The organism is Phytoactinopolyspora alkaliphila (assembly GCF_010550695.1).
GTDB lineage: Bacteria > Actinomycetota > Actinomycetes > Jiangellales > Jiangellaceae > Phytoactinopolyspora > Phytoactinopolyspora alkaliphila.
Window position 1 is genome coordinate 96,789 of record NZ_JAAGOB010000010.1, and the last position, 57,671, is coordinate 154,459.

The following is a 57,671-nucleotide window of genomic DNA, read 5'->3' on the forward strand; positions in this document are numbered from 1 at the left end:
GGCCCGGTTCCACGCCGCGCGGGGCGGGCCCCCGGCCCCGACCAGTTTTTGCTCGGGGGGGGGGGGGGGGGGGGGCCCCCCCCCCCCGCCACAGGTGCAAGGAACGCGCGGCAACTCTTCCGCCGGGCGACCCTACTGGCTAACCTTCTTCTCACCAGGGGAGAAGTGTCATGGGCATGGGGGCCACACAGAGCGCGGGCGCACCGAAGCTGGCCGACAAGTTGCGCCGGAGGAGACAACGCCGGTTCGTCGGCCGCACCGGTGAGATCGAGTTGTTCCGGTCCGTACTCGAGGCCGAGGACCCGGCCTTCGCCGTGCTGTTCGTCCACGGCCCTGGCGGCGTGGGCAAATCAGCTTTGCTCGAGGCCTTCGCGGAGATCTCGACGGCTGCCGGTGCCACGACGATTCGAATCGATGCGCGCACGGTGGGTCCGTCACCAGCGGCGTTCAACGCAGCCCTGGCTGCGTCTCTCGGCGCACCGATCGGCTCGTCGCCGGTGGATGCCCTAGCAGTAGTGGACCGTCCGGTACTGCTGCTCGACACGTACGAGTTGCTCGCCCCGCTGGACGGCTGGCTTCATGACGAACTTCTGCCGGACTTCCCGGCTGCCGCGCGAGTCGTCGTCGCCGGGCGGAACGCTCCATCGGCAGGCTGGACGAGCGGGGCAGGCTGGAGTGACATCGTGCGGTCCATTGCGTTGCGCAATCTGCCGCCCGACGACGCTCGGACGTTCTTGACGCTCAACTCCGTACCCGCGCGTCTGCACGACCGGGCACTAGGCATGACACACGCCCATCCACTGGCGTTGTCGCTGTTGGTGGACGTTCTCAAACAACACGACGCCTTGGTGCCCCTGACACTCAAGGACATGCCTGACGTGGTGCGGGTCCTGCTCGAGTCCTTCGTCGATGGCGTGCCCGGCCCGCAGCACCGCATCGCGCTGGAGGTGTGCGCGCACGCCAGGTTCACCACCGAAGAGCTGCTGCGGGCTGCGCTCGGCAGTGACGGTGCACACGACTTGTTCACCTGGCTGCGGGGTCTGTCGTTCATCGACGAAGCCCCGGAAGGGCTCTATCCGCACGACGTGGCGCGCGACGCGCTCGACGCGGACCTGCGCTGGCGCGATCCGGCGTCCTACGCGGACCTGCACCGCAGGATCCGGCGGCATGTGGTGGACGGCACTCGTTCATCCGTTGGTGATCAGCGGCAGCGCAAGGTCAACGATCTGGTCTTCCTGCACCGAAACAACCCGTCGGTAAGCAGTTTCTGGGAATGGTCGACGCTGGGGCATGCGTACTCCGACGAATACCGGGCCGAGGACCGTGAGCCGATCCTGGCGATGACGCGACGACATCAAGGCGCGGCGCAGGCCGAGCTCGTGGCCAGATGGATGGGCCGCCCTGCCGCTCGTTTCTTTCCCATCCGCATCGGAGGAGGTGCACCGGTCGGCTACGGCGGGATTCTGGCACTGCACGAGGCGACCGAGGCCGACATCGCTGCGGATCCCGGGGCGCGCGCCGTCTGGAGTTACGTGGCGCGGCATGGGCCGCCGCGTCGCGGAGACGAGGTGTACGTGGCGCGGTTCTTCATGGACAGCGTCGCCTACCAGCGGCCGTCGCCCTCTCAGAACGTCATCTCGGCGCTTCATGTGACGCATCTGCTCGCGGCGCAACACCTGGCCTGGGACTTCATCGCGGCATACGAAGACGCTGAGTACTGGGAGCCTCTCTTCGCCTATATCGACTATCACCGCGCACCCGCGGCCGAGTACGAGGTCGGCGGACACAGGTACGGCGTGTTCGCGCATGATTTCCGGCGCCTCGGCGTGGAGAGGTGGCTGGAGATGATGGGTGAACGAGAGATCGGCGCTCCTGTCACGGAGCCCACCGGCACGGCGGAACTCGTCCTCTCTCATCCCGAGTTCGCCGACGCCGTGCGCGCCGCCCTGCGCGACCTGCACCGTCCTGACCGATTGGCGGAGAACCCGCTGCTACGGTCTCGCGTGGTGTGTGATCACAGCGAGGGCGGCGGTATCGCCGTCTTGCGCGAGTTGCTGCACGAAGCCGCTGACACGCTCAGGGCCGATGCCCGCGACGACCGGGCCTACCGCACGGTCGATCGCACATTCCTGCGGCCGGCTGCCACCCAGGAGCGCGCCGCCGAGGTGCTCGGACTGCCCTTCAGCACATATCGCCGCCACCTCGCCCGCGGGGTCGAGGGGATTGCCGCGTGGTTGTGGGAGCGCGAGCTGCACGGCTGGAAGTGAGCAGTGATTGAACATCATCTGACCTGGTAGGTGAGCAGAGCGCCGGCGCAATGTGGCACTGAAACCCAAGCGGTGGAGGTGCTAGAGATGTGGAAGACCGGGACCGGTGGTGGGAGCAGCGGCGTGGGGTTGGTCCTCTGCGCGTGCCCTAACTGTGGCGCGATCGCCGAGGTGACAGCTTCGTGTCTCTTAGGCTCCACACACGGCGGAGTTCAGCACGGTCGAATCCAGTGTGTCAATCGGCACCACTTCGTGACGCCGCTTGAGCGGCTCGTCCGGCTGGAGGGATTCGATGAGACAGATCGGTGATCACGCGGTGGTGCTCGGTGCCGGCGTGGGCGGCTTGCTCGCCGCCAGGGTGTTGGCCGACGCCTACGAGCGCGTAACTCTCGTCGAGCGGGACACGCTCCCGGGGGGAGCCGAGCATCGGCGTGGTGTTCCACAGGCGCGGCACGTGCATGCGCTCCTTCCCAGGGGATCACAGATCCTCGAAGAACTCTTTCCCGGAATCCTTCAGGAGCTGGTGGCAGGTGGCGTGCCGCTGCTCGACAACTTCACTTCGCTGCACTTCTCTGTCGCCGGACACGTCCTTTGTCCCAAACCCGTCGCCGATGAGCCGGTGTATCAACCGAGCCGCCCCTATCTGGAGGCGGCGCTGCGTGCACGGGTGCGCGCCATGCCTGGGTTGGTGTTCGCTGACGGGTGTGACGTGGTGGGCCTGGCCGCCCCAGACGCGCGCGACCGGGTGACCGGCGCACGCGTGATGCGCAGGGCAGACAGCAGTGCTGAGGAGATTCTGCACGCCGACCTGGTGGTCGATGCCATGGGGAGGGGCGCCAGGACACCGGCATGGCTGGAGCGCCTTGGCTATGACCGGGTGCTTGAGGAGCGATTGCCCGTCGGCGTGAAGTACTCCAGCCGGCCGGTCCGGCTTCAGCCTGGTGCGATACCTGAGAAGCAGGTCATCATCGGAGCTCGACCCGGGCGGCCGAGCGGCATGGCCTTGATCGCCAACGAGAACGACTCCTGGATCTTCACCGTGTCAGGCTATGGCGAGCGGTTACCGTCTGACGCCGCCGGGATGGTGGAACACATCGCTGGCTTTGCTCCCCACCACGTCGTCGAAGCGCTGCGGGATGCCGAACCGCTCGGCGAGGTAGTCACGCACCGGTTTCCGGCCGCCCTACGACGGCGCTACGAGAAGATCCGCCGATTCCCAGCTGGGCTCTTGGTCTTCGGTGATGCCATCTGCAGTTTCAATCCCATCTACGGCCAGGGCATGTCCGTAGCCGCCTTGCAGGCATTGGCGCTGCGCGACTGCCTGCGCCGGGGGGAGCGGGACCTGGCGCGCCGTTTCTTCCGCGCCGCCGCCTCGTCTATTGCGGTCGCGTGGCGGCTGGCGACCAGTGCCGATGTCGCCGTGGTGGATGTGAAGAAGGCGCAACCGGTCTCGACCCGCCTGGTGAATGCCTATGTGGGCCGCTTCCAGGCGGCGGCCGAACGTGACACGGACCTGGCTGTGCGGTTCATGCGTGTGAGTGCCTTGCTGGAGCCGCCGTCGCTGCTCTTCCGCCCCACCGCTGTGGCGCGTGTTCTGACCGGCAACTTGCATGGGCGACGACGTGCTCTGGTGGCACGCGGCACTGGCGCTCACGAGGCCGTGGAGGTGACACGATGACCAGCACGACTGTCCGTGAACGGGAACTGAACGTCGAAGGCATTCGTACGGTGTTGCGCGAAGCCGGACCCGTCCAGGATGACGAAGCCGTTGTCTTCATCCACGGCAACCCAGGCTCCGGCGCCGACTGGATCGGCCTGATGGATCGCGTCAGCGGATTCCGACGGGTCGTGGCATGGGATGCGCCTGGATTCGGCAGGTCCGGCAAGCCGGCTGATTTCCCGTACACGGTGGACGGATATGCGTCGTTCATCGCCAAGGCACTGGACAGTCTCGGCGTTGGGCGGGCTCACCTGGTCCTTCATGACTTCGGTGGGCCCTGGGGCCTGCAGTGGGCGGTAGATCACGCCGACAGGTTCGCCAGCGCCGTACTCATCAACACAGGTGTGCTCCTCGGCTACCGGTGGCACCGGCTGGCGAGAGTGTGGCGCACCGCCGTGGCCGGTGAGGCGTTCATGGTCACCGCTACGCGCACAGGCTTTCGGATGCTCATGGGCGTGGGGAATCCCCGGGGCCTTCCCCGCGAGTTCGTCGACCGGATGTACGACGACTTCGACCACGGCACCCGGCGCGCCGTGCTCCGGCTGTATCGCGCTACCGACCTGGCTCGCTGGGCGGATCGTGCCTCGCCTGAGCTAGCGCGGCTGAACCGGCCCGCGCTGGTGGTGTGGGGCACCGCTGATCCGTACATCCCGGCGGCCCAGGCCGGCGCTCAACTGCGCAGCTTCCCGCGGGCGGAGACCCTGCTTATCGACGGCAGCGGGCACTGGCCGTTCATCGACGCTCCCGAACGCGTCGAGCCGGCCGTCGCCGAGTTTCTACAGCGAGTAGCCGCAACCTGAGGTATGCCGGGCACACACGGCACGGTGGTCGGCGTCCATCACGCGCCGTGGTGTGCCCACTGTCCCCGGTGCAGTGGGCACACCACGACGCGCGTGGCCGGACCGTCCTTGTACGAGCGGTCTACGTACTTCGCCGGCTCAGCGGCGAGACCAGCCTCGCTCGCCTTCGGTGAGCCCGCCCCAGATACCGAAGCGTTCCGGCGTCTGCAGTGCGGCGTCACGGCATTGCGGCGCGACCGGGCAGGACTCACAGACGGTCTTCGCGATGGCTTCGCGCTTGCGCAACGTGCCCCCGCGTCCTTCGGGATAGAACAAGTCGGTGTCCATGCCCCGACAAGCCGCGAAGGCTCGCCAGCTGTCCTGCTGGCCGAACCAGTCCATGGCATGCAGCTCGTCCATGGCGATCAATGCGGTCATGTGGCCGTGTCCTCCTTACCGAGACGATCAACACCCCTATGCCCCACTTGACGAGGCCCGGTGTCAGTCATGACGCGGGTTGGCCAAGATTTTCTGAGGTTTTTCTTGCTGACGCGCTGACCAGCGGAAACGCGTTCACGTAACCGTCACGCTAGATGCTGGGTGAGACTGATACCGCTACCGGTCGCGGTGCGCTGCGGCTCCTTTGTCGGCTGGGTTCGGGAGCGCGCCTCGGCGGGCCCGGATCCCGGCGCTGGCGAGGTGCGGATGTGTGTGGGTCGGGCCGTGACTTCTCTGCTGAGGGTTGACTTCTATGCCCAGGATCGCGTGTGCGACCTGGATTCGAAGCTGAAACGCGATTCACGGCAGAGAAGTCAATGCTGGGCATAGAAGTCAACGCTGGGTGCAGCGGTCAGGTCCTATGTCGGTGCGTATTTGGAAGCAGTGCAAGTGTTGACTGGCGTGAGAAAGGTCGCCAGCGTGCAGGCGCGGGGGAACACCACGGTGCAGCCCGGAGGGATCGTCGCGGTGCGGGCGCGGAGGTGGCTCTACGGCGCCTGAAGCCCCAAGATGCTGGCCTCGATCCAGGCGCGACAAAGCCGCCCGACCAGATCTGGCCGCGCGGCAGGTGGTGATGGAACGCCTGGGAACTAAGAGATTTGGAAGAGTTGGTTCCTGTTGTCCGTGGAACGACAATTCCACACGATTACTTCAGTTCCCGCCCTAATTTGTGTGCTGCCACCCTTGACGTCGAGACAACGGCCCACATCCTGGTCTTCATTTGCTTCCGACTTAATTTGCCTACCATGAAGACCTCTCGGTCCGAAATGCCATCGCTGGGAGACATCAGTGCTACAGGGTTTTAGTGCAAGACTCTCTCGACCTTCTTGTTGTCTAGTCAAACAACCAGAACGAGCCCAACGGATAACATATCCGTTGGGCCTTGTGGTATCGGCAAGGTCATGTACGCTGTATATCGACCAGTACGGTGGCGGATCTGCGCAGCTAGCGGGCTTGCTTAGCTCCACTCCGCGAGCGAATTCACCATCATTTTCGTCAGTCTTTCGCACAACGCAATACTTCTCGTTGGTATCGCCCTTTATGGTGATCGCAGAACCTTCAGGTTGGTGGACTCGAAGCTCAGCGGTACTCGTGGTGATACGTCCGGCGGGTGTCTCGAAAATTACCTGGTATTGGGTCTTGTCTTGCTCAAGTTTTGTGACCGGTACTTCAAGGGTCACGCGTGGCTTTCCTTCAGTGCTCTTGACCTCTTGCCACCGGCCATCAGCCTCCCGTTTCTGCCATCTCGCCGTGACCGAGTTGGACGATATCTGAGCTTCGAACTCCGCGGTTGATCCGAGCGAGGCCTCAATCGTCTGGACGTCTTGCGCGAGGTAGTAGACGGTGAGGGAGGCGGCGTTACTGTTGCCTTCACCCACCGAGTTCTTGAACACGGCGCGGTATTCGTAGTCGTGGAGAGACTTGTCGACGCCGGACAGCTCGAGGGTCGCCGTGGTGCCCTGGCTCATGCTTCCCGCTCCGGCGCTCTGCCAGGAGCCGCCGCCCTTACGGCGTTGCCAGGTGACACTGCTGGGAGCGGGATTCGCGCTGGCCGCGGCAGTGAAGGTAACCGACCCGCCCTCGTTGACGGTGGCCGGTTTCGGGCTCGTGATGCGCTCCGGCGCGAACTGAACATTCAGCATGGTCGGATCAGTGGTCTTCGATCCGAACTCGTTGGTCGCGACCGCGCGGTACTGGCGCCCGTTGTCGGTCGATCTCGGCGTGATGGTCAGTGACGACGACGTGGCGCCGGGAACGTCGCTCCACCCCTGTCCGCTGGCGGCGGAGAATGCCCCGCCGGCCCTGGCCGATGTCGACGCCGAGGAAGCCTGGCGGGTCTGCCAAATCACCGACGGAGTGGGGCTGCCAGACACGTTGACCTGGAGGGTCAGGGGCTTGCCGGCCTCGACCGTGCTCGTCTGCGGCGGATTGGTCACCGTCGGCGGGCTTTCGTCGTCGCTGTCGGTCGGAGGTGGGCTGGTCTCCGGGTCCGGTGTGGGATCGTCGGGCTCGTCGGTCTCGTCGTCCGGCGTCTCCCGGGTGTCAGGGGTCTGCGGGTTCTCCGGTGCCCTCGGCTCGGGGTTGCTGACCGGCAAGCGCTGGTCGTCGGGGGGAGCCTGCCCAGGAGCGTAAGGTCCCGGTGCCTGGAGCTCATCAGTGACGGGCTCGCTCGGGTCTGTGGTCGGCTCGTCGGAGGAGTCAGGAGAGCTCGGAGAGCTTGGAGCGTCCGGCGTGCTTTCGGACGACGTCGGATTACCCCCGCTCGGTTCGCTCGTAGCCGCCGGAGGGGCTGCACGGTCCACCGGATCGTCGGACGAGCCGTCGTTCATCATCATGTACGCGCCCGCGACGATCACGCCGGCGGCCACGACGCCTGCCGCCCCGGCAAGCGTCTTGCCGCCCATCCTGGCCAGCCGTCCCGGCGAGAGGACCGACAGCACGCCGCCGGACCCGGACGAGGACGCCGCGGCGGCCCCGCTGGCCGCCGTGGCACCCGTCCCGCCGGTCGACGCGCCGGCGCCTGCCATGGCGCCACCACCTGCCGACGCACCCGCGCCTGCCCCGGCGAACACCGTGGTAGCAGCGACCGATCCGCCGCCCGCGCCTGCCGCCGCTGCGGCTCCGCCTCCGGCCACAGCGGCTCCGGACGCCGCCGCTGCTCCGGCGAATACCGCGCTTCCGGCCACGGCAGGCAGAAGCAGCGCCGGCCACAAGGTGCCACGAAGGTCGGAGACGAGGAGCAGGAGTTCGTCGCGTCGCTCCCGGCAATGCGCACATTCGCTGAGGTGCGTGGTGACCGCGCGCGTGTGTTGTGCCGACAAGGTGCCGCGGACATAGGCGGCGACCTTCGGGGCGTAGGGGCGGCACTCGGCGCGCACATCGGACGAGAGGTTGACGGCAAGATAGGCCTGCCGCAGGCCCTCCCGAGCGCGGTATGCCAGCGCGGCGACGGCGTTCGGGGTGCTGCCCAGGCTCGATGCGAGGGACGCGGGCGAGCGCCCCTCGATCTCGGTGTGCCACAGCACCTGCTGCCAGCGGTCAGGAAGGGTCTCGAACGCTTGCCGGACGAGCTCGCGGTCGGTGGCGCGAGCCATCGGGTCGTCAGTCCGCGGCAGAATCTCGAGGATGGCCTGATCGGTCGGCTGGCCGTCGCGCTGAGAGCTGCGGTGCCGGTCGATGGCGAGCCGCCTGACGACCGTCCGCAGGTAGGGAGTCAGCTCAGTGTCAGGCCCGCCGCCCTCGCGCAGCCGGGTCAGTACCCGGGTGAACGCCTCGGAGACGACGTCCTGGGCCTCGTCACTGTTGTTGGTGACGATCCGTGCCACTCGGGAGGCGTCGTCGTAATGACGGCGGTACAGCTCGTCATATGCGCCCATGTCGCCCTCGCGCGTCTGCGCGATGAGCTGGGCGTCGCTCGGTGCTTCAGCTGGAGTCGTCAACGGTGTAGTCCCTACCTCTTTCGGTCAACCGTCAGTCTAGGGACTCGTGACCGGGATGGTACCGGCCGATCGGCCCAGATTTGTCGCCGACCGTTGATCCGTCCTGAAGTCGTACGATTAGTTCAGTTACACGGGACCGATCTTCTGGTAAAGGGAACAGATTCACGGCTATACCGGATGTCCTGAGTTCTTCCGTTTGGAGTCTTTTATTCAACAGTACTCGCTCAAGCCGGGAGCGAGTATCGTCCGGTACCAGAGCTAAAGAGCAATGTGTGCCGAATTGGCCGAGTGTGGCCTCCGGGCGGACGGCGTCTCGCAGTGCCGAGGCCACCTGGAGGATGTGGGAGATGCGTGTCCACGGGCTGTCCGGCTGTTTCCAGGTAACGGCCAGGAGTATCAGGGCTGCGGTGGCTCCGTCGGTCAACCGGTCCAGTTCGTGTATGCGGCCAATCAGGTATCCGGTGGTGTGCAATCCGGACAATGCGTCTATTCCGGGCGAGCCGCGCTCGGCGGCGACGGCATCCACCCAGCCTTCGGTCACGATATGGCGCGCGTCAGCACGGGAAATAACGCTGCCTCCGTCGTTCTCCAGAAGGTCCCAGAGTGCGTCTATCTCTTCGAGCGTGCACGTCAGATCCGCCGAGTTGGTCACGCTGTCCCATGCGAAGAGGGTCAGGGCTTCAATGACTCTCGTCGGGTCGGTGGACGACTCGGAAAGAGCTTCGAGCACGGCGTCGACTCCTGGTGGTGGTAGTGGGTCGGGCAACGTGGAGTAGTCCCCATGACGATGCGCCAGCCACGACGCGGCAAGCATCGTGGCCGGCGAACCGGTCTGGCGGCACCCCGACACGTGGCGCAAGGTCACCCCCTGTCGTGCCGCTCGCATTCCCCTGTCACCAACCAGAACGGGCTGAAGCCTCGGTTATGACGCGACTGTTCCAAGAAATTGCCGGCGAGCTCGTTTGATCAAGGTCCGAGGTGTCACCCTGCGCCACGAAGGGAGGAAAATCAAGGGCTATGCCCGGATTTCGCCGGTGGCCTGCCTCTGTTGCCCGATCGGTTCCGCGCCGGACTCGTCGTCATGCGCGTTGCCGGATTCGCCGCCAGACTCGATGTCAGGATCAGTGACTGAGGCCACGCCGGCGAGGGCGCGAATGCCCAGGGCTATGTCCTCCCCGGTGGGCGCCTGGTCCGGATCGAGGAGCCACTGGATGATCAATCCGTCGGCCAGCGCCATGGTCACGGCCGCGATCGCGCGTCCGGTCCTGTCGTCGGCAGCGGGGATCATGTCCTTGCTGGCGGCGGTTCCCCGGACGCGCCCATCTTCATAGTGGCGCGCGAGCTCGGAGCGCAGCTCGGGTGAGCGTTCTACCTGGGCCCAGGCCTCGACCTGGGCGATCAGGAGCTGGCGATACCGGGCGAACTCCTTCATGGCGCGGTCCCAGGCTTCGGCTGTGCTGCCCGGTCGGCCTGAAGTCATCTCACGCCCGGTGAGCTGGATGAATTCCTCCGCCATCTCGTCGCTGGCTTCGATGAGCGCGGCGTTGAGCAGCGCTTCTTTCGAGCCGAAGTGGTAGCCGATGGAGGCGAGGTTGGTGTTCGACGCGGCCACGATGTCACGTGCCGTGGTGCGTGCGTACCCCTTCTCGTACAGGCACTTCTTCGCGCCTGCCAGGAGATCTTCACGGTGCCCCATAGCGGCCAACCCTAACTTACACGTGCGTGTTAGACATACGTATAAGACGTTTGTATAGTTCATGTCATGAGTGAAACGACTTCCCCGACCAGAGCGGGCCGGCGCGAATGGCTCGGTCTGGCCGTCCTGACGTTGCCCGCTCTCCTGGCGTCAATGGACCTGTCCGTGCTGTTCATGGCTGCGCCGTGGCTCAGCGCCGATCTCCGCCCCAGCGGCAGCCAGCTGCTGTGGACCATGGACATCTACGGATTCCTCATGGCCGGACTCCTGATCAGCATGGGTACGCTCGGGGACCGGATCGGGCGCCGCAGACTGCTGATCGCCGGTGCGCTCGCCTTCGGTGCGGCCTCGGTGATGGCCGCGTACTCCACCAGTGCGGAGATGCTGATCCTGGCCAGGGCGCTGCTCGGTATCGGTGGCGCGACGCTCGCGCCGTCCACGCTCGCGCTCATCCGGTCGATGTTCCACGACGCGGGCCAGCGCCGGGCGGCGGTGGGTGTGTGGACCGCTTCGTTCAGCGCCGGTTTCCCGCTCGGCGCGATCATCGGCGGCCTGCTGGTAGAGCGGTTCTGGTGGGGTTCGGTCTTTCTGATCAACATTCCTGTCATGGTGCTCCTGCTTGTCCTCGCCCCGGTGGTGGTGCCGGAATCTCGCAATCCCCACGCACGCGGATTCGACCTCCCCGGCGCCGGGCTGTCCATCGCGGCGGTGCTGGCCGTGATCTGGGGCCTGAAGAAGCTGGCGGAGAACGGCTGGCAGGTGACTGCGCTGGCTGCCGTGGTGGCGGGCCTGGTGATCGGCTACGTCTTCGTTCGCCGGCAACGGGTCGGGACGGACCCGCTGATCGACGTCCGGCTGTTCCGCCGCAGCGCCTTCTCCGCATCGATCGGCGCAAATCTGGCCATCGTGCTCGCCTCCGCGGGTCTAGGCATGCTCGTGGTTCAGCACATGCAGCTCGTCCTGGGATACCGGCCGTTCACGGCGGCGCTGTGGATGCTGCCGATGGTGGGGGTCATGATGGCCGGTATCACTCTGAGCACGTTGCTGGTGAGATGGATCCGGCCCGGTGTGATCGTCGGCGCCGGTCTGGCCTTCGGTGCGGTGGGCTTCGGCCTCCTCAGCCGGCTGGCCGCCGACGACTCCATCGCGTTCCTGATGACCGGCTACAGCATCCTTGGCCTCGGCATGGGCCTGGCGATGGCGCTCGCTGTCAACCTGGTGGTCGCCACCGCTCCGCCGGAGAACGCGGGAGCCGCCGCGGCTATCTCGGAGACCGGTTCCGAGTTCGGCGGCGCGCTCGGAATCGCCCTGCTAGGCAGTGTCGCCACCGCCGTGTATCAGAGCGACATGCGTACGGCTCTGCCACCAGGACTGCCGCCGGACACGGCCGACGCCGCCTCCGCGACCCTCGGTGGGGCCGTGGCGGTCGCGGAACGCCTGCCGGATGTCCTGTCGGACGACGTGCTGATCAGCGCCTTCGACGGCTTCACCCGCAGCGTCAACGTCGCGGCGGTGGTCGGCGCGTCACTTCTCGCCGTCGCGGCCGTGGTGGTCACCATCGCGTTGTGGTCGGTGCGGATCGAGGACATGGACCAGCCTCCGCACGCGTGAGGCGTTGTTCGATCAGAAGCCGGTCCGGGAGTCAGCCGGCTGGTTCCAGGGCGGCGAGGACGTCGTCGTGCAGCCGCCCGTTGGTGGCCACGGCGCTGCCGCCGTGAGGGCCGGGTTCGCCGTGGAGTCCGGTGAACCGGCCGCCGGCTTCCTCGACGATGGGCACCAGGGCGGCCATGTCATAGAGGGCCAGCTCCGGCTCCATGGCGATGTCCACCGCGCCGTCAGCCACCAGCATGTAAGACCAGAAGTCGCCGTAGGCGCGGGTACGCCAGCACGCCCGGGTCAGCTCCAGGAACTCCGGCAGCAGACCGTGCTTCTCCCATTCGCTCAGCTCCGAGTAGGACAGCGACGCGTCATCGAGCGTGGCGACGTCGGACACCCGGCATCGAGTCGCCGACGACAGCGAACGCCCGGTCCACGCGCCGGTGCCACGAGCCGCCCACCACCGTCGGTTGAGCGCCGGAGCGGACACGACCCCGGCGACCACCTGGTCCTCGACCATGAGGCCGATCAGGGTGGCCCAGACCGGCACTCCGCGCAGGTAGTTCTTCGTACCGTCGATGGGATCGACGACCCAGCGCCGGGAGCTGTAGCCGTCGGTGCCGAACTCTTCTCCGACGATGCTGTCGCGCGGCCTCGCCCTGGTCAGGGTGCGGCGAATTGCCTCTTCGGTGGCGCGGTCCGCATCCGTGACCGGGGTGAGATCGGCCTTGGTGTCGACCTTGAGGTCGGCGGCCCGGAAGCGGGAGAGTGTCTGGGAGTCGGCATCGTCGGCGAGCACGTGCGCGAAACGGAGGTCGTCGTCATGGGCCACGCCCAGAATGTACAGGCTCGGCGGGGCTCATGGTGATCGCGAGGGGGTTCAGTCGCCGGCTTGTCGTTCGCGGCTGGCCAGCAGCCTGCGGAACGAGTCGATGCGGGCGGGGTCCAGGCGGCCCGCCTCGCGAGCGTCATCGAGCGCGCATTCCGGTTCACCCGCTCCGTGGGTGCAACCCCGCGGGCACTCGTCGGTCTCGGCGGCGAGGTCCGCAAACGCCGTGATGAACGTGCTGGGATCGACGTGCGCCAGTCCGAAGGAGCGGATGCCGGGCGTGTCGATCACCCATCCGCCGTCCGGAAGTCGCAGCGCCACCGCACTCGTGGAGGTGTGCCGGCCGCGGCCGGTGACGACGTTCACCGCGCCGATGGCCCGGTCCGAACCGGGCACGAGAGCGTTCACCAGGGTGGATTTCCCGACGCCGGAATGCCCGACCAGGACGCTGATCTCACCGTTCAGCGCATCGCGCAGCTGAGCGATCCCCTGTTCGTCGTGCGCGCCGGTGACGACGGTGGGCACGTCCAGCGGGGCGTACATGCCGACGAGCTCGGACGGGTCGCCGATGTCGGACTTGGTGACACACAACAGCGGCGTCATCCCCGAATCGAAGGCGGCGACCAGGCACCGGTCGATCAGCCGGGGACGCGGCTCGGGGTCGGCGACCGCGGCGACGATCACCAGATGAGAGGCGTTGGCGACGATCACGCGCTCCACGTCGTCGTCGTCATCGGCCGTCCGGCGCAGCACGGACGTGCGTGGATGCACCCTGACGATGCGGGCCAGTGTGCCGGCGCCTCCGGACACGTCACCCACCAGGCCCACCCGGTCTCCGACGACGACGGCCTTGCGCCCCAGTTCCCTGGCGGTCATGGCGGTGACCACCTGGTCGTCGTCGCCGATGACGCACGTGTACCTGCCGCGGTCGACGGCCACCACCATGCCAGGCACGGCGCCGCTGTGCGCCGGACGGATCTTGCTGCGCGGCCGGGTGCCGCGTCCCGGGCGGACTCGGACGTCACTTTCGTCGTACGACGCGTGAGACCGCCTGGGCCGCGGACTCACGCCACAGGCTCCAACCCGAGCATGCTGGCCCACATGCCGGGGAAGTCGGGCAGCGTCTTCGAGGTGGTGGCGATGTCTTCGACCTGGACGCCGCGGACCGCCAGGCCCAGGACGGCACCCGCCTGGGCCATGCGGTGGTCCGCGTAGCTGTGGAACACGCCGCCCTGCAGCGGCCGGGGGCGGATGACGAGGCCGTCGGCGGTCTCGGTGACGTCGCCGCCCAGGCCGTTGATCTCGGTGGCAAGCGCGGCCAGCCGGTCTGTCTCGTGCCCGCGCAGGTGTGCGATGCCACGCAGGTGGGACGGCGAGTCCGCGAGCGCGGCCAGCGCCGCCAGCACCGGAGTCAGTTCGCCGACGTCATGCAGGTCCGCGTCGATGCCGTGGATGGCCCCGGTCCCGCTCACCGCGAGGACGTCGCCCAGCACGCAGGTGGCGCCCATCTGGGCGAGCAGCTCGCGCAGCGCGTCACCGGGCTGGCTGGTGAACGCCGGCCAGCCGGGTATCCGCACCTCGCCGGCGGTCACGAGCGCCGCGGCCAGGAACGGCGCGGCGTTGGAGAGGTCCGGCTCGATGGTGGTGTCGATCCCCGAGACGGGGCCCGGCTCTACCCGCCACGTGTTGGCCGACGCTGTATCGACCACGACGCCACGTTCCCGCAGCATGTTCACTGTCATCTCGATGTGCGGCATCGACGGGATCGGCTTTCCGACGTGCTGGACGGTGAGGCCGCGGTCATAGCGGGCGCCGGCCAGCATCAAGCCGCTGACGAACTGAGACGACGCCGATGCGTCGATCGTCACCTCGCCCCCGGGAACCCGTCCGTCACCGTGCACGGTGAACGGCAGGCGGCCCGCGTCGCCGGAGGAGTCGTCGATGGAGACGCCGAGATGCCGCAGGGCGTTGATGATGGCGCCCATCGGGCGGACGCGAGCATGCGCGTCGCCGTCGAAGACGACGTCACCCGCGGCCAACGCGGCCACCGGCGGCACGAACCGCATGACGGTGCCGGCAAGGCCGCAATCGACCTTGCCGCCGCCGTCGAACGTGGCCGGTGTGACCCGCCAGCCGTGAGTGTCGTCGTCGATCTCGGCACCGAGCGCTCGCAGAGCGCCGGCCATCAGCCGGGTGTCCCGTGCGATCAGCGGGCGGCCGACCAGGGATGGCGAACTGGCCAGAGCGGCGAGAATCAGCGCTCGGTTGGTCACGGATTTCGAACCGGGCAGCGTGATGGCAGCATCGACCGGTGCAGGTGCGGTCGGCGCAGGCCACAGCGGGGCGGAGGACTCAGTCATCGGTCCTCAGCCTACCGGTGCCGGATCAGTCGGTCTCCTCGTCGACCCAATCGAAGGTCTTGGTGACCGCCTTCTTCCACCTGCGGTACTGCTTGTCCCGCTCGTCCTGGTCCATCTGCGGGTCCCACTGCTTGTCCTGAGCCCAGTTGGTGCGGATGTCCTCCTCGGTCTCCCAGAAGCCGACGGCGAGCCCGGCCGCGTACGCCGCGCCCAAGGCCGTCGTCTCGGCCACCACCGGGCGGATCACCGGGACCCCGAGGATGTCGGCCTGGAACTGCATGAGCAGCTCGTTGCCCACCATCCCGCCGTCGACCTTCAGCGACTTCAGCGGAACCCCGGAGTCAGCGTTCATCGCCTCGATGACCTCGAGTGACTGGAACGCCGTGGCTTGCAAGACCGCATGCGCGAGGTGGCCCTTGTTGACGTATCGGGTGAGCCCGACGATGGCCCCGCGTGCGTCGGAGCGCCAGTAGGGCGCGAAGAGGCCGGAGAACGCCGGGACGAAGTACACGCCGCCGTTGTCGTCGACGCTGTCGGCGAGCTGCTCGATCTCCGGCGCACTGCTGATGATGCCGAGGTTGTCCCGCATCCACTGGACCAGCGAGCCGGTGACCGCGATCGAACCCTCGAGCGCGTAGATGGTCTCGTTGTCGCCGATCTTGTAGCAGACCGTGGTCAGCAGGCCGTTCTCGCTCATCACCTTCTCGGTGCCGGTGTTGAGGAGGACGAAGTTGCCGGTGCCGTAGGTGTTCTTCGCCTCGCCGACCTCCAGGCACGCCTGGCCGAACGTGGCCGCCTGCTGGTCACCCAGGATGCCCGCCAGCGGAAGCCCGGCGAACGCGCCGCGCGCGCGGACGTGGCCGTAGACCTCCGACGACGAGCGGATCTCCGGCAGCATGGACATCGGGATGCCCATGTCGGCGGCGTTCTGCTCGTTCCAGGTCAGCGTGTCGAGGTCCATCAACAGCGTGCGTGATGCGTTGGTGGGGTCGGTGACGTGCACGCCGCCATCGGTCCCGCCGGTGGCGTTCCACAGCACCCACGTGTCCATGTTGCCGAAGACCAGGTCTCCGGCCTCGGCCTTCTCTCTGGCGCCCTCGACGTTGTCGAGGATCCACTTCACCTTCGGACCGGAGAAATAGGTGGCCAGGGGCAGCCCGGTGGTCGCGTGATACCGATTCTGCCCGCCGCCCTGCCGGGCCAGCTCGTCGACGATCTTGTCGGTGCGGGTGTCCTGCCAGACGATGGCGTTGTAGACCGGCTCACCGGTGGTCCGGTCCCACACCACCGCCGTCTCGCGCTGGTTGGTGATGCCGACGGCGATGACGTCATCGGTGACCAGGTCTGCCTTGGCCAGCGCACCGGCGCAGACTTCTCGGGTGTTGCGCCAGATCTCCTGGGGATCGTGCTCCACCCATCCGGCGCGGGGGAAGATCTGCTCGTGTTCGCGTTGGTCCGCCGAGACCACGTTGCCGGAGTGGTCGAAGATCATGCAACGGGTGGATGTGGTGCCCTGATCGATGGCGGCTACGTACTGAGCCATGGGCTCTCCTCGTGTTGCTGGTGGGTAGTGCGTACGTGAAGTTCGAGGGTGCGTGAGGCGTGACAGCGACGGAACTTGACGCGCGCGCCGCCGCTATCACCCATCTCATCAGAACACGGCGCTGCCGAGAAGACCGGCGAGGATACCGCCGACAATCGGCCCGGCAACCGGAACCCAGGAGTAGCCCCAGTCGCTGCTGCCCTTGCCCTTGATGGGCAGGAACGCGTGCGCGATACGAGGGCCGAGGTCACGGGCCGGGTTGATGGCGTACCCGGTGGGGCCACCGAGCGAGGCGCCGATACCCACGACCAGCAGGGCGACCGCGAGCGGGCCGATGTCGATGGGGTGCGGGCCGATGGACATGACCACGAAGACCAGCACGAACGTGCCGACCACCTCGGTGAGGAAGTTCCAGCCGTAGCTGCGGACTTCAGGACCGGTGGAGAACACCCCGAGTTTCAGCGCCGGCTCCTCACCGGCGTCGAACTGCAGCTTGTAGGCGAAGTAGACGATGACGGCGCCGATGATGGCACCGGTCATCTGGCCGAGGATATAGGCCGGTACGTCGCTCCACTCCGTCACGTCGCCCTGGACCGCCAGGCCGATGGTGACGGCCGGGTTGATGTGCGCGCCCGATGCAGCGGCGACGTAGACGCCGGCGAAGACAGCGAGCCCCCATCCGAAGTTGATGAGGAGCCAGCCTCCGCCGAAACCCTTGTTCCTCGGCAATAAAACGTTGGCCACAACGCCGCAGCCGAGCAGGACGAGCATGCCCGTCCCGAGCAGCTCCCAATAGAAGATTTCACCGAAGGCCATCTGGACCCCCTCCAGGACGTGGCAACGTAACGCGGCACGTCCGGTAGCGGAGAGTCCCGGCGCCGTTGCCGTAGGTACTCGTGTGATCCACCGAGCTAGGTCGAAACTACCGCTCTAGATCAGTGACTGTCTACGCTGTTGAGTGAATTTCCGGGTAGCGTTGGACGTCGTGACGGAAGACCCGCGAGGAGGCGAGGTCAAGGTGGCCAAGCGCAGCACAGAGCCGCAGTTCGATGGGCAAGCCGGCAGTCTCGGGCCGGAGGAACGCGCCCGCAGCTGGCGACGCCTGGCCGAGGAGCATTTCGACGTCGTCGTCATCGGCGGAGGCGTGGTGGGAACCGGCGCTGCGCTGGACGCCGCCACGCGGGGCCTGCGGGTCGCGCTGGTAGAAGCGCGCGACCTCGCGGCGGGCACGTCCAGCCGCTCGAGCAAGCTCTTCCACGGCGGGTTGCGGTACCTCGAGCAGTTCGAGTTCGGGCTGGTGAGAGAGGCATTACGGGAGCGTGAGCTGATGCTCACCCGGCTCGCGCCGCACCTGGTGAAACCGGTGAGCTTTCTGTATCCGCTCATGCATCGGCTGTGGGAGCGCCCGTACACGGCCGCCGGCCTGTTCCTCTACGACAGCCTGGGGGGAGCTCGCTCCGTTCCCGGCCAGAAGCACCTGTCCCGCTCGGGAGCCCTGAGGCTTTTCCCTGCGTTGCGCCACGACTCGTTGATCGGCGGGATCAGGTACTACGACGCGCAGGCCGACGACGCCCGGCACACCCTGACCGTCGCGCGGACCGCCGCCCACTACGGTGCGGTCGTTCGTGTGTCCACACAGGTGGTCGGCTTTCTCCGGGAGGCTGACCGGATCAGCGGGGTCCGGATCCGCGACGTCGAGACCGGCGAGGAGCAGGATGTCACCTGCGACGTCGTGGTGAACTGCACCGGCGTGTGGACCGACGAGATGCAGCGGATGGCCGGCGCCCGCGGCCGGTTCCGGGTGCGGGCGAGTAAAGGCGTCCACATCGTCGTCGCCCGTGACCGCATCGCCGCCGATTCCGGACTGATCCTGCGCACCGAGAAGTCGGTCTTGTTTGTCATCCCCTGGCGTAACCACTGGATCATCGGCACCACGGACACCGACTGGACCTATGACCTCGCGCACCCATCGGCGACGCGGGCCGATATCGACTACATCCTCGACCACGTCAATTCGGTGCTGACCACGCCTCTGACCCATGACGACATCGAAGGCGTCTACGCTGGGCTGCGCCCGTTGCTGGCCGGGGAAAGCGACGAGTCGTCCAAGCTGTCCCGCGAACACGCGGTAGCGCGCCCGGCTCCGGGCATGGTGGCGATCGCCGGCGGCAAGTACACGACCTACCGGGTGATGGCCGCGGACGCCATCGACGCGGCCGCCGGAGACCTGCGGGGCCGGATCGCCCCGTCCATCACCGACAAGGTGCCGCTCCTCGGCGCCGACGGTTACCACGCCTTGGTCAACCAGGTCGATCGGCTGGCCTCCCAGCACGGTCTGCACCCGTACCGGGTGCGCCACTTGCTGGACCGCTATGGCTCGCTCGTTCATCAGGTGCTCGCCTTGGCCGCAGACCGGCCGGACCTGCTCGAACCGCTTCCGGGCGCTGCGGACTACCTGAAGGTCGAGGTCGCCTACGGCGCCACTCATGAAGGAGCTTTGCACCTCGACGACGTCATGACGAGGCGCACGCGCATCTCCATCGAATACCCGCACCGCGGTCTGGAGGCCGCGGATGCGGTTGCCCGGCTGATGGCGGATGTTCTCGGCTGGGACGAGAAGCAGGTGGAGCGCGAGGTCGAGATCTACGCCGAACGGGTCGCCGCGGAACGCGATTCGCAGACCAAGCCGGACGATCAGGCCGCCGATGAGGTCCGCTCCGCAGCGACCGAGACGCGTCCGCTGATCGCGGAGCCGGTCAGCTGATCGCCGGGGTTTGCCCGCCGGCTGAGGTGTGACTTGCAGCTGGTTGTTGGGCCCCGGCCCGCCCTGGATTCTGCTGCCGGCCTGGATGCCTGGTTCCTGATGACGCTGGGTATGCGCGTCCATGTTGAAGCGGTCGTGTGAGAAACGGCCGGTAGACGCGAGACCGCGATCCGGTCCCGGGCCACGTCGAAGCGGCCGGCTTCCAGATCGAGTAGCGCCATCGCTGATGGCCGTCGTTGTGGTGATGGGGCATAGCGTGTTCGTGGGACCGAGCGTGGCCGGGGGACCGAGCGTGATCGTGGGACCGAGCGTGCGCGAAATCGCCGGTTGGGGCGGCCGCGGCCCTCACGGCATGTCCCACCTCGATCGTGATGATCACACCGGGGGAGTTTTGGGCCGGTGGGTACGGCACTGTGAAGATCGTACCCACCACCCTCATTACTGTCGTGGTGGTTCCAGCCGGTGTGCGGAATGGGTTCGTGCTAGCCGTGTGAGTTTGGTCAGGTTCACCCGGTCGCGAAGATCATGGTGTCCGAACAGCGGGGTACAAGGCGCGGTTTCGGTGCGCCGTTCCTGACGGGATATGCCTCGCAAGGCTAGCCCCGGATCTACTGAACATGGGAACGGTTGCTGGTTATCGTACTACTCGGTAGCGCAGGTGCGTCCCGTCCGCGTAGGCGGCTGTTTGTATGCGCTCCAGGGTAATGCGTTCATCGAGTCCGCCGAATAATGAAATGCCGTTGCCAAGCAGCAATGGCACTACGTGAAGCTGAATTTCGTCTACTAATCCCAGATTCAAGCACTGCCGGGATATGCTGCCGCCCAGCAAGCTGACGCTTTTGTCGCCGGCATCGGCTTTGGCGGCTTCGACTGCCTGCGCGATGTCGTTGACGACAAACGAGTATGTTATACCATCTCTTTCGATGGGTTCGTGGGCTTCGTGGGTCATGAGATATGTGGGTACTTTCACCATGCCACCATAAGGTATTTCGCCCTCTTCGATGGTCTGCGTTTTGTTGGCACCGCCGACGATCGCCCCGATTTCTTCCATGATTTTGTTGATGATTTCCGCGTCTTCCTCGACGCCCTCGAAATCGAACATCCAGTCGACGCCACCGTCACTATCCGCCATGAATCCGTCCAGTGTGACGGTCGCATGAATGAATACCTTGCCCATCGTCGTTCCTCCTTGATAATCAATGTAAAGGTAGACCGCCGGCACGGCGCGCGGGCGCTGGTCGGCGGGAACGGGTCTCGGCATAGCGGTCCGCACGCCCTGAGCGCGTGACCAACGCACGGCGGCGGATGCAGACGGCCGAGGTCACCATGTCGGGGCCGGATCGACCGGGACACGGCTGTCATGTGCGTCGAGGACGTAGTGGGCGTTTCCCCGGGCCCGGTAAAGACGGAAACTGGCCGGTGCGACGACGTCGGCCAGCTGCCAGGGACGGCCACCGGCGGCCACCGACCGGGCGGAGAATACCGCCACCGCCGCTTCCACCCCGGAGGCCGGGACCTGCCCAGCCACCGCCTCGACGTACACCGCCTGGCCCTGGTCGATCGGCACGGTCGAGTCGAATACCACGATACCGACCTCCGGACGGCGGGCGATGTTGGCCGAGTGCCGCGTCGAGGTCCGCGACAGCCAGATGAAGTCGGTGTACCGCTCGGAGGCGAACCACACGGGCGTGGCCCACGGCCTGCCGTCGGCGTCGGCCGTCGCGAGCGTCAGGTAGCAGTTGGAGTCGATGATCCTTCGCGCGATACCGACGCGGTCTTCGGTCATGTGTCGTTTCTAGGCCCGCGCCGGGGCTACATCCAGAGATTCAGTCTAGGCTGAATCCGTGATCCGGTACCGCTTCGGCCAGGACGACGTGTTGCGGACCCGGTTCGCCATCGCACCGCTCATGGACCTGATCGGCGCCTTCTACGTACTGCGACGGCCCGATCCCTACACGGTGCACCGGCGGTGGACGGCGTGGGCCGTGCCGCGGATACAGGGGCTCGACCTGTCGCTTCTCAACGCCGCCACTCCGTTCGGCGGCCCGTACTGGCCGGTGTTCGTCAGCCCGCCGCCGCGGGAGCCGCACCCGACGATCGAGGCCGAACTGGCCCGGGTCGCCGCGACACCGCCGGAGCGGGTCGCCGCCGAGATCTCGCAGCGCTACGCCGACGACCTGCCGGCCCCTGCGCGGCCGTTCGTGGAAGACCCGGCCGGGGCTCTGGCCGCGTTGGTGGAGCAGATGCGGGCGTTGTGGAGCGCTGTCCTGGCGCCCCGGTGGGCCACGGTATCGGCGCTCCTCGAAGCCGAGCTCACCGCCCGCGCCCGGAGCCTGGTCTCGGTGGGGTCGCGCGCGGCCTTCGTCGACCTGCATCCATCGGTGCACTGGGACGCGGACCGCCTCACCGTCCGGGCGACGGTGAAGACGGCCGACGTGGACCTCGCCGGCCGGGGACTGCTCGTCATCCCGTCGGCGTTCACATGGCCGCGGGTGTGGCCGAGGACCGACCCGCCCTGGGACCCGGCACTGGTCTACCCGCCGAGGGGGATCGGCAACCTCTGGGAGCCGGCGGGGGTGGACGACGAGGCCCTGGAATCGCTGATCGGCCGGCGCCGGGCACGCATCCTGCAGGAGCTGGACCGGCCGGCCGCGACTCTAGATCTTGCCGGCCGGATGAGCGTCAGCGCCGGTGGGATCAGTGACCACCTGTCGGTGCTGCGCCGGGCCGGGCTGGTGACGCGCTGGCGCGAGGGCCGCCGCGTCGTCTACGCGCGCACGCTCGCCGGCGACGCTCTGTGCCGCAGGACCGGTTGACACTCGTGGCCGGCTGGTTCGCCACACGGAACACGGCAGATGTACTGAAGGGCTGAGTGGTCGGTGCCGGTGGTCTACGGCGCGATTGCGAAAACAACGATGCGTATGTGAACATACCGGTCGGTCTCATCCCGTGGGGCCGAACTGCCCCGAGGAGCGTACGATGCCGGACACCTCAGCCGCCCCGCCTGACGGCAGGTTGCCAGCGATCGGACCGTCTCGGTTGCGGGGTCCAGCGGCACGGGCGCGACGGAGCCGGCCACTGCCGGCCGACGGGCGGCTCACCCCAGCGGGTGAACGCCTGCTCGATGCGGCGAGCGAGCTGTTCTATCTCTGGGGGATTCATGCGGTCGGAGTCGATACGATCGCTGAAGCCGCGGGCACCACGAAGAAGACGCTCTATGACCGGTTCGGTTCCAAGGACGCGCTGGTAGCGCTCTATCTGCAGAGGCGGGCCGAGCGGTGGCAGGCATTCGTGGAGGCGCATCTGCGAGATCACGCGTCCGAGCGGGTCGGCGTGAACGCGGGAGTCTCCCGAGTCCTTGCCGTGTTCGACGCCCTGGAGGCTTGGTATGCCGAACTGATCCGCGGCTGCGCGTTCGTCAACGCTTACGCGGAGATCGGCGGAATCGACCACCCGGGCGTGGCCGTCATCCGGGCCGAGAAGGAATGGACACATGCCTTGTACGTGCGCCTGCTCACTGAGGCCGGAGTCGATGATGCCGCGCTGCGAGACGCCGTGGGTGCTCAGCTCATGCTCGTGCACGAGGGAGTGTCGATCATGCTGACAGCCGGCGGACGTGCTGACGCGTTCGACTCCGCCCGAACGGCGGCCCGCCGTCTCCTGGACGGCGTGGCGTAAGCGGTCAGGACGGCTTGGCGCTCTTCGCGGCCTTGCGTGCCTTCTTCTGAGTGGACTTCGACGCCTTCTTGGCCTTGCCCGCGGCCCGGCTGGCGCGCCACCTGAGTCCCGGCTTGCCCTCGGTGTCGACGGAGGCGAGGAGCAGGCCACCTGCCAGACCGGCGTTCTTCAGGGCGTGGATGCGCTGGGCGGCGCGTTCCTCCGGGTCCTGGATCTCCCAGAACGGGTGCGCCGCCATGGTGGTGGGCACAAGTGAGCCGGCGAGGACCAGTGCCGCCAGCCGGGGGAACCGGCCCGTCGCCAGCGCGAGGCCGGCACCGACCTGAGCGGCGGCATTGATCCGCACCAGCTGCTTCGGGTCTGTCGGCGCATTGGGCACATTGCGCTCGATGAAGGGCCCGACCCGGTCCGTGACCGACTTCGCGGTGGGGACCAGCGGCTCAGGATTGCGATAGTTCTTCCATCCCTGCACGACGAAGATGGACGCCAGCATGGGGCGCGCGATCAGACGAACGAGAGTCATGCTTCTTGCCTACCACGAAACGGCCCGGAATTGGTCACGGATCGGCTGTCGGCCCTCATTCTCCCGTGATCATCGACGGTTGACCAAATGATCACATGGTCAACCGTCGATGATCACGGAAAAGTATGGCCACGCACGGTAAGAATGGAGGCATGTGCGGGCGCTACGTGGTGAGCCAGAACGCGGATGATCTCGCGGAGGAGTTCGGCGTGGACCGGATCGATGTCCGGGAACGTCTTGAGCCGGATTGGAACGTCGCTCCCAGCAAACAGGTGTACGCGGTCGTCACCCGCCCGGATCGGGGCGCCGCGGAAGAGGATGAGCCGCGGCGTCGGCTGACCACGGTGCGGTGGGGTTTGGTGCCGTCGTGGGCGAAGGACCCTTCCATCGGCAACCGGCTGATCAACGCCAGGGTCGAGACCGCCGCGGAGAAGCCGGCGTTCCGGCGGGCGTTCGCTGCCAGGCGCTGCCTGGTACCGGCCGAGGGCTTTTACGAGTGGCGTGGTGAGAAGAAGGGCAAGAAGCAGCCGTTCTTCATCCATCCCAGGGACGGCATGCTGGCCATGGCTGGCCTTTACGAGATCTGGCGGGATCCCACGCGCTCGGACGACGATCCGGAGGCGTTTCGCTGGACCATGGTCATCCTCACTACCGACGCCGTGGACGAGCTGGGAGAGATCCACGACCGCATGCCCATGCTCGTGGAGCAGGAAAGGTGGCAGGCATGGCTCGACCCGGACAACAGCGACTCGTCCGAGCTGATGGATCTGCTTGCTCCAGCCGTGCCGGGGGTGCTCGACGTCTACCCGGTGTCCACCGAGGTGAACAAGGCCACTAACAACGGCCCGCATCTCCTCGAGCCGGTCGAGCTCTAAAGATCGCGAGGGCCGGCATGACCGAGAAGAAGGCTGTTGCGACGCCGACCGGGCCGGCGAAGCTGTGGATGGACGAGGCGCCCGAGCCTAGGCTGCGTCTCCTCCTGGGCCACGGCGCGGGAGGTGGCCCGGAAGCTCGCGACCTGGCCGCGCTCGCACGTGAGTTGCCCGAGCACGGAGTCAGCGTGCTCAGATTCGAGCAGCCTTGGCGGATCGCGGGCAAGAAGATCGCTCCTCGTCCGGCTCTCCTCGACGAAGCGTGGCTGGCGATTCCGGTGCCGGCGGACCTCCCGCTCGTCGTGGGTGGACGGAGTTCCGGAGCGCGGGTTGCGTGCCGCACCGCCACGGCGATGGGGGCGAGCGGCGTCGTCGCGTTGGCCTTTCCCCTCCACCCACCCGGCAAACCGGAGAAGTCCCGTCTCGACGAGCTGACTGGCGCCGGCGTGCCCACTCTCGTGGTGCAGGGCGAGCGCGACAGTTTCGGCCGGCCCGCCGAGTTCGGCGCCGGGCCGTTCACACTCGCCTCGATTGCCCATGCCGACCACGGCATGGCCGTCCCGAAAGCGAACAACCAGGCAGACGCGCTGTCCGCGATGGTCGGCGCGGTGCGGGAATTTGTGCTCCGATTCGCTGGTTGACCCCGGTGATCGATGCGACATTTCAAGCCCCGGGAGGGTCGAGTCACGTGAGTGCACCCGGTACGGCATGCCTGGAGAAGGCTCCGTCGCGGAAGGCCGTTTCGACGAGCTGGAAGGACTGGGGCACGGTCACGCCGATGGCATCGGTAGCATCGGATGTGATGGCCACAGGAGAGAGTGCCGAAGAGCGCGGCCAGCGCTTCGAGCGTGACGCGCTGCCTTTTCTTGATCAACTGTACTCGGCGGCATTGCGGATGACCCGCAACGCCAGCGACGCCGAAGACTTGGTGCAGGAGACCTTCACCAAAGCCTATGCGTCATTTCACCAGTTCAAGGAGGGTACCAACCTCAAGGCCTGGCTCTACCGGATCCTGACCAACACGTTCATCAACTCCTACCGCAAGAAGCAGCGGGAGCCGCAGCAGAGCGCTGCGGAGGAGATCGAAGACTGGCAGATGGCCCGGGCCGAGGCGCACACCTCCACCGGCCTGCTGTCGGCGGAGGCCGAGGCGTTGTCTCACCTGCCGGACTCCGATGTGAAGAACGCGTTGCAGGAGATCCCCGAAGAGTTCCGGATCGCCGTTTATCTCGCCGACGTCGAGGGCTTCCCGTACAAGGAAATCGCTGAGATTATGGGTACGCCCATCGGAACGGTGATGTCCCGGCTGCACCGGGGCCGCCGCCAGCTTCGTGAGCTGCTGGAGGATTACGCACGCGAGCGGGGCCTCGTCCCTGCGGGTAATAGCGGACCAGGGGGTGCGCGAGTGCCATGAGTTGTGACGACGACGATGTCGACTGCGCCGAGGTGCTAGATCGCGTCTACGCGTTCCTCGACCACGAGCTAGGGGATGACCGCACGCTGTCCTACGCCGAGATCGAAGCTCATCTTCATGACTGCGGCGGTTGTCTGTCCAAGTACGACCTCGAACGCGCCGTCAAGGCGGTGCTAGCCCGGTCGTGCGCTTGTGAGCATGCTCCCGAAGAGCTCCGGACCAAGGTGCTGGCCCGGATACGAGAGGTGCGCGTCCACGTGACCGAGGCGTAGCCAGTCCCGGCTCGGCCACCTATGATCTGTACCGTGGCTGACCGTGCGATAGCGCCGACCGAGCGGGTTCTCGTTCCCTCCGGGCGGAACTACCGGATGTTCGTCAAGAGCACTCCAGTGCTGGTGGGGGCGCTCGGCTCCATGGTGGTGGTGCGCAACGGCCCAGCCAGTATCATCGCTGCCGCGGTGGTGGCGCTGACGCTCGCTGGAGTGGCGCAGTTCTTGCGCCGCGAACGAGTGGTGGTCACCGGCACGCACGTGCACAGCATCCGCCCTGTCGGGCTGCCGAAGAAGCGCGCACGGGCGGATATCGCCACGGTGCTCAGCGTGCGCTTGGCGGCGTCGTCGGGAGCGACGCCCTATCGGAACCTGTTCGTGCTGGACCGGCGCGGCCGGCTGGTGGTGCGGATGCGCAGCCCGCACTGGACACCTGAGGACATGCGCCGCCTGGTCGCATACCTCGGCCTCCCGGCGCAAGAGCTGGATCGCCCGGTGACGGCGCGCAAGCTCGGCAGCCGGTTTCCCCGGGCCATCTCCTTGTCGGAGCGCTACCCGTTTCCTTCCGGCGTCTTGGTGGTCCTGGCGATGGGTGCCGCGATCCTCGCGGTTTCCGCGCTCGTCGACTGACGCCGACTGTTCCGCCCCGCCCGGTTCCTTTTGCCCTGTCCTAACCCCTGGCATGGATTATGGCTCCACAAAACGGACAAGACGGGCGCAATAGCGACCCTAACCCATGCCAGGGGTTGGGACAGCGGGGCCGGACGGACCCGAGGAGCTTCCCGTCCGGCGCCGGAAACTACGCGTTGGGACGCTTGCCGTGGTTGGCGTTGCTCCTCTTGCGGCCCTTGCGCTTGCGTGCGCGCTTGCCCATGACATACACCTCAGCTCTCATGCGCTGGCTTGTTTGCGGATGGGCGACGTGTCACCGTCCGCTCGATGCTTCATTGTCGCATGTGCGGCCGCGTCTCCGGCATCGCCGGGTGGCCGGCCGGGTTCGCCATCGGTCTCCCGGCCGTGCGGCTCGTCGCCGGCCAGGAGGTCGTCGTCTGTGTAGCGGTAGCGTCGCCTGGATGGTATGGCATTGGTGGCCGGCCGACGCCCGACCATGCCGGTGGCCAGCACCGTTGCCAGGCCGGCTGCGACGGCGATGTCGCCCGCGCTGACCACCTCGGGCCGAGGCGGGAAGGCGACCGGGATGTTCTTCGAAAGCACGGACAACCGGCTGGACTCGGCAGGGACGGTGGCGCCTGCGGTGCCGGCCGACACGGCGCTCGCATCGACGCCGGCGCGTGCCGCGGCATCCGCCGAGACGGGAACGCCCCCGTTGGCAAGGAGCACCGCTGCGTTGGCCGCCAGGCCGACGGCCACGAGCCGCGCTCCCGGCATCCAGCGGTTCACCCACGCGTAGAAGGCGATGACGAACCAGCTGAGCGCCGACAACGTGGCCAGTGCCGATTCCCATGCCGTCCAGCTGGCGAAGACTGCCACGATGTGGAGTCCGAGAGCGGTGAGGACGAGACGGTTGCGCGCCGGAGGCGGGGTGGCGAGGCGGCGCAGGCGCCCGTGCTTGGCATAGCCGACCGCCAGGCCGACCGCCAATGCGAGCACAACGAGCACCACAGTACTCATGGTGGCGCGGTTGGGTGGTGAACACGTGGAAGCCACGCCCGGTAAGTGGACGTGATCGGCGTAGGGTAACGCACAGTGTGCTGGCTCGGGCCGGCGCCCGCGCTGAGAGGAGGGCCCGCGTGGCCGAGCACGTATCCGCCGAGATGGTGGCCAGCGTCCACTCTCTCGAGGTGTCCGAGGGAGATCATGTCGAGCCGGGCGCGACGCTGCTCGTGCTGGAGTCGATGAAGATGGAGATCCCCGTGCTGACCGAGTGCGGTGGCCTCGTGACCGATGTCAAGGTAAGGCCGGGAGACGTCGTCCAGGAGGGCGACGTGCTTGTGATCCTGGGGTAGTGGGCGGAACGTCAGCAGCGGTGAGCCCGGGGGCAGGCAGGCCGTGCGTCACGCTATCGGCCGCTCGCTGTATGGGTGGGTCGGCGGCTCGGTCGACCAGTTGTGGGCGTCGTGCGACGTGGGCGCCGGAGGTCTGCCATGGTCGCCGAGAACGGCACGGAGCAACCATGCGGCGGAACCGGCAAGAGCGATGAGTAGGAGGATCGTTGTCACCATCATGGCAGTATTCTTTCGGACACCATGATCCTGCCGCGAGTGGCAGTTCTGCCGCACTACCTCGACATTCTGCCATTCTTCGTGCACTATGGGTGAATGCTCCGAAACGTTGCTGTCCTGGTCTTCGACGGCGTCGCCCCGTTCGAGCTCGGTGTGCTGTGTGAGAGCTTCGGCGTCGACCGGTCGGCCCAAGGGCTGCCGGTGTTCGACTTCGCGGTGTGCGCCAACCAGCCAGGGCGTGTGCGCACCTCCGTCGGATTCGACATCACGGTCGAGCATGGGTTGGAGGTCCTCGACAACGCGGACTTGATCGGCATCCCCGCCATTCCGCGCCATATGGTGGCCGAACGACCCGACCTGTACACCGAGGGCGTCATGACCGCCCTGCGAGACGCGGTGGCGCGCGGGTCGCGAGTGCTGTCCGTCTGCTCAGGGGCGTTCGTCCTCGGCGCAGCGGGCCTCCTCGACGATCGACGCTGCACCACCCATTGGATGTACACCGACGAACTCGCCCAGCGGTATCCGCGCGCCAAGGTCGACCCGGACGTCCTGTACGTGGACGAAGACCCGGTCATCACCAGCGCGGGTACGGCGGCCGGCCTCGACGCGTGCCTGCACCTGTGGCGCAAGGAGTTCGGTGCCGAGATGGCAGCGATGGTCGCGCGCCGCATGGTGATCCCGCCGCACCGCGACGGTGGGCAGGCACAGTTCGTCCAGGCTCCGGTGCGGCCGACGTCGGCTCCGACACTGGCAGGGATCATCGACTATATGGAGATGCACCTGGACGAGGAGATGACCGTCGAAGGGTTGGCCGGTATGGCCACGATGTCGCCCAGGACGTTCGCCCGCAGGTTCCGGGCGGAAACGGGCACCACCCCGTACGAATGGCTGGTGGCACGGCGGGTAGCAGCTGCCCAGAGAATGCTCGAACGCGGCGACGACACCATTGACGCTGTCGCGTCCGCCACCGGATTCGGCACCGCCGCAGCGCTTCGGCACCACTTCAGCCGCCGTCTCGACACCACGCCGCAGGCGTATCGTGCCACGTTCCGCCACCGCACCACCTGACCGGCGGACCACGGTCCAGGCGCTAGCGGTTGGTATGCGGCGGTGCCGGGCTCGGCGCGGTCTGGCGGTAGAGCCAGGGTGAGCCGGAGCGAAGCGCCTTCTGCAGGGCGATCAGGAGATCGGAGCGGGCATCCGGGGCGGCGGACGGCTCGGGCGACACGTCCTGGGTGGGCGTCCCCCGTACTCCGAGCAACAGCTGCAGGTGCAGCGCCTTGAGATAGCTGACGATGTTGGCGCGGTTCGCTGGGCCGGGCGGACCGGAAACGTCGACGTCCTCGGCTGGCCGGGCGAGGCGGTCCAGCCACGACTCGAGTGCTTCGGTGGGGACCAGGTCGCGGTGCAGCAAGGACATCGTGGCGAACGCCAGGCGCTCGTCCTCCAGCCCTTCGAACTGGTGCTCTGCGGGCTTCAGCAAGCGCTCGGCGATGACATCCAGGAGGACGGTCAGCTCGTCGGTGCCCAGATGACGCGAAGCGCTGAGCACGCCGAGGAGGTCGGCCCCGTGGGTGATGGCGTGCACCCAGCCGAGCTCGGGCACCCAGGCGCGCAGGTCCTCCTCGCCGAGCAGCCAGGCGACGGCGTGGTCGGCCCAGGTCAGGACAGCTGTGGGGGACAGGCTCTGGACGAGGTTGTCCCGAGCGATGACGGCGGCCAATGTCAATGCGGAGTAGGAGCGGCGAAGCGCGACCCGGTCTCCGGTGTCGCCGAGGCCGTCCCGGAGCCCGTATGCGAGTCCGTCCCCGAGGCCGGCGAGCAGATGATCGTAGACGCCTTCGCAGATCCAGGTCTGCAGGACGGAGTAGGCGATGCCGTCTCGGACGTGCGGGTCCGGCTCGCTGAGCATGGCGACAAGTTCAGTGGTGAGCTCGTCCAGCGCCTCGCCCTGAGGTACGCGGTAGCCCTCGGCGACGACGCGTTCCCAGTACGACGACCTTTGCACGAATAGAATCCTCGCAGATCGACCCGACGCTTGACGAGAGCCCCCGGGAATCAGATCTATAACAAGAAGCACATCTGGTGGGTGTAGCTCACTGTCACGTGCATGGTATCGCGGCGGCAATGCCCTGGTGAGGCTCCCTGCCGGGACAGCACCGCACGGGCATCCTCCCAGCAGAGGGGCGGTACTCTGAAGCGGTGCCCTCGCTGAATGACGTCGTCCAACGCCACACCGACCTCACCGAGGGGGAGCTGGAGTGGCTGCACGCGCTGGTCGCGGACTGGCAGATGATGGCCGATCTCTCCTTCGCGGACCTCGTCCTCTGGGTACCCGACCGAGGCGGGGCCGGCTTCTGGGCGGCGGCACAGATGCGTCCTACCACCGGGCCCACGGCGTACGTCGAGGACATGGTCGGCACCTTCCTGGCGAAGGGCCGTCGCCCCCTCGTCGACGCCGCCTACGCCGAAGGCACAATCAAGCGCGAGGGCGACCCGGAGTGGTGGGACGACGTGCCGGTGCGGGTGGAGGAGATCCCGGTGCGCCGCGGCGACCGGATCATCGGGGTGATCGGCCGCCATACCAATCTGGTCTCGGTGCGCACCCCCAGCCGCTTGGAGCTGGCGTATCTGGAATGCGCGGGCGAACTCGCGAAGCTCATCGTGGAAGGCCGCTTCCCGCATGCCCGTCGTACCGACATGGGACGACGGGGAGCACCCAGGGTGGGTGACGGACTGGTGCGCGTGGATGCCGACGGCGTCGTCCGGTATGCCAGCCCGAACGCGATGTCCGCCTACCGTCGGCTCGGTCTCGCGGCTGACCTGGTGGGTCAGCACTTTGGCAAGGCGACGGCCGCCCTGGCGCCACGTGAGGGCGCGATGGACGAGTCTCTCGACGTACTCGTGGCCGGCTACCAGCACGTACGTACCGAGATCGAGGGCAATGGCACGGTCATGACATTGCGTACCATTCCGCTCGACCCAGGAGGCCGGCACGTCGGGGCGCTCGTGCTCTGCCGAGACGTGACCGAGGTCCGGCGGCGGGAACGAGAGTTGCTGACCAAGGACGCCACGATCCGTGAGATCCACCATCGGGTCAAGAACAACCTGCAGACTGTCGCCGCCCTGCTGCGGCTGCAATCACGGCGGATCGAGGCCCCGGAGGGCAAGGCGGCCCTTGATGAGGCGGTCAGGCGGGTGGGCACCATCGCCGTCGTGCACGAGACGCTGTCTCAGACGGTGGACGACACGGTGGACTTCGACGGCGTTGCCGATCGGCTCCTCGGGATGGTGGCGGAGGTGGCGACGGCCGAGCCGAGTGTTCGCGGCGAGCGCCGCGGCAGTTTCGGGATCCTCGGCGCCAATGTGGCGACGCCGCTGGCGATGGCCTTGACGGAGATCCTGCAGAATGCGGTGGAGCACGGTCTAGGCGGTCGGCCCGGAACCGTCACGCTCACCGCCGGCCGGACCGCCGGCCGGCTCACCATCATGATCGTCGACGACGGGGTGGGCCTGCCCGAGGACTTCGACGCCGAAACGTCCGGCAATCTCGGCCTGCAGATTGTCCGGACGCTGGTGATCGGCGAGCTGGGCGGCACCATTGAGGTGACCCGGCGATCCGACGCCGGGACCCGGGTGACGCTGGACCTGCCCGCACCGGGGCAGGTCCCTTCTTAGTTCGTAGGGGCAGGGTTTCAGTAGGCGCGGGCGCGGGCCCGGGCGTTGCGACGCTTCAGTGCGCGGCGCTCGTCCTCGGAAAGACCACCCCAGACTCCGGCGTCCTGGCCGCTTTCCAGCGCCCATCGCAGGCAGTCTTCGCGTACGTCACAGCGTCGGCAGACCGCCTTGGCTTCCTCGATCTGGAGTAGCGCGGGCCCGGTGTTCCCGATGGGGAAGAACAGCTCCGGGTCCTCGTCGCGACAGGCGGCACGGTGGCGCCAGTCCATGGTTCTCACAGCTCCTCGTATGATGGTGTCTGGCAGGGTCACTACCTGACAACGTGTCGTTACGTGAATTGGTTCACGAACTGCCCACAATCTCCCTCAAGCTAGAAAAATGCTCGGGAGAGTCGCCAGTTCGCCGCACTGGTTCCCCGGAGCGCGCACGCGCGCGCCCTGGTAACCATGTGGCAGTACAAGGGTGACAAGTTCGTGACCCGTGTACAAGGGCTTTGTGCGTTCCGTCTCACCAATCTTCGTGTAGCGTCGGTCACAATAAGCGTACGAATAGCTACAAAACGGACAGAACGGCTGTGGTTGCGTGCGGCTGAGTCCTAGTAGGCGACCCGGATCGCGTCCGGCACAGCCGACACCGTGACGAGGTCGCGCTCACCGATGTAGTCACCATCCACTTGTACGGGCACCGGGCGCTCGGCACGGAGGGTGAAGCCACGCTGATTGTGAAGCGACACGACGTGCCGGCCTCGAGGACCGCGGCGGGTCGCCATCTGAGCGACGGACGCAAGGGTAGGCACGAGCGCGAGTGAGTCCAGCCCGAACACGTCGAGGCCCGCGTTGAAGTCCGCGTACGGGGTCGGCCGCAGCGGCCGGCTCCCGAGGTACGTCCACGGTGAACAGTTGCTGATGACCACCACGCCGAGCCCGCTGACGCGGGCTTCCGGGGAGCCGTCCGGTTCCAGCGTGATGGCACCGTGCCGACGGTCCGGCTGGGCGAAGTACCGCCGGAGCGCGGTACGGATGTAGAGCGCCGGCGTAGCTTTCCGGCCGCCGTCCCGGGCGTCTTCGACCGCGTGGATCACGTCCGCGTCCAAACCGGCGCCCGCGGTGAAGGTGAAGTAGCGGTCGTCGAGGCGTCCCAGGCCCAGGGGCTGACGGCGTCCGTCGCGCAATGCGTCGAGCAGCAGGCCGGTGGCCTCGATCGGGTTCTCCGGGATGCCGAGATTGCGGGTGAGCACGTTGGTGCTGCCGCCGGGAACCATGGCGATATCGGGGACGTCGCCGGCGCGCTGTCCGGGTCCGCTTTCCAAGAGCCCGTTGATCAGCTCGTTCACGGTTCCGTCTCCGCCCAGGGCGACGACCAGGTCGAGGCCATCGTTGCGGGCCTGGCGGCCGAGTTCGGTGGCGTGGCCGCGATGTGTGGTCTCAGCGACCTGAAGCTCGAGGTCGTTGCGCAGTGCGGAAAGCAGGACGTCACGCGTGCGTTCGGTTGTGGTGGTCGCGCGGGGATTGACCACGACAAGGGCACGCATATGGGTCACTTTAGTGTCCCCGGGTGAAGGCCTGGCACATCAGGTCAGCGGACTTCCGGTTTCGCTTGTCAGAGCCGTCCGCAGATGGGCGAGCGTACGGGACAGCAGGCGCGATACATGCATCTGCGAGATGCCGACCTCATCGGCGATCTGCGACTGCGTCATGCCGCGGAAGAATCGGAGAACGACGATGCGGCGCTCCCTGTCCGGCAGCGTGGCAAGGATGCGGCCGATCGCCTCGCGGTTCTCCACGCCCTCGAGGGCCTCGTCCTCGTGGCCGATCGACTCGAGCGGAGCGGCACCTTCCTCCGCGCCTGGCTCCGGATAGTCGAGCGAGACGGCGCTGTATGCCGACGCCGACTCCAGCGCTTCCAGAACGGCATCCTCGGTGACCCGCAGGGTCGTCGCCAGCTCGCTCACGGTAGGAGACCTGCCCAGCTGGTGGGTGAGGTCGGTGGTGGCGGAGCTGATCGAGAGCCGCAGCTCTTGAAGCCGGCGTGGTACTCGGACAGCCCAGCCCTTGTCCCGGAACCAGCGCTTGATCTCGCCCAGAATGGTCGGTGTGGCGTAGGTGGAGAACTCCACGCCACGATGCGGGTCGTACCGGTCCAGCGACTTGATCAACCCGATGGTGGCCACCTGGACGAGGTCCTCGTACGGTTCGCCCCGGCCGGCGAAGCGCCTGGCCAGGTGTTCGGCGAGCGGAAGGTGCAGCGTGGCCAGCCGGTTGCGGGTCTGCAGGCGCCGGGGGTCGTTCGGCTCGAGCGCCGCGAGCTGGAGCAACAGCTCGCGGCTCTCGTCTCGGTCGACGGCCGCCTGCTCCACCCGCAGTGTCACCCCCGGTTCTTACGCAGCGTGATGGTCACGCGTCCGTTGTCTATCGACGAGTACACCTCGCCTGCCAACGCCGACAGCACGGTCCAGGCGAAGCTGTCGCGAGCGGGTAATTCCGTACGCGCCGCGGCCACCGAGACAATCACCTCGAGGGCGTCGTCGTGCAGCTGAAACCGGCAATTCAGATGCGCGTTGGCCTGAGCGATCGGCAGCAGCATGGCGCACGCCTCGTCGACCGCGATCCGCAGATCCTCGATGTCGTCGAGGGTCAGGCCGAGGCGTGCCCCCAGCCCGGCTGAGGTGGTACGCAGCACTGCGAGGTATGCGCTGGACGCGGGCACGCTCAGCTCGACGAGATCGCCGTTCGTGGCTTGCGGGTCGCCCACCGGTCCTCCTGACGAAAGGGATGCTCGCCGATAGCCTGTCACATCTACGGCGGCTCGCAACTCGCGGAGGTGGTCAGAGGACCTTGGCAAGGAAGGCCCGGGTGCGATCGTGCCGCGGATTCGCCAGGACGTCACGCGGGTTCCCCTCCTCGACGATCATGCCGTCGTCCATGAAGACCAGCTCGTCGCCGACCTCCCGGGCGAAACCCATCTCGTGCGTGACCACCATCATGGTCATGCCGCTGTCGGCAAGCGCCCGCATGACGTCGAGGACATCGCCGACGAGTTCCGGGTCGAGCGCCGAAGTCGGCTCATCGAACAGCATCATGTCCGGGCTCATCGACAACGACCGGGCGATGGCCGCGCGTTGTTGCTGGCCACCGGAGAGGTGCGCTGGGTAGGCGTCGATCTTGTCGCTCAGCCCAACCCGCTCGAGATTGGCGCGAGCGATCTCCTCGGCCTCGCCCTTGGAGCGGCCGAGGACCCGCCGCTGCGAGATGGTCAGGTTACGTAACACCGTGAGATGAGGAAACAGGTTGAAGGACTGGAACACCATGCCGATCCGGGCCCGAACCTTGTCCAGGTCGATCTCCGGATCGAGAATGTCGATCCCCTCGACCCGGATCTGTCCCGACGTCGGTTCCTCCAGCCGGTTCACGCATCGCAGCAATGTCGACTTGCCGGAGCCGCTCGGGCCGATCACACACACCACCTGACCCGCCTTCACGGTCAGATCGATGCCCTTCAGCACCTCGTTGTCGCCGAACCGCTTGTACAGACCGGCGATCTCGATGGCTGGAACATCGGTGCGAGGCGGGGTCGGCTGCGTCATCGGGTCTTCGCCATTCGTCGTTCGAGTACGGCCACCAGGCGGGTCAACGGGATGGTGATGAGGAGATAGAGCATGCCACCCATCACCAACGGCGTGGCGTTTCCGCTGGTGGAAACGGCGTCACGAGAGAAGGTGGTGATCTCCTTTGTCAGCAGCGTGGAACCCGCGATGAACAGCAGCGAGGTGTCCTTGACCAGAAGGACGAACTCGTTGGTGATCGGCGGGATCACGATGCGAAACGCTTGGGGAAGCACGATGAAGAACATCGTGCGTGCGGGCGACATGCCGAGGGACCTCGCCGCCTCGCTCTGCCCCTTCGGCACGCCCTGGATTCCCGCCCGGACGATCTCGGCGATGTAGGCGCCCGCGACCATGATCAGGGCGACGAGTCCCGCACCGACCGAGCCGCCGGGCGCGCGAACCCCGAACGCGATCGGCAGGACATAGGCGATACCGAAGATCGTCAGCAGGGCGGGAAGCCCTCGGAACACCTCGATGTACACGGTGGCCAGCCACCGATACGGCAGCACCGGCGAGAGCTTCATCAGCGCCAGCGTCACGCCCAGCACGAGGCCACCGCTGAACGAGATGACGGTGAACAGGACAGTGTTCTTGGCGGCGATGGTGACGATTTCCGGGAACTGTTCCCGGGCGACGTCGAGCTGGAAGAAGACCCGGCGAAGTCTCTCCCAGTCCGCCGCCATCGCGATCAACCCGATCGCCGCCACGAACAGTGCGTACATGGCGCCCCGTGTCAGGCGCCTGCGGGTGGTTCTCCGCATGGTGCTCAGGCCTCGGAATCAGTCGACGGAAAAGTACCGATCGTAGATCTCGTCGTAGGTGCCGTCTTCCCGCAGGGCGCTCAACTGTTCGTTGACCGCTTCCAGCAGTTCGGTCTTCTCGTCCTTGGCGAAGGCGAATCCGTACTGCTCGTCGGTCTCGAAGGAGTCGACGATCTCGTACCCCTCATCGGCTTGGGCGTGCTCGTCGTTGACCGGGAAGTCCTGGAGGATGGCGTCGATGTTGCCGGCCTGCAGCGCGGTCCACAGCTCGGCGTCGCCCGGGTAGGCCTCGGGGGACGCCCCTTCGGGCAGATTCTCGTTGGCGAATGCCTCACCGGTGGTGCCCTGCTGGACACCAACCGTGCCGGTGATGTCGTCGATCGAGGTCACCCCGGAATCAACGGGGACGAGCAGCGACTGAAGCGAGTCGTAGTACGGGTCGGAGAAGTCGAGGTTCGCCATCCGTTCCTCCGTGATGGTCATCGCGGAGGCGCCGATGTCGCACTGACCGGAGGCCAGCACGGTGCCGCTCTGCAGTGGGTCGAAGCCCACGACCTCGACCGTCATCTCGAGGTCGAGATTGTCGGCGATCGCCTGCAGCAGGTCCATGTCGAAGCCGCTGTATCCGCTGGGAGCGTCGGCGTCCTCGAACTCGAACGGCGGGTACGGCACGTCCGAGCAGACGGTGAGCGTGCCGTCCTGGACAAGACCGTACTCGCCTCCGCCGTCCCCGTCGTCGCCGCAAGCGGAAAGCACGAGGATCCCGGCCGCGGTGACACCGGCGAGTCGGAGCATGTGTTGTACTCGCATGATTCGTTCTCCTGATGGGCCGATTTGTGGTAGCTACCCGCAGGTAGTGTCTGGTCGCAGTCTGCCACCTTCTCGACGCGATCCGGTCATCATCAGGCCACGATCAGGTAAAGAACACTATCGCCAAACCGGTGTCCCTCCGGGCCGTGACGTGGCAGAATACGACGCCTGCGGGTGACCCCCGTCGCCGGTCCGTCCTGCCGTGGCACCACACGGCGTGGCCCGCCTCGCCGGTTCGTTCATCGTCCACAGCCACTCAACTACTTCAGGGGTCACCCTCAATGGTCGCCGAACTCATCCCACAACACAGTCCTGCCTCGCACTCCCTCGCCGACCGGGCCACCGAGCTGCACCGCGGCGGCAAGCTGGAGGTCCGATCCACGGTGCCGGTCCGTACCGCGGAGGATCTGTCGCTCGCCTACACGCCCGGCGTCGCCACCGTGTGCACCGCCATCGCGGAAACGCCGTCGCTGGTGAACGAGCTGACCTGGAAAGGCAACACCGTGGCGGTCGTGACGGACGGCTCCGCCGTGCTGGGCTTGGGCGACATCGGCCCGGAAGCGGCGCTGCCCGTCATGGAGGGCAAAGCTCTGCTGTTCAAGGAGTTCGCCGGTGTGGACGCCGTGCCGATCTGCCTGGCCTGCAGCGACGTCGACGATCTGGTGGAGACGGTGGCCCGGATGGCGCCGGCGTTCGGTGGCATCAACCTGGAGGACATCTCCGCCCCGCGCTGCTTCGACGTGGAGCGACGCCTGCAGGAGCGGCTCGACATCCCGGTCTTTCACGACGATCAGCACGGTACGGCCGTCGTCGTCGCTGCCGCGTTGGTCAACGCGCTCCGGCTGACCGGCCGGCAGCTGCCCGAAGCCCGGATCGTGGTCTCCGGCGCTGGTGCGGCCGGCGTCGCCGTGACAAAGATCCTCCTCTCGATGGGCGCGCACGACATCGTCGTCCTCGATCGGCACGGAGCGATCCACCCCGGCCGGGAGCACCTGAGCGCGGTGAAGGAATCGCTCGCCGCGCTGACGAACCCGCACGCACGGCGTGGTGGCCCCAGTGACGTGCTGGACGGCGCCGACGTCTTCGTCGGTGTCTCCGGCGGCACCATCGCGGAGGAGGCGGTGGCGCGGATGGCTCCCGACGCTGTCGTCTTCGCCCTGGCCAACCCCGATCCCGAGGTGCACCCGAGTGTCGCCGGCCGGCACGCCGCCGTCGTCGCCACCGGGCGCAGCGACTTCCCGAACCAGATCAACAACGTCCTGGCTTTTCCGGGCATCTTCCGGGGTGCTCTCGACGTGCGGGCCTCACGTGTGTCCGAGGGTATGAAACGGGCGGCCGCGGAGGCGCTGGCCGGGATCGTGGGCGACGATCTCGGCGCGGACTACGTGATTCCGGGGCCCTTCGACGCTCGGGTGGCGCCAGCGGTCGCTGCGGCGGTCGCGGAGATGGCACGCCGGGAAGGGCTCGCTCGCCGCTAGCGCCGGTCGGTCGGGCCGGCTCGTCGCGCGCGGTCGTAGCGTTCGATCGTCTTTCGAACCGGTCGGGCCGACCGGATAGGGTCGGATGCCATGTTCGCTGTCTACGCTGAGCGGCTCGACGACGACGACCCTCTGGGCGGTCTTGCGCTCGGTGAGCGGCCGGATCCCGTTGCTCCGGAGGGGTGGGCCGTCGTCGATGTGCGAGCGTCGTCGTTGAATCACCACGACATCTGGTCTCTGCGCGGTGTGGGACTGGACGCGGAACGGCTGCCGATGATCCTCGGGTGCGATGCCGCGGGTGTCGACGAGGACGGCAACGAGGTGGTGGTGCACGCCGTGATCTCCGATCCGGACTGGACCGGCGACGAGACGCTCGATCCACGCCGGTCCCTGCTCTCCGAGCGCTACCAGGGCACGCTGGCCGAGAAGGTGACGGTGCCGCGCCGGAACCTTCTCCCCAAGCCGGCGAGCCTCACGTTCGAGGAGGCGACCTGCCTGCCCACAGCCTGGCTCACGGCGTACCGGATGCTGTTCGGCCAGGCCTGCGTCACCCCTGGGCAGACGATCTTGGTGCAGGGCGCCGGCGGCGGCGTCGCGACCGCCCTCATTCGGCTGGCTTCGGCCGCCGGTGTGCGCGTGTGGGTCACCTCGCGAGATCCCGGCAAGGCGGCGCGGACACTCGAGCTCGGGGCCGATCAGGTCTTCGAATCCGGGGCTCGGCTGCCGGAGCGGGTGGACGCGGTGATGGAGACGGTGGGTGTGGCGACATGGCAGCACTCGCTGCGCTCACTGCGTCCCGGCGGAGCCGTGGTCATCTGCGGGGCGACGTCCGGGCCACTCGCTGAAACGGAGCTGAACCGGGTCTTCTTCCTGCAGTTGCGCATACTCGGCTCGACCATGGGCACGCGCGACGAGCTGGCGCGGCTGTTGTCGTTCTGCGACCGTACCGGCGTGCGGCCGATCGTGGACCGGACCATGCCGCTCGAAGATTGCCGTGACGGCTTCGCGGCGCTGGAACACGGCGACGTGTTCGGCAAGATCGTCGTGACGCCGTCCGGCTCGTGATGATGACGACGCACCCCGCCGGGACGGTGAGCCGGTTCATGGTCGGACCGATCAAAGGCTTGGGCCTCGACCAGCCGGAGATAGTCGAGGTGGGACCCACCGGCGTCGTCGGAGATCGGGAGTTCTTCCTCGTCGACGATCAGGACGTCCTGCTGTCGGTGACCAGGACAGGGGTGCTGTGCGACCGCACGGCCCGGTACGACGCCGCCTCTGGACAGCTGACGGTGAACGGGCCGGAGGGCGTGGACGTCAGCGGCACGGCCGACCTGGGCGATGAGCTCAGCGCCGGCTTCTTCGGGCACCACGACGTGCCGGGGCGGGAGGTGCTGGGGCCGTGGGCGGAGTACTTCTCCGATCGCATCGGGCAGAGCGTCCGGCTGGTGCGCGCGTCACGCCCCAACGGCGCCTGCGATGTGCACGGTCTCACCCTGCTGGGTGACGAGTCCGTCACCGCAGTCGCCGCCCATGCCGGGCTCAAGCTGGATCCGCGCCGGTTCCGGATGACCATGGGCCTGGCCGGGACACCAGCGTTCGCCGAAGAGGGCTGGACCGAGGCGGACGTGAGTGTCGGCACCGCCGTGATCCGGATCGGCGGACCGATCAAGCGGTGCGCTGCGACGACGCGCCACCCGGAGACTGGGCAGCGCGACATCCCGGTGCTGCGCATCCTGAAGTCGATGCGCGGCCTTCAGAACAGTGAGCTGGGTGTCGGCGTGAACCTGGGTATGTACGCGGAGGTGGTGACGCCGGGCGTTGTCCGTTTGGGCGACGTCGTCACGCTCGACGCCTCCTGACAACCGGGGTGTGCCGTGGTGCGTGTCGTGTCTGCGCCGTGCGGTGTTGCCGTGTGATGTGTGGCGTGTCGTGTGACTTTAGCTTGTGGCTCTGTGGATCAGATGACCAAGTTCGATTGATTTCGCCCACTTTGCCACTTGATCCATTTGTGACCGTATCGTGAGACCCCATCAGATGGCGTACAGCCCGCCTGTGCGCGTTCTCGGTCATCTGATCGTCTTCCGTAACAAGATCAGATGACAAATCGACGATCAGGTGACGAAGGCTCGGGCAGAGTGGGGTGACGAGGGCGCGGGGCGGTGGGGACGACGTCAGGTGATGACGTGGCGAAGGTAGCGGGCGGGAGCGTCGAGGAACATCCGCCAGTTCTGGACCAGGTCGAGGTCCTCCCACTCACAGTCTCGTAGCCCCCACTCGCCCACCTCGAGGATGCGCGCCCCGGGCACCGACGCGACGATCGGGGAGTGGGTGGCGACGACGGCCTGGCCGCCAGCCGAGGCGATGTCGTGCAGGGTGCCCACCAGCGCGAGACATCCGCTGAAGGACAGCGCCGACTCCGGCTCGTCGAGGCAGTAGAAGCCGGGCGAGTCGAATCGGGTCCGGAGGATCTCCAGGAAGGATTCGCCATGGCTCATCTCGTGGAATGCCGGTTCATGGGTGCCGGGGTGTTCTTCGAGATAACTGAAGAAGCCGTGCATTGTCTCCGCGCGGAGGAAGAACCCCCAGCGTGGAGCACCGAAGCCCTTGCTCAGCCGGAGTACCCGGTGCAGGACCGACTCGGTAGGGCGGGTGGTGTGGCGGGCGTTCGCCGAGCCGCCCTCGGGTGAGAAGCCGTAGGCGAGTCCGATGCCCTCGACCAGGGTGGACTTCCCGCTGCCGTTCTCGCCTACAAGCACCGTGATGGGCGCGAGGTCGAGCCCGTGCTCGATGATCTGCTTGACCGACGGCACACTCCAAGGCCACCCGGCGTCGATGACGACATCGGGGTCCGGGCTGAACTCCACCCGTCTGACCGGCGAGGTGTCGAACCGAGCTCGGTGGGAGCTCGCGGAGGAGGAGTTCATAGAGCCGTCCATGGTGGGTGCACAGCGGAGATGAAAGCTGGTGAGCGGCGCTATGAACTGCCTCGTTTGTGCACCGGCTTCGGCGGGGGTGTGGCACCGAGCCACTGGTACCAGCCCTCGTTCAGGATCACGTAGGCGAGGAGCCCGTACCCGGTCTGGTTCGGGTGGATTCCGTCCTCAGCGATCGCATCGTTCCAGGCCTGACGCCCGGCGAGCGGTCCGTACGTGGAGATGTAGGCGACCTCGCGGCGGCGGCAGAGCTCGGCGAAGGCGGCGTCGAGGTTACGGATGCGCCCGCGCAGAGCGTCGTCGCCTACCGGCGGCGGTCCGACGACCAGCGCAGTCACATCCAGCGACGCGAGCCCGAATTCCAACGCTGCCGTGGATCGGGCCGGATCGACGCCGAGGTTCGCATCGTTCACGCCGGTGGCGACGACGATGCGGTGCTCGTCACCGTGGGTGAAACGGGGCGCGCACTCCATAGGAATGCGCAGCACCACCTCTTCGGTCGTCTGACGCCGGACACCGAGCTGATACGCGGTGAGATCGACACCGGTGGACGGCGGAGTGCGCGCCGTGACCCGCCCGACCCAGCCGAGTGCCTTGGGATCTCCCACACCGGCGACGAACGAATCACCGAACACACACACCCTGACGTCACGCATCCGCCCATCCTGTCACGCGAGGCTGACAGGATGAGCCGGTGCGCGAGCTCAGTCGTCGTCGGGTTCGTCGTCGAGCCGCGCCAGCCAGGTGGCAAGGCGCTCGACGGGCGTCTCGAACTCGGGGTGCTCGTCGACGAACGCCCGGAATTGCTCGGCCAGCCACCCCAGGGTGACCTGCTCGTCGCCCCGGCGCTGGTCCAGCTCCTCGATCCCTCGGTCTGTGAAATACACGTTCAGTCCTTCACACAGTGGATCACAGCGTCACGCGAACGCGGCGTCGTGCAGCTCGTTCTGCTCCTCGATATGGCGAGACGGGGAGCCCACCGCCGGCGATGTGCTGGCCGGCCGGGTGATGTGGGCCAGCCGCAGTCCGTCCGGCAGATGGCGTTTCAGGTGGACGGCCAGGAACGGCCACGGTCCCATGTTCTCCGGCTCGTCCTGGACCCAGCGAACCTCGCGCAGAGCTGGGAAGGCCGCCAGTTCGGCGGCGATCTGCTCGCCGGGCAACGGATACAGCTGCTCCATCCGGATGATCGCGGTGCGATCGTCCGAGCGCTTCTCCCGGGTGTTGAGCAACTCCCAGGTGATCTTCCCGCTGCACAGCAACACCTTCTCGACCTTCGCCGGATCGATGTCACCGGGGTCGCCGAGGACCGGACGGAACGTGGTGGAGCCGGTGAAGTCGTCCGGGTCGGACACAGCCCGCTTGCTGCGCAACATCGACTTCGGCGTGAACACGATCAGTGGCTTGTGATGCGCGGCTAGCGTGTGCAGGCGCAGCAGGTGGAAATACGACGCCGGCGACGACGGCTGAGCCACCCGGAATGCATCTTCGGCTCCCATCAGCAGGAACCGCTCGATCCGCGCCGACGAGTGATCGGCGCCTTGACCCTCGTAGCCGTGCGGGAGCAACAGGACCACACCAGAGCGCTGACCCCACTTGGCCTCGCCGGATGTCAGGAACTCGTCGATGATGATCTGCGCGCCGTTGACGAAGTCGCCGAACTGGGCCTCCCAGAGAACCAGCGCCTCCGGCCGCGCCACCGAGTACCCGTACTCGAAGCCCATGGCCGCGAACTCGGACAGCAGCGAGTCGTAGGAGTAGAACTTCGCCTGCGCATCGTCCAAATGCTGCAGCGGGACCCACGCCTCGCCCGTGTTGCGGTCGACGACGGCGGCGAAGCGCTGTACGAACGTGCCACGTCGGCTGTCCTGGCCGGCCAGACGGACCGGACGGCCGTCGAGCAGGAGCGAGCCGAACGCGGCGATCTCCGCGGTGGCCCAGTCGATGCCTCCGTCGGTCAGCATGCCGGCGCGCCGCTGGATCTGCGGTAGCACCTTGGGATGGACGGTGAACCCGTCCGGAATGTTGAGGTGGGCATCGGCAATCCGCTTGAGCACCTCGGGGCTGACGGCGGTGACGACGTCGCCTTCAGGCTCCGGCTTCTCCGGATAACTCGGCACCCGCGCGGCCGCGGCGATCTCCGCCTTGCGGGTCTCGGCGAAGACCCGCTCCAGCTGCTGCTGGTAGTCGGCCATCGCCTGCTCGGCCTCTTCGATGGTGATGTCGCCTCGCCCGACGAGCGCCTCGGTGTAGAGCTTGCGGACCGGGCGCTTGGTCTTGATGAGGTCGTACATCAGCGGCTGGGTGTAGCTGGGGTCGTCACCCTCGTTGTGTCCGCGCAGGCGGTAGCACACCATGTCGATGACGACGTCCTTGTTGAACGCCTGCCGGAAGTCGAAGGCCATCCGTGCCACCCGGGCACACGCTTCGGGGTCGTCGCCGTTGACGTGGAAGATGGGCGCCTGCACCATTCTCGCGACGTCGGTGCAGTACATCGACGAGCGGGACTGCTCGGGCGAGGTGGTGTAGCCGACCTGGTTGTTGACGACGACGTGCACGGTGCCGCCTGTGCGATATCCGCGTAGCTGGGAGAGGTTCAGCGTCTCGGCGACGACGCCCTGCCCGGCGAACGCGGCGTCGCCGTGGATGAGGATCGGCAGCACCGGGAACGCCTCGCCCTGGTCGAGGATGTCCTGCTTGGCGCGGGCGATGCCCTCGAGGACCGGGTTGACGGCTTCCAGGTGGCTCGGGTTGGCGCTGAGCGAGACCTTGATGGTGGAGCCGTCCAGCGCGGTGTACTCGCCGTCGGTCCCGAGGTGGTACTTGACGTCGCCGGACCCCTGAACCGTCCGCGGGTTGATGTTGCCCTGGAACTCCCCGAAGATCTGTGCGTAGCTCTTGCCCACGATGTTGGCGAGCACGTTCAGCCGGCCACGGTGGGCCATGCCGATGGTGACCTCATCCAGGCCGGTCTCGGCGGCTGCCTCCACCACCTCGTCGAGGACGGGGATCAGCGACTCGCCGCCCTCCAGGGAGAAGCGCTTCTGTCCGACGTATTTGGTCTGCAGGAACGACTCGAAGGCCTCAGCCTGATTGAGCTTGAGCAGGATCCTGAGCTGATCCTCGCGGGCGGTGAGATCGACCGGCTTCTCCACCCGCTCCTGGATCCAGCGCCGCTGCTCGGGTTCCTGGATGTGCATGTACTCGATGCCCACGGTCCGGCAGTAGGCATTGCGCAAGACACCCAAGATGTCCCGCAGCAGCATGAACCGCTTGGCCCCGCCGAACGAACCGGTGGCGAACTCGCGGTCGAGATCCCACAGCGTCAGCCCATGGGTGCTGACGTCGAGGTCGGGATGGCTGCGCTGCTTGTACTCCAGCGGATCGGTGTCGGCCATCAGGTGGCCCCGGACCCGGTAGGCGTGGATGAGCTCCAGCACCCGTGCCTGCTTGCTGACCTCGTCCTCGTGGCTGCTGGTCACGTCGGTGGCCCAGCGGATCGGCTCGTAGGGAATGCGCAGCGACCGGAAGATCTCGTCGTAGAACTCGTGATCACCGAGCAGCAGCTGATGCACGGTGCGCAGGAACTCACCGCTCTGGGCGCCCTGAATGATCCGGTGATCATAAGTGCTGGTGAGCGTCATGGTCTTGGAGACGCCGATCCGGGCAAGCGTCTCCGGCGCCGTCCCCTGGTACTCGGCGGGGTACTCCATGGCTCCGACGCCGATGATGGTGCCCTGGCCTTTCATCAGCCTGGGCACTGAATGCACGGTGCCGATGGTGCCCGGGTTGGTCAGGCTGATGGTGGTGCCGGCGAAGTCGTCGACAGCGAGCTTGCCGTCCCGGGCGCGCCGGACCAGCTCCTCGTAGGCCGACCAGAACTCGGCGAAGTTCATTGTCTCCGCCTTCTTGATGCTCGGCACGAGCAGCTGGCGGGTACCGTCGGACTTCTTCATGTCGATGGCCAGGCCGAGGTTCACATGCGGCGGCTTGACCAGCGCGGGCTTGCCGTTCTCGGTCTGCCCGTACGAGTAGTTCATCTCCGGCAGCTGCTTCAGCGCCTTGACAAGGGCGAAGCCGATGATGTGGGTGAAGGAGACCTTGCCGCCGCGGGACCGGGCCAGGTGATTGTTGATGACGATCCGGTTGTCGACCAGCAGTTTCGCCGGGACTGCGCGCACACTCGTGGCCGTGGGAACCTCGAGGCTCGTCTCCATGTTCACGGCCGTGCGGGCGGGCGCGCCTCGCAACTGTGTGATCTCCTCGGCCGGGCCGTCGTCGCTCTGGGCCGTGGACGCCGAGCGGACAGGGGCCTGCGGGCGGTCATGGGCGGACTCAGGTGGAGCGGCCGGACCGCTCGGTGATGAGCCGGCCTGCTTCCGGCTCTGTGCCGGACGGGCTGAGGGGCTCGGCGACGCGGTGCCGCTGGAGGCAGTGGAGGAGGCGTTGTTGGCTGGCGCAGCCTGAGGGGTCACTGTGGTCCTCGTGGAAGGGTTCGGTCCGTTGGTGGAGGTGGAGGCGGAACGGGTGCTTGTCTGCTTGTCCTGGGTCTGGAAGTACTCGGCCCATTGCGGGTCGACACTCGCAGGATCGTCGAGCCAGCTCGCGTACAGTTCTTCGACGAGCCACTCGTTAGGTCCGAAACTCGCTGGCGGGCCGGTGGGAGCCACGGTCGCGATCGCCTACTTTCACATCTGAGTCCGCCGCTGCTCCCATACAGGTTAGTCGCACGTTTCTGCGCTCGCATGGCGGCTCATGTGGTCTGGGTCACGCCAGCGTATGAGAGTGCCGGCATCAGGGTGTTCCCTGATGTTTCATGTAAGTTCCCGGTGGCGCGGTCGCCATGCCTTGCTGGATGAGCGTCGTCCTCGCCGCGAGCACTCCCGTGGCGTTCGCGCGGGGGCTGCTGCTGGGAACATCGCCCAGGGGGCGCCGTACGGTGATCGGCCCGCGCTTGGGACACTGATGGGACCGTACTCATTGCTGTGGGGAGCCGCTGTGGTCGCCGTGTTCGCGACGCTCGGCGCGGTCTTCTCGGCGCTCCGGTCGCCGCCGGAGCGCGGAAACCGCGCCGCGCGGACCGCTCGGCGACGGAGCATGCCGGTGCTCCACGCGCCGGCAGGCCGCCGCCGCGTGGAGTCCGCCACCAGATCGGCGGTGTTCTTCTGAACCGTCTGGCCCGCCGCCTGATCGGCAGCCTTCCTGCCGCGCCGCTTCTCGCCGCGGCGTTCGTTGCCCTGGCGGGGACGGCGGCAGTGCTCATCATCGCCCAAGCCGTCGTCCTGGCCGAGGTGCTCGCCGACGCTGTCCTGGACCAGCCCTCCGTGTCACGTCTGGCGGCCCCGCTGGCGGCGTTCGGTGGCATTCTCGCCGCCCGCGCCGTCCTCGCGTGGTGCCAGCAGGTTCTCGCGCACCGGGCAGCGGCCTCGGTGAAGGCCGGGCTGCGCCGGAGCGCGCTCGCTCACATCCAGCGGCTCGGACCGGCGTGGCTGTCCGGCCAGCACACCGGCGGCGTGACCACCACACTTGGGCGCGGGCTGGATGCGCTCGATCCGTACTTCACCGGCTACTTCCCGCAGCTGTTCAACGCCGCGGTCGTGCCTCTCGCCGTCCTCGTCTTCGTGGCCACCAACGATCTCGCCTCGGCGGTCATCATCTGCGTCACCCTGCCCCTCATCCCCGTGTTCGGGGTGCTCGTCGGCCTGCAGACCAAGAAGGCGACCGAGCGGCAGTGGAAGGCCCTGGAGAGGCTGGGCGGCCACTTCCTCGATCTCGTGGCCGGGTTGCCGACGCTGCGGGCGTTCGGCCGGGCCAAGGCGCAGTCCGCCGCCGTTCGCCGGACGGCAGAGGAACACCGCTCGGCCACCATGGGCACGCTGCGGATCGCATTCCTGTCCGCACTGGTGCTGGAGCTCGTCGCCACGCTCTCGGTGGCGCTGATCGCCGTCCCGGTGGGGTTGCGGCTGCTCAACGGTAACCTCGACCTGCACACGGCGCTGGTGATCCTGCTCCTCGCCCCCGAGGCGTACCTCCCGCTGCGTGCGCTCGGCTCGCAGTTCCACGCCAGCACCGAAGGGCTCGCGGTGGCGGAGCGCGTCTTCACCATCCTCGACGAGCCGGTGAGGAAGAGCGCGCCGGCCGATGCCGGCCCCGCCCGCGACTCGCTCGTACCTCGCTCGCCGATGCCCGTCCGCGCCCTGGCCGGCACCGGCAGGCGCGCCCTTCCGGGCGACGCGTCGGTAGGTGAAATCCGGTTCGAGGACGTGACAGTGCGGTACCCGGGGAGGGACGAGGCCGCGTTGGATCACGTTTCTCTGACGATCGTTCCCGGAGAGCACGTGGCTCTGGTGGGCCCCAGCGGTGCGGGAAAGAGCACGCTGCTGGGCGTCCTGCTCGGACTCGTCCGCCCGGACTCGGGACGCGTCGTCGTCGAGACCGGCAGCGGACCGGTGGACCTGTCCGGTGCCGACCCAGAGCACTGGCGCGAACATCTCGCCTGGGTCCCCCAGCGGCCACACCTGTTCGCGCGGAGCGTGGCGGCCAACATCCGGCTGGGCAGGCCGGAGGCGAGCGACGACGAGGTGCGGCGGGCGGCGCGCCTGGCCCGGGCAGAGAGCTTCATCGAGCAGCTGCCTCGTCGCTACGACACCGAACTCAGTGAGCGGGGCACCGGGTTGTCCGCAGGACAGCGCCAGCGGATCGCACTGGCCCGGGCGTATCTCCGCGACGCACCACTGCTGCTGATGGATGAGCCGACCGCCGGGCTGGACGCCGGAAGTGAGGCCGCGGTGGTCGAGGCCGCCCGCCAGCTGACCGCGGGACGTACCGTGGTGGTCGTGGCCCACCGGCCGGCGATGATCGTCGAAGCCGACCGTGTGCTCCGGCTGGTGAAGGGCCGGCTCGTCGAGCATGCGGGCACTGACTCCCACCGTCCCGCGGAGGTGGTCTGATGCCGGCCGGCACGGCGAGGACCAACCAGCCGGTGCGGCGGTTGCTCGGCATGATCCGCGGCCACGTGTCGCGGCTCGCCCTCGCCGTCACCGCGAGCGTTCTGACCGAGCTAGCCGCACTGGCGCTGATGGGCACGGCCGCCTGGCTGATCGCCCGGGCAGCGCAGCAGCCGTCGCTCGCCGCGCTGTCGCTGGCCATCGTGGGTGTCCGCGGTTTCGCCGTCTCGCGCGGTGTCTTCCGGTATGCCGAGCGGCTGGCCAGCCATGACGCCGCGCTCCGAGCCCTGGCGACAATGCGCGGCCGGGTGTACGACGCCCTCGTCCCGCTGGCGCCCGGGGGCTTACCGGCGTTTCGCAGCTCCGACCTGCTGAACCGGATGGTGCGCGACGTCGAGGCGGTGCAGGACTTCGTCGTGCGGGTGCTCGTTCCGGTGGCCACCGCCGCGGTCGTCGGTGTTCTGACGGTCGGCTTCGGCACGGTCGTCCTGCCCGCGGCTGGGGTGGTCCTGGCCGTAGGGTTGCTGGTTGCGGGCGTCGTCGTTCCTGCCCTGACCTTGGCGGTCAGCCGAAGAGCAGCGCTTCGGCTCGGGCCCGCGCGGGCCGAGCTGGCCGCCCGCACCGTCGACGTCCTGCGCGGAAACGCCGACCTCGCCGTGTTCGGCGCCGGGCGGCAGGCTCTGGCGGACGCTGACCGGGCGGCCGCCGAGCTCGCGGCCGTGGAGCGCCGCGCCGCGTGGACGACGGCGGCTACTGGAGCGCTGGCGATGCTCGTCCAGGCCGCGACCACCGTCGGTGTCACGATGCTGGCGGCGGGCGCGGCCTCGGACGGTTCGCTCGCTCCGGTCATGGTTCCCGTGCTGACGCTCGTCGCACTTATCTCCTTCGAGCCGGTGCTGCCGCTGGTTCCCGCCGTGCGGCACCTGCTGGAATCCCGTGACGCCGTCCGCCGCGTGCTGGCGGTACTCGACGCGCCGCCGCCGGTGGCCGAGCCGCACGCCCCGCTGCCCGCGCCATCACCCGCCGCCGTGATCGAGGTACGCGACCTGCGGGTGCGGTACGCGGCTGATCGGGATCCCGCACTGGACGGTGTCGACCTGCGGCTTGAGCCGGGCCGACGGGTGGCCGTCGTCGGTGCGAGCGGTTCCGGCAAGAGCACGCTTCTGGCAGCCCTGATGCGGTTCGCCGAGCCGGAGTCCGGGTCCATCCTGGTCGATGGCGCCGACATCTCGCGGTTCGGCAGCGACGACGTCCGCGCCCTCATCACCGGCGTGACCCAGGATGCCCACCTGTTCCACACCACCGTGCGGGAGAACCTCCGGCTGGCGTCGCCGTCGGCCAGCGACGACGACCTGCGGGCCGCGCTGGCCTCCGCCAAGCTCGACAGCTGGGTGGACTCGTTGCCGAAGGGGATGGACACCGTGGTAGGCGAGTCCGGTGGTCAGGTCTCCGGTGGGCAGGGGCAACGGCTGGCCCTGGCCCGGGCTCTCCTGGCCGACCCGCCGGTCCTGGTGCTCGACGAACCGACCGAGGGCCTGGATCCGGAGACCGCGGACGAACTCGTCGCCGATCTGCTCGCCTCCACGCGCGGCCGGACGACGCTGCTCGTCACCCACCGGCTGACCGGTCTGAACGAGGTCGACGAGGTGATCGTCCTCGATTCCGGCCGGGTGGCTCAGCGAGGAACCCATGCGGAACTCGTGGCCGTCCCCGGTCTCTACTACGACCTCTGGTGGGCGTCAGGATTACGACTTTCGGAGGGCGTCGAACCGTGAGCGCACCGCTAGGGTGAGTGATCGTGAGTACGACGTCGTCCGAGCCCATCGCCGAAGTGTCCGGGCTCCACAAGCGGTTCGGAGCCGTGCATGCCGTCAACGACGTCTCCCTGCGCATCGGCGCGGGCGAGACCTACGGCCTGCTGGGGCCCAACGGGGCCGGCAAGACCACCACCATCTCCATGCTGGCGGGCCTGCTGGAGCCGGACGAGGGCACCGTTGTCGTGGCCGGCACGCCGATCCGGCCACGATCCACGAAGGGCCGCGAGGCCATCGGCTTGGTCCCGCAGGACCTGGCGATCTATCCCGACCTCAGTGGTGAGGAGAACCTGTCCTTCTTCGCCGCGCTCTACGGCATGCCGAATCGTGAGGCCAGCCAGCGGGTGACAGAGATCCTCGATGTCATCGGCCTGACCGATCGTCGTAAGGACCGGACGAGCAAGTACTCCGGCGGCATGAAACGGCGGCTGAACATCGGCATCGGGCTGCTCCATTCGCCTCGGCTGCTCATCCTCGACGAGCCGACGGTGGGCGTGGACCCGCAGTCACGCAACGCGATCCTGGAGTCCGTGGAGGCACTGTCCGGCGAGGGCATGGCGGTCCTCTATACGACCCACTACATGGAGGAAGCCGAGCGGCTGTGTGATCGCATCGGCATCATCGACGACGGCACGGTGATCGCCGAGGGCACCACCGCGGAGCTGACCGCGAGCATCGGCGAGCAGGAACGGGTACGAATTGAAGTCAACGGGCAGGTGGAGGACGCGGTCGAGCACATCCGCGCCATGGACGGCATCGCCGACGTCGGAGCCGACGACCATGCCCTGGTGATTCTTGCCTCTGACGGCTCCCATCATCTGCCGGCCATCATCGGGCACCTGACTGATGGCGGCGCCCAGATCGGCTCGATCGACGTCACCCGGCCCGACCTGGAGGCGGTATTCCTCCACCTCACCGGTAAGGCGCTGCGGGAATGATCCATGCCGTCGCCACCCTCGTGCGCAAGGACCTGCGCGAGCGTTTCCGGGACAAGTCGTTCTTCCTGCTGGGGATCCTCACCCCGCTGGTGCTCGCGTTCATCCTCGACCTCGTCTTCGGCGACCTCGGTGAGGGGGAGCTCGAGGTCAGGATGGGCGTCGTCGACGCCGACCAGTCCGATGTGTCCAGCCAGCTCGGGGAAGGTCTCGTCGCGCTGGACGGCCAGGGCGGCTTCGAGGTCACCATGCTGGGCGCCGACGCCGACGCCGACGCGGTGATCGACGACGACGGCCTCGACGCGGTGGTCGTCATCCCGGACGGATTCGGCGCCGCTGTGAACTCGACGGACACCCCGAGCCTGGACGTGGTGGAGAACCCCGATCGTCCGGTCCAGGCCGGTGTCGTGGAGTCGGTCGTCGACGGCCTTGTCGCCGACATCGAACGATCCCGCCTGCTGGCCGGCGCGGGAGAGCAATTGGACCTCACGGTGCCGGCAGATTCCCTGGCGAGCGTGCTGGAGGTCAGGCGCGAGCACCCCGGCGGCGAAGGACTCGACGTCGGGGCCAGGATGTTCGCCGGGATGGCAGTGATGTTCGTGTTCTTCACCGTCCAGTTCGGTGTCACCACACTGCTCAGCGAGAAGGAGTCCGGGACGCTGACCCGGCTGCTGGCCGCGCCGATCCCACGGGACTCGGTGATGATCGCGAAGGGCGCGGTGAGCTATGTGCTGGGGGTTCTGGCCACGATGATCCTGATGGTCGCCGCCAGCGTGCTGCTGGGCGCTTCATGGGGCTCGTGGATCGGCGCGACCCTGCTGGTGTTGAGTGCGGTGCTCACCGCTGTGGCGCTCATGGCGGTGGTCGCGGGCCTGGCCAAGACCGCTGAAGGCGCGGGTGCCGCGCAGGCGATCATCGCCGTCGGGCTGGCCATGCTGGGAGGTTCCTGGTTCCCCGTGGGCGAAGACGGGCTGATCGGGATGCTGGCCAGGCTGACCCCGCACTACTGGTTCCTCAGCGGGCTGGAAGACCTGCCCGATGCCGCGTCCTGGACCGTCGTCGGCACTCCGGTGCTGGCCATGCTGATCATCGCGGTGGTGGCCGGCGTCCCGGCGGCCATCCTCCTGCGCAGGAGGCTGACACCGTGAGGAGAATCTTCACCATCGCCCGGTTCAACCTGGTGCGCATGTTCCGGGAACGGGCCAACCTGTTCTTCGTCCTCGTCTTCCCCATCCTGATCATCGCCGTGCTCGGAACCCAGTTCGGCGACGACCAGACGTCCGAGGTGGGCGTGAGCGGTAGCGGTGACCTGGTGGAACGTGGCGTCGAGCGGCTGGAGGGCACGGGCGCGGCGGATGTCCGGCGGGTCGAGTCCGCCGAGGAACTTCGGGAACTGATCGACGACGGCTCGCTGCCGGCGGGCGTCGTCGTCCCAGGCGATGCCGAAGAGCTCCTGCGCGACGGCGAGGCCGTGCCGCTGACCCTGTACCTCGGCGACGGCGACAACGCCGCCCAGCTGGAAGGTGTCATCACCCGGGCGTTCGAGGCGGAGGCAGTGGTACCGGGCGTGATCGGGCACCTGACGAGTCAGTCCGATCTCCCCGCCGACGAGGTCGCGGACGTGGTCACCCGCACGGCGTCCGCGTTGCCGGCCATCGAGGTCCACCGGGTGCTGGCCGGGGGAGGAGACCCCGACGACACCGGCTACGGAATCGACCAGGTAGCGGTTGGGATGCTCGTGCTGCTGACCTTCCTCAACGCGCTGACCGGCGCGGCGGCGCTGATCCAGAGCCGCAAGCACGGGGTGAGCCGTCGGATGGTGGCCACGCCCACGAGCATGCGCACGATCGTGATCGGCGAGGGCGCGGGACGCTGGAGCGTCGGCATGTTCCAGGCCGTCTACATCATGCTGGTGACGGCCGTGTTGTTCGGCGTGACGTGGGGCGATCCGGTCGGCGCCGTGGCGATCCTGGCCGTCTTCGCCGCCGTGGCAGCGGGTGCGGCGATGCTGGTAGGCGCCGTCATGCAGAACGACGAGCAGGCAGCCGGCATCACGGTGATGGTGGGCTTGGGCCTGGGGGCGCTCGGTGGTGCGATGCTGCCGCTGGAGTTGTTCGGCTCGACCATGAACACAGTCGCCCACTTCACGCCGCATGCGTGGGCCATCGACGCGTTCACCGAGTTGGGACGGCACGGCGGCACAGTGATGGACATCCTGCCTGAGCTCGGTGTGCTAGGCGCGTTTGCCGTGGTGCTTGTGGGCTTGGCCGCGTGGCGGCTGAGGGTGACGCTGACGCGCGTGTGAGGGCGCTTGCTGGCGCGGTGGCGTGCCGTGCTGCTGGACGGGCGGCGTTGGCATGCGGCTGGGCGCAAGCGAACCTGCATTATCAGGGTGATCACCCTGATAATGCAGGTTTCTTCGCAGCCCTGGCCCGGTCGGCAGGCTCGAGCTTGCTCGTCATAGCGCGGTGGCGGTGGCCGGACCAGATCCGCTGGCTTGGCCGGGCGTGGTGGCCCTCGGCGAAGAGGTCTGGCTGGGTGAGTGTGGTGGCTGTCGTGTGAGAAGAAGCCGGTGTGATGGCTCTTCGTGTGGTCGTGACGGTATGCCGTGTACGTTCGGGCGCATTTATCCGGCGATAGTCACCACAGCTGGTCACACGCTGACCGTGAAGATCACCGTGCGAGAAACAGCCGCTGCAAAAGCCCTGGTGATGCCGCCGTGAAGATCACCGTGGTGGTTCTGGAGGGTGCGCGCGCTCCGTGGCGGCGCTTGCGGCCCAGGGTCGGACTTCGCTTGACTGTCGTTGGCCACGGGTGGACCATGCCATGGAAGCTTGTGCTGCCTCACGGTCACCTGAACAAACGTGCGGCGGCGACCGTCTCTCCGGCGAATCCCAAGCGGCGATAGAGGCGCACCGCCACGTGGTTGTCGAGGTCGACCATCAACGCCGCGCGGCCGTATCGCCTGACCAGGTCATGGGTGACGAAAGCCGTGGTGTCCTGCGCGTAGCCCATCCCGCGGACCAGGCCGTCGGTCAGCACCCCCGATATGAAGCCGACCCCGCCGCCGCTCCACGCGTCGGCGGCCAGCGCCACGAGCTGTCCGTCCTGGTGGCGCGCACCGGCCCAGCGGTGGTCCGGTGACTCCCCAGGTACCGCCCACGTCTCCGGGTGTACGCGTCGGGCGAGTGTTTCGGCCTCGGTCAGCTCCTCCGCGGTCAGCCACACGGCGCGCCGGGAGGACGCGGCGAGCGTGCGTGTCTCCATCCAGCCGAACTCGTGCGCCTCCGGCAGCTCCGGGATCTCTCGCACGATCGTATGGACGAGTTCGGCAGTGCCCAGGAGACGAAAGGTCACCGGTAACGCCGTCCGGATCTGCCGGGTGAGCTCTACAGCGTGGTGGGCAGGTCCCCGGACGACGAGCCGGTCCCGGCGGAACAGGTCCGGGGCGACGACGCCCACAGCGTCGCCGTATCCGTAGGCCGCGCCGCCGGACTCCAGGCGCTGCGCGGCCCAGCAGGCGAGCGCATCTCCGCCGGTGGCGGTGGCGACATCGGCGACCGTCTCAAACCGCTCCATGGTGCCTCGCCTCGTCGAACCGTCGGTCTCCACCACCGTCGAGGGTATCCAAGGGGTTGCTCAGGCGGAGCTCGTCGCGACGCGATGACTCAAGAGCGTGTTGGAGGTCGCGCCACAGGTCCTCGGCATCCTCGATGCCGACGGACAGGCGGATCAGCGACTCGTCCACGGTGGTGCTCTCGGCCGGCCAGCGGCGGCGACGCTCCAGGGTGGACTCGACGCCGCCGAGGCTGGTGGTGTGGACCCACAGGCGCGCGGCGGCCACCACGGCGTCGGCGCCCGCCGCCCCGCCGGGCACCTCGATGGACAGCACGGTGCCGAAGCCCGGATACCGCACCACCCGGACGTTCCGGTGCCCGGAGAGCCGGTCGGCGAGTTCGGCGGCCGTGGCCTGGGCGCGTTCCAGCCGGACACCAAGAGTGCGGATGCCGCGCAACGCCAGGAAAGTGTCCATGGGGCCGGGAACGGCGCCGTGCAGCTTGCGGTGCCGCTCAAGCGCGGCGAACAGCACGTCGCCGGACACCGCCGTGGCACCGAGCAGGACGTCGGAGTGACCACTCAGCAGCTTGGTCGCGCTATGAACGACGACGTCCGCCCCCAGCTGGAGCGGGCGCTGGAGGAGCGGTGTGGCGAAGGTGTTGTCGACCACGGTCAACGCACCGGCGGCGCGGGCGTCGTCGCTGATCTGCCTGATGTCGGCGATCTCCATGGTCGGGTTGGCCGGCGACTCCAGCCAGACCATGGCGGCGCCGTCGGCCGCCTTGCGCACGGCGGCCGGATCGGTCATGTCGACCTGCCGCACGGTGGCCCGGCCCGCTGCCTGCCGTTCCCTCAGCTGATCGAGGACGCCCAGGTATGCGGTCTGGGGGGCGACGACAACGGCCCCTTCGGGCACCATGGACAGCACCGCGCTGCAAGCCGCGAGGCCCGAGGCAAACGCCAGCGCTGTCCCGCCCTCCAAGCCGCCGAGGACGGATTCGAACGCCTCCCACGTGGTGTTCCCGTACCGGCCGTAGCCTCTTTCGCCGCCCGCGTGATACGTCGAGGCGAACGTGACGGGGGTGTTCAGCGGAGCGTCGGGTTCGGGCTCGGGGCGGCCGTCGACCACCAGCCGGGTTTGCGGGCTGAACTGTGCAGCGTGCGAAGGTGCCATGTGGCCCAGTATGCGGTGAGGGCTGCGGGCGCGACGGGAGGGTCGTCCGCTCGGCCGGACCGGTGACCGACCATGAGGCGGCCCAGTCCCGGGCGGTACGGTTGATGGGTGACCGGTGCCCTTGCCAGAGACGACGCTGCCCTCTCCGAGCTGCGCGGAATCGCCGGAGAGGCCGCGGTCCGCACATCCGTGACCGACCTCGCCGCGATGGCGCACGACGCGTCCCACTACCTGCTCCACCCGCGCGGCGTCTTCGTGGCTCAGGATGCCGGCCAGGTTGCGTCCGCGTTGCGGACCGCCCGGACACATGGCGTGCCGGTCACCTTCCGCTCGGCGGGGACCAGCCTGTCTGGCCAGGCCTCCACCGCGGGCCTTCTGGTCGACACGAGGCGGCACTTCTCCGGCATCGAGATCCTCGACGGCGGCGCCCGGGTCCGGGTACAGCCGGGCCTGACCCTGCGCCAGGTCAACGCGCGACTGGCACCGTACGCACGACGGCTCGGACCGGACCCGGCCAGCGAGTCGGCCTGCACCATCGGCGGCGTCGTGGCCAACAACTCCAGCGGGATGTCCTGCGGCACCACCGACACCGCCTACCGGACCATTGAATCGATGGTGCTGGTGCTTGCCAGCGGGATCACCATCGACACCGGCGCATCTGACGCCGACGCCAAGCTGCGACTGCTCGAGCCGGACCTCTACGCGGGCCTGCAGCGCCTGCGGGAGCAGGTTCGCTCCAGTCCGGCCATGCGGGCCACCATCGAGCATCAGTTCTCGATGAAGAACACCATGGGTTACGGCGTCAACGCGCTGCTCGACTTCAGCGAGCCGGTCGACATTCTCACCCACCTCGTCGTCGGCAGCGAGGGCACGCTCGGATTCGTCGCCGAGGTGACGCTTCGCACCGTCCCGCTGCTGGCACACTCCGCGACCAGTCTGCTGGTGTTCGAGTCGCTGCCGGCCGCCACTGACGCACTTGAGACGCTGATCGATTCCGGCGCGCGGGCCGTGGAGCTGCTTGACGCCGCGTCGTTGCGGGTGGCCCAGACCGACCCGGCGGCACCTCGGGCCGTCTCGGCGGTGGATGTGGCGGATCACACTGCCCTGCTGGTCGAGTACCAGGCACAGGATGCCGCCGCACTCGACCACGTCGTCGGCGAGGCCGGCCCCGTGCTTGACGGGTTGCGGCTCACGTCACCGGCCGAGCTCACTCGAGACCCCGCCATCCGGGCGCAGATGTGGCGGGTCCGCAAGGGCCTCTACACGGCGGTCGCCGGTGCCCGCCCGGTCGGGTCGACGGCCCTGCTTGAGGACGTCGTCGTTCCTGTGCCTGTGCTGACCTCCACGGTGAGCGAGCTGACCAGGCTGTTCGGTGTGCATGGCTACGGCGACGCCGTCATCTTCGGTCACGCCAAGGACGGCAACCTGCATTTCATGATCAATCCGATGCTGGCCGAACCGGAGGAACTGGCCCGGTACGAGGCATTCACCGAGGACCTCGTCGACCTTGTCCTCGCCAACGACGGCTCGCTGAAAGCCGAGCACGGC

General features: G+C 67.7%; 52 protein-coding genes (1 of these 52 only partly in view). 24 read left to right on the plus strand and 28 right to left on the minus strand.

All coding sequences use genetic code 11. The annotated features are described in order from the left end of the window. Positions 1-176 precede the first annotated feature (176 nt). From G1H11_RS18110 to G1H11_RS18120, 3 genes are all read left to right on the plus strand, one after another. Entirely contained in the window at positions 177-2,267 is a 2,091-nt protein-coding gene (locus tag G1H11_RS18110) for an ATP-binding protein (protein ID WP_163820001.1), read from the plus strand. A gap of 292 nt (positions 2,268-2,559) precedes the next feature. Beyond that, on the plus strand, positions 2,560-3,945 hold the full coding sequence (locus tag G1H11_RS18115; RefSeq protein WP_216843896.1) for an FAD-dependent oxidoreductase: 1,386 nt from the start codon (positions 2,560-2,562) through the stop codon (positions 3,943-3,945). Beyond that, on the plus strand, positions 3,942-4,787 hold the full coding sequence (locus tag G1H11_RS18120) for an alpha/beta fold hydrolase (RefSeq protein WP_163820002.1): 846 nt from the start codon (positions 3,942-3,944) through the stop codon (positions 4,785-4,787). Before G1H11_RS18115 ends, G1H11_RS18120 begins: the two co-directional genes overlap by 4 nt. A 138-nt stretch (positions 4,788-4,925) precedes the next feature. Here G1H11_RS18120 and G1H11_RS18125 read toward each other — a convergent pair whose 3' ends face one another. The 4 genes from G1H11_RS18125 to G1H11_RS18140 form a co-directional block, all read right to left on the minus strand. Next, entirely contained in the window at positions 4,926-5,186 is a 261-nt protein-coding gene (locus G1H11_RS18125) for a WhiB family transcriptional regulator (protein ID WP_163820108.1), read from the minus strand. Positions 5,187-5,854: 668 nt separating this feature from the next. Continuing rightward, positions 5,855-8,704, minus strand: coding sequence for a sigma-70 family RNA polymerase sigma factor (locus G1H11_RS18130; protein WP_163820003.1), 2,850 nt, complete (start codon positions 8,702-8,704; stop codon positions 5,855-5,857). A 31-nt stretch (positions 8,705-8,735) separates the two neighbouring features. Beyond that, positions 8,736-9,434, minus strand: a complete 699-nt coding sequence (locus G1H11_RS18135; protein ID WP_163820004.1) for a hypothetical protein — start codon at positions 9,432-9,434, stop codon at positions 8,736-8,738. A gap of 285 nt (positions 9,435-9,719) precedes the next feature. Further along, positions 9,720-10,400, minus strand: coding sequence for a TetR/AcrR family transcriptional regulator (locus G1H11_RS18140; protein ID WP_163820005.1), 681 nt, complete (start codon positions 10,398-10,400; stop codon positions 9,720-9,722). Positions 10,401-10,466: 66 nt separating this feature from the next. Here G1H11_RS18140 and G1H11_RS18145 point away from each other — a divergent pair, with 66 nt between their 5' ends. Then, positions 10,467-12,011 carry an MFS transporter gene (locus G1H11_RS18145; RefSeq protein ID WP_163820006.1) on the plus strand — a complete coding sequence of 515 codons (1,545 nt, stop codon included), beginning with the start codon at positions 10,467-10,469 and terminating at the stop codon, positions 12,009-12,011. Between the two features lie 31 nt (positions 12,012-12,042). Here the strand turns inward: G1H11_RS18145 and hisN are convergent, their stop codons facing one another. From hisN to G1H11_RS18170, 5 genes are all read right to left on the minus strand, one after another. Continuing rightward, on the minus strand, positions 12,043-12,828 hold the full coding sequence (gene hisN, locus G1H11_RS18150) for a histidinol-phosphatase (RefSeq protein WP_163820007.1): 786 nt from the start codon (positions 12,826-12,828) through the stop codon (positions 12,043-12,045). 48 nt (positions 12,829-12,876) lie between these two features. Beyond that, complete coding sequence (rsgA, locus tag G1H11_RS18155; protein ID WP_216843897.1) at positions 12,877-13,893, minus strand: ribosome small subunit-dependent GTPase A; 1,017 nt, start codon at positions 13,891-13,893, stop codon at positions 12,877-12,879. After that, positions 13,890-15,185, minus strand: a complete 1,296-nt coding sequence (gene aroA, locus G1H11_RS18160) for a 3-phosphoshikimate 1-carboxyvinyltransferase (protein ID WP_163820009.1) — start codon at positions 15,183-15,185, stop codon at positions 13,890-13,892. Before aroA ends, rsgA begins: the two co-directional genes overlap by 4 nt. Positions 15,186-15,210: 25 nt before the next feature. After that, positions 15,211-16,728, minus strand: a complete 1,518-nt coding sequence (glpK, locus tag G1H11_RS18165) for a glycerol kinase GlpK (protein ID WP_163820010.1) — start codon at positions 16,726-16,728, stop codon at positions 15,211-15,213. A 108-nt stretch (positions 16,729-16,836) separates the two neighbouring features. After that, a complete protein-coding gene (locus G1H11_RS18170; protein WP_163820011.1) occupies positions 16,837-17,544 on the minus strand; it encodes an MIP/aquaporin family protein in 708 nt (235 codons plus the stop codon). Positions 17,545-17,746: 202 nt separating this feature from the next. Between G1H11_RS18170 and G1H11_RS18175 the strand changes: the two genes are divergently transcribed. Continuing rightward, a complete protein-coding gene (locus G1H11_RS18175; protein WP_163820109.1) occupies positions 17,747-19,492 on the plus strand; it encodes an FAD-dependent oxidoreductase in 1,746 nt (581 codons plus the stop codon). A 634-nt stretch (positions 19,493-20,126) separates the two neighbouring features. On the opposite strand, the gene G1H11_RS18180 is transcribed toward G1H11_RS18175, so the two are convergent. Continuing rightward, positions 20,127-20,669: a dihydrofolate reductase family protein gene (locus G1H11_RS18180; RefSeq protein WP_163820012.1), complete on the minus strand. Its 543-nt coding sequence runs from the start codon at positions 20,667-20,669 to the stop codon at positions 20,127-20,129. Between the two features lie 144 nt (positions 20,670-20,813). Further along, complete coding sequence (locus tag G1H11_RS18185) at positions 20,814-21,278, minus strand: pyridoxamine 5'-phosphate oxidase family protein (protein WP_163820013.1); 465 nt, start codon at positions 21,276-21,278, stop codon at positions 20,814-20,816. Between the two features lie 58 nt (positions 21,279-21,336). Between G1H11_RS18185 and G1H11_RS26605 the strand changes: the two genes are divergently transcribed. Beyond that, positions 21,337-22,308: a DUF5937 family protein gene (locus tag G1H11_RS26605; protein WP_163820014.1), complete on the plus strand. Its 972-nt coding sequence runs from the start codon at positions 21,337-21,339 to the stop codon at positions 22,306-22,308. Positions 22,309-22,471: 163 nt separating this feature from the next. After that, positions 22,472-23,170, plus strand: coding sequence for a TetR/AcrR family transcriptional regulator (locus G1H11_RS18195; RefSeq protein ID WP_163820015.1), 699 nt, complete (start codon positions 22,472-22,474; stop codon positions 23,168-23,170). 4 nt (positions 23,171-23,174) lie between these two features. Here the strand turns inward: G1H11_RS18195 and G1H11_RS18200 are convergent, their stop codons facing one another. Continuing rightward, the gene (locus G1H11_RS18200) at positions 23,175-23,693 is read right to left on the minus strand and encodes a DoxX family protein (RefSeq protein WP_163820016.1); all 519 of its coding nucleotides are present in this window, start codon (positions 23,691-23,693) and stop codon (positions 23,175-23,177) included. Positions 23,694-23,845: 152 nt separating this feature from the next. Between G1H11_RS18200 and G1H11_RS18205 the strand changes: the two genes are divergently transcribed. From G1H11_RS18205 to G1H11_RS18225, 5 genes are all read left to right on the plus strand, one after another. Next, a complete protein-coding gene (locus G1H11_RS18205) occupies positions 23,846-24,568 on the plus strand; it encodes an SOS response-associated peptidase (protein ID WP_163820017.1) in 723 nt (240 codons plus the stop codon). 17 nt (positions 24,569-24,585) lie between these two features. Beyond that, positions 24,586-25,206 carry an alpha/beta hydrolase family protein gene (locus G1H11_RS18210; protein ID WP_174257754.1) on the plus strand — a complete coding sequence of 207 codons (621 nt, stop codon included), beginning with the start codon at positions 24,586-24,588 and terminating at the stop codon, positions 25,204-25,206. A 137-nt stretch (positions 25,207-25,343) separates the two neighbouring features. Continuing rightward, a complete protein-coding gene (locus G1H11_RS18215) occupies positions 25,344-25,979 on the plus strand; it encodes a sigma-70 family RNA polymerase sigma factor (protein WP_163820111.1) in 636 nt (211 codons plus the stop codon). Beyond that, positions 25,976-26,251: a mycothiol system anti-sigma-R factor gene (gene rsrA / locus G1H11_RS18220; protein ID WP_163820018.1), complete on the plus strand. Its 276-nt coding sequence runs from the start codon at positions 25,976-25,978 to the stop codon at positions 26,249-26,251. The genes G1H11_RS18215 and rsrA overlap by 4 nt, the downstream gene beginning before the upstream one ends. Positions 26,252-26,284: 33 nt before the next feature. Further along, on the plus strand, positions 26,285-26,878 hold the full coding sequence (locus G1H11_RS18225) for a hypothetical protein (RefSeq protein ID WP_163820019.1): 594 nt from the start codon (positions 26,285-26,287) through the stop codon (positions 26,876-26,878). A 169-nt stretch (positions 26,879-27,047) separates the two neighbouring features. Here G1H11_RS18225 and G1H11_RS27480 read toward each other — a convergent pair whose 3' ends face one another. Both G1H11_RS27480 and G1H11_RS18230 read right to left on the minus strand, forming a co-directional pair. Beyond that, positions 27,048-27,122 (minus strand): 50S ribosomal protein bL37, encoded by a 75-nt coding sequence (locus tag G1H11_RS27480; protein ID WP_425501253.1) that lies wholly within the window; start codon positions 27,120-27,122, stop codon positions 27,048-27,050. Between the two features lie 17 nt (positions 27,123-27,139). After that, positions 27,140-27,871: a DUF5317 family protein gene (locus tag G1H11_RS18230; protein ID WP_163820020.1), complete on the minus strand. Its 732-nt coding sequence runs from the start codon at positions 27,869-27,871 to the stop codon at positions 27,140-27,142. Positions 27,872-27,999: 128 nt separating this feature from the next. Here G1H11_RS18230 and G1H11_RS27155 point away from each other — a divergent pair, with 128 nt between their 5' ends. Together G1H11_RS27155 and G1H11_RS18240 are read left to right on the plus strand one after the other, a co-directional pair. Continuing rightward, a complete protein-coding gene (locus G1H11_RS27155; RefSeq protein ID WP_163820021.1) occupies positions 28,000-28,215 on the plus strand; it encodes a biotin/lipoyl-binding carrier protein in 216 nt (71 codons plus the stop codon). A gap of 312 nt (positions 28,216-28,527) precedes the next feature. Further along, a complete protein-coding gene (locus G1H11_RS18240; RefSeq protein WP_163820022.1) occupies positions 28,528-29,499 on the plus strand; it encodes a helix-turn-helix domain-containing protein in 972 nt (323 codons plus the stop codon). 22 nt (positions 29,500-29,521) lie between these two features. Here G1H11_RS18240 and G1H11_RS18245 read toward each other — a convergent pair whose 3' ends face one another. Then, a complete protein-coding gene (locus tag G1H11_RS18245) occupies positions 29,522-30,439 on the minus strand; it encodes a DUF2785 domain-containing protein (RefSeq protein ID WP_216843899.1) in 918 nt (305 codons plus the stop codon). Positions 30,440-30,633: 194 nt separating this feature from the next. On the opposite strand from G1H11_RS18245, the gene G1H11_RS18250 reads away from it, so the two are divergent. Continuing rightward, positions 30,634-32,109, plus strand: a complete 1,476-nt coding sequence (locus G1H11_RS18250; protein ID WP_163820023.1) for a histidine kinase N-terminal domain-containing protein — start codon at positions 30,634-30,636, stop codon at positions 32,107-32,109. Between the two features lie 17 nt (positions 32,110-32,126). Here the strand turns inward: G1H11_RS18250 and G1H11_RS18255 are convergent, their stop codons facing one another. The 7 genes from G1H11_RS18255 to G1H11_RS18285 all read right to left on the minus strand — a co-directional run bounded on the left by G1H11_RS18255 (position 32,127) and on the right by G1H11_RS18285 (position 37,284). Next, a complete protein-coding gene (locus G1H11_RS18255) occupies positions 32,127-32,378 on the minus strand; it encodes a WhiB family transcriptional regulator (protein WP_129667522.1) in 252 nt (83 codons plus the stop codon). Positions 32,379-32,704: 326 nt separating this feature from the next. After that, positions 32,705-33,640, minus strand: a complete 936-nt coding sequence (locus G1H11_RS18260; RefSeq protein WP_163820024.1) for a diacylglycerol/lipid kinase family protein — start codon at positions 33,638-33,640, stop codon at positions 32,705-32,707. 39 nt (positions 33,641-33,679) lie between these two features. Then, positions 33,680-34,477, minus strand: coding sequence for a SigB/SigF/SigG family RNA polymerase sigma factor (locus G1H11_RS18265; RefSeq protein WP_163820025.1), 798 nt, complete (start codon positions 34,475-34,477; stop codon positions 33,680-33,682). Continuing rightward, positions 34,474-34,860 carry an ATP-binding protein gene (locus G1H11_RS18270; protein ID WP_163820026.1) on the minus strand — a complete coding sequence of 129 codons (387 nt, stop codon included), beginning with the start codon at positions 34,858-34,860 and terminating at the stop codon, positions 34,474-34,476. Before G1H11_RS18270 ends, G1H11_RS18265 begins: the two co-directional genes overlap by 4 nt. A gap of 73 nt (positions 34,861-34,933) precedes the next feature. Further along, entirely contained in the window at positions 34,934-35,692 is a 759-nt protein-coding gene (locus tag G1H11_RS18275; RefSeq protein WP_163820027.1) for an amino acid ABC transporter ATP-binding protein, read from the minus strand. Then, positions 35,689-36,435: an amino acid ABC transporter permease gene (locus G1H11_RS18280; protein WP_216843900.1), complete on the minus strand. Its 747-nt coding sequence runs from the start codon at positions 36,433-36,435 to the stop codon at positions 35,689-35,691. Before G1H11_RS18280 ends, G1H11_RS18275 begins: the two co-directional genes overlap by 4 nt. A gap of 57 nt (positions 36,436-36,492) precedes the next feature. Continuing rightward, a complete protein-coding gene (locus tag G1H11_RS18285) occupies positions 36,493-37,284 on the minus strand; it encodes a transporter substrate-binding domain-containing protein (protein ID WP_216843901.1) in 792 nt (263 codons plus the stop codon). Between the two features lie 281 nt (positions 37,285-37,565). Between G1H11_RS18285 and G1H11_RS18290 the strand changes: the two genes are divergently transcribed. The 3 genes from G1H11_RS18290 to G1H11_RS18300 all read left to right on the plus strand — a co-directional run bounded on the left by G1H11_RS18290 (position 37,566) and on the right by G1H11_RS18300 (position 40,621). After that, positions 37,566-38,762, plus strand: a complete 1,197-nt coding sequence (locus tag G1H11_RS18290) for an NAD(P)-dependent malic enzyme (RefSeq protein ID WP_163820029.1) — start codon at positions 37,566-37,568, stop codon at positions 38,760-38,762. A gap of 90 nt (positions 38,763-38,852) precedes the next feature. Beyond that, positions 38,853-39,827, plus strand: a complete 975-nt coding sequence (locus G1H11_RS18295) for a zinc-binding dehydrogenase (protein ID WP_163820030.1) — start codon at positions 38,853-38,855, stop codon at positions 39,825-39,827. Between the two features lie 2 nt (positions 39,828-39,829). Then, on the plus strand, positions 39,830-40,621 hold the full coding sequence (locus tag G1H11_RS18300; RefSeq protein ID WP_163820031.1) for an MOSC domain-containing protein: 792 nt from the start codon (positions 39,830-39,832) through the stop codon (positions 40,619-40,621). 312 nt (positions 40,622-40,933) lie between these two features. Here G1H11_RS18300 and G1H11_RS18305 read toward each other — a convergent pair whose 3' ends face one another. The 4 genes from G1H11_RS18305 to G1H11_RS18320 are packed head-to-tail and all read right to left on the minus strand — an operon-like array spanning position 40,934 to position 46,374. After that, positions 40,934-41,686 carry an AAA family ATPase gene (locus G1H11_RS18305; RefSeq protein ID WP_163820032.1) on the minus strand — a complete coding sequence of 251 codons (753 nt, stop codon included), beginning with the start codon at positions 41,684-41,686 and terminating at the stop codon, positions 40,934-40,936. A 50-nt stretch (positions 41,687-41,736) separates the two neighbouring features. Next, positions 41,737-42,351, minus strand: coding sequence for a GDSL-type esterase/lipase family protein (locus tag G1H11_RS18310; protein WP_163820033.1), 615 nt, complete (start codon positions 42,349-42,351; stop codon positions 41,737-41,739). A 48-nt stretch (positions 42,352-42,399) separates the two neighbouring features. After that, positions 42,400-42,582 carry a DUF6104 family protein gene (locus G1H11_RS18315; protein ID WP_163820034.1) on the minus strand — a complete coding sequence of 61 codons (183 nt, stop codon included), beginning with the start codon at positions 42,580-42,582 and terminating at the stop codon, positions 42,400-42,402. Between the two features lie 30 nt (positions 42,583-42,612). Continuing rightward, on the minus strand, positions 42,613-46,374 hold the full coding sequence (locus G1H11_RS18320) for a multifunctional oxoglutarate decarboxylase/oxoglutarate dehydrogenase thiamine pyrophosphate-binding subunit/dihydrolipoyllysine-residue succinyltransferase subunit (protein ID WP_163820114.1): 3,762 nt from the start codon (positions 46,372-46,374) through the stop codon (positions 42,613-42,615). Positions 46,375-46,680: 306 nt separating this feature from the next. Here G1H11_RS18320 and cydD point away from each other — a divergent pair, with 306 nt between their 5' ends. From cydD to G1H11_RS18345, 5 genes are read left to right on the plus strand one after another with little or no spacing between them, the layout of a single operon-like run. After that, positions 46,681-48,645: a thiol reductant ABC exporter subunit CydD gene (cydD, locus tag G1H11_RS25025; RefSeq protein ID WP_343074884.1), complete on the plus strand. Its 1,965-nt coding sequence runs from the start codon at positions 46,681-46,683 to the stop codon at positions 48,643-48,645. Then, positions 48,645-50,417 (plus strand): thiol reductant ABC exporter subunit CydC, encoded by a 1,773-nt coding sequence (gene cydC, locus G1H11_RS25030; protein WP_216843904.1) that lies wholly within the window; start codon positions 48,645-48,647, stop codon positions 50,415-50,417. Before cydD ends, cydC begins: the two co-directional genes overlap by 1 nt. Positions 50,418-50,440: 23 nt before the next feature. After that, positions 50,441-51,394, plus strand: a complete 954-nt coding sequence (locus G1H11_RS18335) for an ABC transporter ATP-binding protein (protein ID WP_216843905.1) — start codon at positions 50,441-50,443, stop codon at positions 51,392-51,394. Further along, on the plus strand, positions 51,391-52,539 hold the full coding sequence (locus G1H11_RS18340) for an ABC transporter permease (RefSeq protein WP_163820037.1): 1,149 nt from the start codon (positions 51,391-51,393) through the stop codon (positions 52,537-52,539). Before G1H11_RS18335 ends, G1H11_RS18340 begins: the two co-directional genes overlap by 4 nt. After that, entirely contained in the window at positions 52,536-53,696 is a 1,161-nt protein-coding gene (locus G1H11_RS18345) for an ABC transporter permease (RefSeq protein WP_163820038.1), read from the plus strand. Before G1H11_RS18340 ends, G1H11_RS18345 begins: the two co-directional genes overlap by 4 nt. A 545-nt stretch (positions 53,697-54,241) precedes the next feature. Here G1H11_RS18345 and G1H11_RS18350 read toward each other — a convergent pair. Both G1H11_RS18350 and G1H11_RS18355 read right to left on the minus strand, forming a co-directional pair. Next, a complete protein-coding gene (locus G1H11_RS18350) occupies positions 54,242-54,970 on the minus strand; it encodes a GNAT family N-acetyltransferase (RefSeq protein ID WP_163820039.1) in 729 nt (242 codons plus the stop codon). Beyond that, positions 54,957-56,123 carry a trans-sulfuration enzyme family protein gene (locus G1H11_RS18355; RefSeq protein WP_163820040.1) on the minus strand — a complete coding sequence of 389 codons (1,167 nt, stop codon included), beginning with the start codon at positions 56,121-56,123 and terminating at the stop codon, positions 54,957-54,959. The genes G1H11_RS18350 and G1H11_RS18355 overlap by 14 nt, the downstream gene beginning before the upstream one ends. A gap of 108 nt (positions 56,124-56,231) precedes the next feature. Here G1H11_RS18355 and G1H11_RS18360 point away from each other — a divergent pair, with 108 nt between their 5' ends. Further along, positions 56,232-57,671 carry the 5' portion of an FAD-binding and (Fe-S)-binding domain-containing protein gene (locus tag G1H11_RS18360; RefSeq protein ID WP_216843906.1) on the plus strand. It continues 1,389 nt past the right edge of the window, so 1,440 of the gene's 2,829 nt are visible here — the first part of the coding sequence; it begins with the start codon at positions 56,232-56,234; its stop codon lies beyond the right edge, outside the window.

Bases quoted from the DNA above. Each gene is read 5' to 3' on its own strand.
- G1H11_RS18110 (WP_163820001.1), top strand. From the start codon at position 177: ATGGGGGCCACACAGAGCGCGGGCGCACCGAAGCTGGCCGACAAGTTG.
- G1H11_RS18115 (WP_216843896.1), top strand. From the start codon at position 2,560: ATGAGACAGATCGGTGATCACGCGGTGGTGCTCGGTGCCGGCGTGGGC.
- G1H11_RS18120 (WP_163820002.1), top strand. From the start codon at position 3,942: ATGACCAGCACGACTGTCCGTGAACGGGAACTGAACGTCGAAGGCATT.
- G1H11_RS18125 (WP_163820108.1), bottom strand. From the start codon at position 5,186: ATGGACGAGCTGCATGCCATGGACTGGTTCGGCCAGCAGGACAGCTGG.
- G1H11_RS18140 (WP_163820005.1), bottom strand. From the start codon at position 10,400: ATGGGGCACCGTGAAGATCTCCTGGCAGGCGCGAAGAAGTGCCTGTAC.
- G1H11_RS18145 (WP_163820006.1), top strand. From the start codon at position 10,467: ATGAGTGAAACGACTTCCCCGACCAGAGCGGGCCGGCGCGAATGGCTC.
- aroA (WP_163820009.1), bottom strand. From the start codon at position 15,185: ATGACTGAGTCCTCCGCCCCGCTGTGGCCTGCGCCGACCGCACCTGCA.
- glpK (WP_163820010.1), bottom strand. From the start codon at position 16,728: ATGGCTCAGTACGTAGCCGCCATCGATCAGGGCACCACATCCACCCGT.
- G1H11_RS18170 (WP_163820011.1), bottom strand. From the start codon at position 17,544: ATGGCCTTCGGTGAAATCTTCTATTGGGAGCTGCTCGGGACGGGCATG.
- G1H11_RS18180 (WP_163820012.1), bottom strand. From the start codon at position 20,669: ATGGGCAAGGTATTCATTCATGCGACCGTCACACTGGACGGATTCATG.
- G1H11_RS18185 (WP_163820013.1), bottom strand. From the start codon at position 21,278: ATGACCGAAGACCGCGTCGGTATCGCGCGAAGGATCATCGACTCCAAC.
- G1H11_RS18195 (WP_163820015.1), top strand. From the start codon at position 22,472: ATGCCGGACACCTCAGCCGCCCCGCCTGACGGCAGGTTGCCAGCGATC.
- G1H11_RS18200 (WP_163820016.1), bottom strand. From the start codon at position 23,693: ATGACTCTCGTTCGTCTGATCGCGCGCCCCATGCTGGCGTCCATCTTC.
- G1H11_RS18205 (WP_163820017.1), top strand. From the start codon at position 23,846: ATGTGCGGGCGCTACGTGGTGAGCCAGAACGCGGATGATCTCGCGGAG.
- G1H11_RS18210 (WP_174257754.1), top strand. From the start codon at position 24,586: ATGACCGAGAAGAAGGCTGTTGCGACGCCGACCGGGCCGGCGAAGCTG.
- G1H11_RS18215 (WP_163820111.1), top strand. From the start codon at position 25,344: ATGGCATCGGTAGCATCGGATGTGATGGCCACAGGAGAGAGTGCCGAA.
- rsrA (WP_163820018.1), top strand. From the start codon at position 25,976: ATGAGTTGTGACGACGACGATGTCGACTGCGCCGAGGTGCTAGATCGC.
- G1H11_RS18240 (WP_163820022.1), top strand. From the start codon at position 28,528: ATGCTCCGAAACGTTGCTGTCCTGGTCTTCGACGGCGTCGCCCCGTTC.
- G1H11_RS18255 (WP_129667522.1), bottom strand. From the start codon at position 32,378: ATGGACTGGCGCCACCGTGCCGCCTGTCGCGACGAGGACCCGGAGCTG.
- G1H11_RS18260 (WP_163820024.1), bottom strand. From the start codon at position 33,640: ATGCGTGCCCTTGTCGTGGTCAATCCCCGCGCGACCACCACAACCGAA.
- G1H11_RS18275 (WP_163820027.1), bottom strand. From the start codon at position 35,692: ATGACGCAGCCGACCCCGCCTCGCACCGATGTTCCAGCCATCGAGATC.
- G1H11_RS18280 (WP_216843900.1), bottom strand. From the start codon at position 36,435: ATGTACGCACTGTTCGTGGCGGCGATCGGGTTGATCGCGATGGCGGCG.
- G1H11_RS18285 (WP_216843901.1), bottom strand. From the start codon at position 37,284: ATGCGAGTACAACACATGCTCCGACTCGCCGGTGTCACCGCGGCCGGG.
- G1H11_RS18290 (WP_163820029.1), top strand. From the start codon at position 37,566: ATGGTCGCCGAACTCATCCCACAACACAGTCCTGCCTCGCACTCCCTC.
- G1H11_RS18295 (WP_163820030.1), top strand. From the start codon at position 38,853: ATGTTCGCTGTCTACGCTGAGCGGCTCGACGACGACGACCCTCTGGGC.
- G1H11_RS18300 (WP_163820031.1), top strand. From the start codon at position 39,830: ATGACGACGCACCCCGCCGGGACGGTGAGCCGGTTCATGGTCGGACCG.
- G1H11_RS18305 (WP_163820032.1), bottom strand. From the start codon at position 41,686: ATGAACTCCTCCTCCGCGAGCTCCCACCGAGCTCGGTTCGACACCTCG.
- G1H11_RS18310 (WP_163820033.1), bottom strand. From the start codon at position 42,351: ATGCGTGACGTCAGGGTGTGTGTGTTCGGTGATTCGTTCGTCGCCGGT.
- cydC (WP_216843904.1), top strand. From the start codon at position 48,645: ATGCCGGCCGGCACGGCGAGGACCAACCAGCCGGTGCGGCGGTTGCTC.
- G1H11_RS18340 (WP_163820037.1), top strand. From the start codon at position 51,391: ATGATCCATGCCGTCGCCACCCTCGTGCGCAAGGACCTGCGCGAGCGT.
- G1H11_RS18350 (WP_163820039.1), bottom strand. From the start codon at position 54,970: ATGGAGCGGTTTGAGACGGTCGCCGATGTCGCCACCGCCACCGGCGGA.
- G1H11_RS18355 (WP_163820040.1), bottom strand. From the start codon at position 56,123: ATGGCACCTTCGCACGCTGCACAGTTCAGCCCGCAAACCCGGCTGGTG.